General features: G+C 42.2%; 39 protein-coding genes, 2 tRNA genes, 3 rRNA genes and 1 riboswitch (2 of these 45 running past the window's edge). Of the genes, 18 read left to right on the top strand and 26 right to left on the bottom strand.

Annotated elements, in window-relative coordinates:
- Positions 1 to 499, bottom strand: partial view of a 5-methyltetrahydropteroyltriglutamate--homocysteine S-methyltransferase gene (metE, locus tag DSM08_RS03270; RefSeq protein ID WP_149524803.1) — the beginning only. It extends 1,811 nt beyond the left edge of the window; the window shows 499 of its 2,310 coding nt (coding positions 1–499); its start codon is at positions 497 to 499; its stop codon lies off the left edge, out of view.
- A 70-nt stretch (positions 500 to 569) separates the two neighbouring features.
- A riboswitch (SAM riboswitch) is annotated at positions 570 to 670 on the bottom strand.
- 566 nt (positions 671 to 1,236) lie between these two features.
- Positions 1,237 to 2,553, bottom strand: coding sequence for an adenosylhomocysteinase (gene ahcY / locus DSM08_RS03265; RefSeq protein WP_149524802.1), 1,317 nt, complete (start codon positions 2,551 to 2,553; stop codon positions 1,237 to 1,239).
- Positions 2,554 to 2,717: 164 nt separating this feature from the next.
- On the opposite strand from ahcY, the gene DSM08_RS03260 reads away from it, so the two are divergent.
- Entirely contained in the window at positions 2,718 to 3,128 is a 411-nt protein-coding gene (locus tag DSM08_RS03260; RefSeq protein ID WP_149524801.1) for a BrxA/BrxB family bacilliredoxin, read from the top strand.
- Between the two features lie 110 nt (positions 3,129 to 3,238).
- On the top strand, positions 3,239 to 4,888 hold the full coding sequence (locus DSM08_RS03255) for an amidohydrolase (protein WP_149524800.1): 1,650 nt from the start codon (positions 3,239 to 3,241) through the stop codon (positions 4,886 to 4,888).
- Positions 4,889 to 4,890: 2 nt separating this feature from the next.
- Here the strand turns inward: DSM08_RS03255 and DSM08_RS03250 are convergent, their stop codons facing one another.
- Together DSM08_RS03250 and lipA are read right to left on the bottom strand one after the other, a co-directional pair.
- Entirely contained in the window at positions 4,891 to 5,814 is a 924-nt protein-coding gene (locus DSM08_RS03250; RefSeq protein WP_149524799.1) for a hypothetical protein, read from the bottom strand.
- 173 nt (positions 5,815 to 5,987) lie between these two features.
- Positions 5,988 to 6,869 (bottom strand): lipoyl synthase, encoded by an 882-nt coding sequence (lipA, locus tag DSM08_RS03245; RefSeq protein WP_149524798.1) that lies wholly within the window; start codon positions 6,867 to 6,869, stop codon positions 5,988 to 5,990.
- A 727-nt stretch (positions 6,870 to 7,596) separates the two neighbouring features.
- Between lipA and DSM08_RS03240 the strand changes: the two genes are divergently transcribed.
- The gene (locus tag DSM08_RS03240) at positions 7,597 to 8,505 is read left to right on the top strand and encodes a transposase (protein ID WP_149524797.1); all 909 of its coding nucleotides are present in this window, start codon (positions 7,597 to 7,599) and stop codon (positions 8,503 to 8,505) included.
- A 275-nt stretch (positions 8,506 to 8,780) separates the two neighbouring features.
- On the top strand, positions 8,781 to 11,600 hold the full coding sequence (carB, locus tag DSM08_RS03235; protein ID WP_149524796.1) for a carbamoyl-phosphate synthase large subunit: 2,820 nt from the start codon (positions 8,781 to 8,783) through the stop codon (positions 11,598 to 11,600).
- 300 nt (positions 11,601 to 11,900) lie between these two features.
- On the opposite strand, the gene DSM08_RS03230 is transcribed toward carB, so the two are convergent.
- Positions 11,901 to 12,956: a formylglycine-generating enzyme family protein gene (locus tag DSM08_RS03230; RefSeq protein ID WP_149524795.1), complete on the bottom strand. Its 1,056-nt coding sequence runs from the start codon at positions 12,954 to 12,956 to the stop codon at positions 11,901 to 11,903.
- Between the two features lie 337 nt (positions 12,957 to 13,293).
- Entirely contained in the window at positions 13,294 to 14,706 is a 1,413-nt protein-coding gene (locus DSM08_RS03225) for a Gfo/Idh/MocA family protein (protein WP_149524794.1), read from the bottom strand.
- Between the two features lie 441 nt (positions 14,707 to 15,147).
- Between DSM08_RS03225 and DSM08_RS03220 the strand changes: the two genes are divergently transcribed.
- Positions 15,148 to 15,564 (top strand): OsmC family protein, encoded by a 417-nt coding sequence (locus tag DSM08_RS03220; protein ID WP_149524793.1) that lies wholly within the window; start codon positions 15,148 to 15,150, stop codon positions 15,562 to 15,564.
- A 1-nt stretch (position 15,565) separates the two neighbouring features.
- On the opposite strand, the gene DSM08_RS03215 is transcribed toward DSM08_RS03220, so the two are convergent.
- The 6 genes from DSM08_RS03215 to DSM08_RS03190 all read right to left on the bottom strand — a co-directional run bounded on the left by DSM08_RS03215 (position 15,566) and on the right by DSM08_RS03190 (position 21,303).
- Entirely contained in the window at positions 15,566 to 16,576 is a 1,011-nt protein-coding gene (locus DSM08_RS03215; RefSeq protein ID WP_149524792.1) for a LacI family DNA-binding transcriptional regulator, read from the bottom strand.
- Between the two features lie 31 nt (positions 16,577 to 16,607).
- Positions 16,608 to 18,035, bottom strand: coding sequence for a S41 family peptidase (locus tag DSM08_RS03210; RefSeq protein WP_149524791.1), 1,428 nt, complete (start codon positions 18,033 to 18,035; stop codon positions 16,608 to 16,610).
- Positions 18,036 to 18,140: 105 nt separating this feature from the next.
- Positions 18,141 to 19,613: a S41 family peptidase gene (locus tag DSM08_RS03205; RefSeq protein ID WP_149524790.1), complete on the bottom strand. Its 1,473-nt coding sequence runs from the start codon at positions 19,611 to 19,613 to the stop codon at positions 18,141 to 18,143.
- The gene (locus DSM08_RS03200; protein WP_149524789.1) at positions 19,610 to 20,173 is read right to left on the bottom strand and encodes an HAD family hydrolase; all 564 of its coding nucleotides are present in this window, start codon (positions 20,171 to 20,173) and stop codon (positions 19,610 to 19,612) included. Before DSM08_RS03200 ends, DSM08_RS03205 begins: the two co-directional genes overlap by 4 nt.
- 7 nt (positions 20,174 to 20,180) lie before the next feature.
- Complete coding sequence (locus DSM08_RS03195) at positions 20,181 to 20,648, bottom strand: hypothetical protein (RefSeq protein ID WP_149524788.1); 468 nt, start codon at positions 20,646 to 20,648, stop codon at positions 20,181 to 20,183.
- A 1-nt stretch (position 20,649) separates the two neighbouring features.
- Entirely contained in the window at positions 20,650 to 21,303 is a 654-nt protein-coding gene (locus DSM08_RS03190; protein ID WP_149524787.1) for an ABC transporter ATP-binding protein, read from the bottom strand.
- 135 nt (positions 21,304 to 21,438) lie between these two features.
- On the opposite strand from DSM08_RS03190, the gene sucC reads away from it, so the two are divergent.
- The 3 genes from sucC (at position 21,439) to DSM08_RS03175 (ending at position 25,381) form a co-directional block, all read left to right on the top strand.
- Complete coding sequence (gene sucC / locus DSM08_RS03185; RefSeq protein WP_149524786.1) at positions 21,439 to 22,638, top strand: ADP-forming succinate--CoA ligase subunit beta; 1,200 nt, start codon at positions 21,439 to 21,441, stop codon at positions 22,636 to 22,638.
- A gap of 546 nt (positions 22,639 to 23,184) precedes the next feature.
- Positions 23,185 to 24,498 (top strand): glutamate-1-semialdehyde 2,1-aminomutase, encoded by a 1,314-nt coding sequence (hemL, locus tag DSM08_RS03180; RefSeq protein ID WP_149524785.1) that lies wholly within the window; start codon positions 23,185 to 23,187, stop codon positions 24,496 to 24,498.
- A gap of 76 nt (positions 24,499 to 24,574) precedes the next feature.
- Positions 24,575 to 25,381 carry a hypothetical protein gene (locus DSM08_RS03175; RefSeq protein ID WP_246172430.1) on the top strand — a complete coding sequence of 269 codons (807 nt, stop codon included), beginning with the start codon at positions 24,575 to 24,577 and terminating at the stop codon, positions 25,379 to 25,381.
- 225 nt (positions 25,382 to 25,606) lie between these two features.
- On the opposite strand, the gene argC is transcribed toward DSM08_RS03175, so the two are convergent.
- From argC to DSM08_RS03160, 3 genes are read right to left on the bottom strand one after another with little or no spacing between them, the layout of a single operon-like run.
- Complete coding sequence (argC, locus tag DSM08_RS03170; protein ID WP_149524783.1) at positions 25,607 to 26,626, bottom strand: N-acetyl-gamma-glutamyl-phosphate reductase; 1,020 nt, start codon at positions 26,624 to 26,626, stop codon at positions 25,607 to 25,609.
- 49 nt (positions 26,627 to 26,675) lie between these two features.
- Positions 26,676 to 27,863, bottom strand: coding sequence for an argininosuccinate synthase (gene argG / locus DSM08_RS03165; protein ID WP_149524782.1), 1,188 nt, complete (start codon positions 27,861 to 27,863; stop codon positions 26,676 to 26,678).
- A gap of 41 nt (positions 27,864 to 27,904) precedes the next feature.
- Complete coding sequence (locus DSM08_RS03160) at positions 27,905 to 28,621, bottom strand: GNAT family N-acetyltransferase (RefSeq protein ID WP_149524781.1); 717 nt, start codon at positions 28,619 to 28,621, stop codon at positions 27,905 to 27,907.
- A 683-nt stretch (positions 28,622 to 29,304) separates the two neighbouring features.
- Between DSM08_RS03160 and DSM08_RS03155 the strand changes: the two genes are divergently transcribed.
- Positions 29,305 to 29,535: a hypothetical protein gene (locus DSM08_RS03155; protein WP_149524780.1), complete on the top strand. Its 231-nt coding sequence runs from the start codon at positions 29,305 to 29,307 to the stop codon at positions 29,533 to 29,535.
- 278 nt (positions 29,536 to 29,813) lie between these two features.
- Here the strand turns inward: DSM08_RS03155 and DSM08_RS03150 are convergent, their stop codons facing one another.
- Complete coding sequence (locus DSM08_RS03150; protein WP_246172428.1) at positions 29,814 to 31,931, bottom strand: S9 family peptidase; 2,118 nt, start codon at positions 31,929 to 31,931, stop codon at positions 29,814 to 29,816.
- 158 nt (positions 31,932 to 32,089) lie between these two features.
- On the opposite strand from DSM08_RS03150, the gene DSM08_RS03145 reads away from it, so the two are divergent.
- Together DSM08_RS03145 and DSM08_RS03140 are read left to right on the top strand one after the other, a co-directional pair.
- On the top strand, positions 32,090 to 33,721 hold the full coding sequence (locus DSM08_RS03145) for a S8 family peptidase (protein ID WP_149524778.1): 1,632 nt from the start codon (positions 32,090 to 32,092) through the stop codon (positions 33,719 to 33,721).
- Between the two features lie 71 nt (positions 33,722 to 33,792).
- The gene (locus tag DSM08_RS03140; RefSeq protein WP_149524777.1) at positions 33,793 to 33,981 is read left to right on the top strand and encodes a hypothetical protein; all 189 of its coding nucleotides are present in this window, start codon (positions 33,793 to 33,795) and stop codon (positions 33,979 to 33,981) included.
- Positions 33,982 to 34,139: 158 nt separating this feature from the next.
- Here DSM08_RS03140 and DSM08_RS03135 read toward each other — a convergent pair whose 3' ends face one another.
- The 9 genes from DSM08_RS03135 to DSM08_RS03095 form a co-directional block, all read right to left on the bottom strand.
- The gene (locus tag DSM08_RS03135) at positions 34,140 to 35,444 is read right to left on the bottom strand and encodes a TolC family protein (RefSeq protein WP_149524776.1); all 1,305 of its coding nucleotides are present in this window, start codon (positions 35,442 to 35,444) and stop codon (positions 34,140 to 34,142) included.
- Positions 35,445 to 35,448: 4 nt separating this feature from the next.
- On the bottom strand, positions 35,449 to 38,526 hold the full coding sequence (locus DSM08_RS03130; protein WP_149524775.1) for an efflux RND transporter permease subunit: 3,078 nt from the start codon (positions 38,524 to 38,526) through the stop codon (positions 35,449 to 35,451).
- Positions 38,527 to 38,536: 10 nt separating this feature from the next.
- Positions 38,537 to 39,601: an efflux RND transporter periplasmic adaptor subunit gene (locus DSM08_RS03125; protein ID WP_149524774.1), complete on the bottom strand. Its 1,065-nt coding sequence runs from the start codon at positions 39,599 to 39,601 to the stop codon at positions 38,537 to 38,539.
- Positions 39,602 to 39,813: 212 nt separating this feature from the next.
- Positions 39,814 to 40,194 (bottom strand): response regulator, encoded by a 381-nt coding sequence (locus DSM08_RS03120; RefSeq protein ID WP_149524773.1) that lies wholly within the window; start codon positions 40,192 to 40,194, stop codon positions 39,814 to 39,816.
- Between the two features lie 569 nt (positions 40,195 to 40,763).
- A 5S ribosomal RNA gene (gene rrf / locus DSM08_RS03115) occupies positions 40,764 to 40,875 on the bottom strand.
- Positions 40,876 to 40,970: 95 nt separating this feature from the next.
- A 23S ribosomal RNA gene (locus tag DSM08_RS03110) occupies positions 40,971 to 43,852 on the bottom strand.
- A 225-nt stretch (positions 43,853 to 44,077) separates the two neighbouring features.
- Positions 44,078 to 44,151: transfer RNA gene (locus DSM08_RS03105), tRNA-Ala, on the bottom strand.
- Positions 44,152 to 44,164: 13 nt separating this feature from the next.
- Positions 44,165 to 44,241, bottom strand: a tRNA-Ile gene (locus tag DSM08_RS03100).
- A gap of 120 nt (positions 44,242 to 44,361) precedes the next feature.
- Positions 44,362 to 45,890: ribosomal RNA gene (locus DSM08_RS03095) — 16S ribosomal RNA — on the bottom strand.
- The 16S, 23S and 5S rRNA genes sit together here with 2 tRNA genes alongside, the layout of an rRNA operon.
- 1,442 nt (positions 45,891 to 47,332) lie before the next feature.
- On the opposite strand from DSM08_RS03095, the gene DSM08_RS03090 reads away from it, so the two are divergent.
- Entirely contained in the window at positions 47,333 to 48,613 is a 1,281-nt protein-coding gene (locus DSM08_RS03090; RefSeq protein WP_149524772.1) for a hypothetical protein, read from the top strand.
- 2 nt (positions 48,614 to 48,615) lie between these two features.
- Here DSM08_RS03090 and DSM08_RS03085 read toward each other — a convergent pair whose 3' ends face one another.
- Positions 48,616 to 49,773 carry an acyl-CoA dehydrogenase family protein gene (locus tag DSM08_RS03085; RefSeq protein WP_149524771.1) on the bottom strand — a complete coding sequence of 386 codons (1,158 nt, stop codon included), beginning with the start codon at positions 49,771 to 49,773 and terminating at the stop codon, positions 48,616 to 48,618.
- Positions 49,774 to 50,235: 462 nt separating this feature from the next.
- Between DSM08_RS03085 and amaB the strand changes: the two genes are divergently transcribed.
- From amaB to DSM08_RS03055, 6 genes are all read left to right on the top strand, one after another.
- Complete coding sequence (amaB, locus tag DSM08_RS03080) at positions 50,236 to 51,765, top strand: L-piperidine-6-carboxylate dehydrogenase (protein WP_149524770.1); 1,530 nt, start codon at positions 50,236 to 50,238, stop codon at positions 51,763 to 51,765.
- A gap of 5 nt (positions 51,766 to 51,770) precedes the next feature.
- Entirely contained in the window at positions 51,771 to 53,060 is a 1,290-nt protein-coding gene (gene lat, locus DSM08_RS03075; protein ID WP_187773968.1) for an L-lysine 6-transaminase, read from the top strand.
- Between the two features lie 232 nt (positions 53,061 to 53,292).
- Positions 53,293 to 55,164 carry a DNA mismatch repair endonuclease MutL gene (mutL, locus tag DSM08_RS03070; protein WP_149524768.1) on the top strand — a complete coding sequence of 624 codons (1,872 nt, stop codon included), beginning with the start codon at positions 53,293 to 53,295 and terminating at the stop codon, positions 55,162 to 55,164.
- A 19-nt stretch (positions 55,165 to 55,183) separates the two neighbouring features.
- A complete protein-coding gene (locus DSM08_RS03065) occupies positions 55,184 to 55,906 on the top strand; it encodes a rhomboid family intramembrane serine protease (RefSeq protein WP_149524767.1) in 723 nt (240 codons plus the stop codon).
- Positions 55,907 to 55,915: 9 nt separating this feature from the next.
- Positions 55,916 to 56,791 carry a rhomboid family intramembrane serine protease gene (locus tag DSM08_RS03060; protein WP_149524766.1) on the top strand — a complete coding sequence of 292 codons (876 nt, stop codon included), beginning with the start codon at positions 55,916 to 55,918 and terminating at the stop codon, positions 56,789 to 56,791.
- Positions 56,791 to 57,671 carry the 5' portion of an endonuclease/exonuclease/phosphatase family protein gene (locus tag DSM08_RS03055; protein WP_149524765.1) on the top strand. Its footprint extends 229 nt past the window's final position, so only the first 881 of its 1,110 coding nucleotides appear in the window; the start codon lies at positions 56,791 to 56,793; its stop codon lies beyond the right edge, outside the window. Before DSM08_RS03060 ends, DSM08_RS03055 begins: the two co-directional genes overlap by 1 nt.

Here is a 57,671-nt window from a genome sequence, read left to right as displayed (position 1 = left end):
GGCCAATGATAACTGGTTTAGTCTCAATACCCAATTGTTTAGCTTCGTTATATTCGCTTAAGAATTTTTCAGAAGTTAATTTGAATTCTTGGTTTTTTACAAACTCAGGAACGATATAGTGGTAGTTCGTGTCGAACCATTTTGTCATTTCCATAGCAGTAACATCTACGCCACCCTCTTGGAAACCACGAGCCATCGCAAAATATAAGTCTAAGTTATATTGGCGATCGATTTTATTTAATAATGAATTGTAACGAGCAGGGATTGCACCTACAGTTAAAGATAAGTCCAATACTTGATCGTAAAATGAGAAGTCATTCGATGGGATCAAATCGATACCCGCTTCTTGTTGAGTCTTCCAGTTGCCTTCACGGATTTTCAGTCCAGCTTGCAATAATTCTTCCGCGCTAATTTTCTTCGCCCAGTAAGCTTCGTTAGCTTTCTTTAGCTCGCGGAATGCACCCACACGTGGGTATCCTAAGTTGTTCGTTAATAACATACAGTATTGAATAAATTTTTAATCTACTATTTTACTTTGCTAGAGAAGGCCACTTAGGACTAGTGAACTTGGCTTATCATTCCTTTTTCAAAGGTAGAATTTAGCACCTTGTCAAGAGACAGGTTGCTAAGGCTTCATCGGGTCTATTCCCTCTGCCTTTCTCTATAAGCGACGGCTAAGATATGGAGAAGAATTGAATAAAACAAAAAAAGTAGTTAGTATTTAGTAGTTAGTAGTTAGACCTATGGCGGAAATTGATTTTAGATGTTAGATATTGGAATTTGCCTTGAAGAAAGGAAAGGAAGGATGCAAGGATGAGCAGGATATTTGGCATGCGGTAAAAGTGAGGGACAAATTGCCCACCATAGTTCTTTATACTAAGTACTAACTACTAAATACTATTTCTGAACCAGGAAAGGAAGGATTCAAGGATTGACAGGATCAGGTATAGTGGAGAATGATGGGATTCAGATCATAATCGTGCGTTTCAGAAGACGTTTCACTAAACGTCTCCTATAAAAAATATAATTCATCCACTATCAAACGTAATACACGATCCTGCTCACCCTTTTATCCTTCCTTTCCCTGTTCAAAACAAAATTCCCTTCCTTTCCTATTTCAAAGACAAAATCCCAATTCTAAAATCCTTCCTTTCTTCAAAACAAACCACAAAAAAACCTGCATTGCTGCAGGTTCTTAAATCTTACATCTAATATCTGATGTCTAATATCTAATATCTAATAACGATACGCTTCCGGCTTGTAAGGGCCTTCTACCGTAACACCGATATATTCTGCTTGTTCTTGTGTTAGTTCTTCTAACTCTACACCGATATGTGCTAAGTGTAAACGAGCAACTTTCTCATCTAAGTGTTTAGGAAGTGTGTACACTTGCTTTTCGTATTGATCTGTGTTTGTCCACAACTCTAATTGCGCTAAAGTTTGGTTAGTGAACGAGTTTGACATTACGAAAGAAGGGTGACCAGTTGCACATCCTAAGTTTACTAAACGGCCTTCGGCTAATAAGATAATATCCTTACCGTCGATTGTATATTTATCAACTTGCGGTTTGATTTCCACTTTAGTAGATCCGTAGTTGTCATTTAACCAGGCAACATCGATTTCATTATCGAAGTGTCCGATATTACAAACTACAGTTTTATCTTTCATTGCTTTGAAGTGTTCCGGACGAACGATATCCTTATTACCTGTTGTGGTTACTACGATGTTTGCTTCAACAATCGCATCAGCCATTTTCTTCACTTCGTAGCCTTCCATTGCCGCTTGCAACGCACAGATAGGGTCAATTTCCGTAACGATTACGCGTACTCCAGCAGAACGTAAAGATTCTGCGGAACCTTTACCTACATCTCCGTAGCCTGCTACAACCGCAACCTTACCGGCCAACATTAAGTCAGTAGCACGGCGGATCGCATCTACTAAAGACTCACGGCAGCCATATTTGTTATCAAATTTCGATTTTGTAACCGAGTCATTCACGTTAATTGCAGGCAAGTGCAATGTTCCTTTTTTCATGCGCTCGTATAAACGGTGCACACCAGTTGTAGTCTCTTCAGAAAGACCTCTGATGCCATCAATTAACTCAGGAAATTGATCGAACACCATATTGGTCAAATCGCCACCATCATCTAAAATCATATTTAAAGGCTGACGTTCTTCGCCAAAGAACAAAGTCTGCTCAATACACCAGTTAAACTCCTCTTCGTTCATACCCTTCCAAGCATAAACCGGAATTCCCGCAGCAGCAATCGCCGCAGCAGCATGGTCCTGTGTTGAGAAGATGTTACATGATGACCAAGATACATCCGCACCTAATTCTACCAATGTTTCGATTAACACTGCAGTTTGAATCGTCATGTGCAAACAGCCCGCGATACGAGCACCTTTTAATGGTTTAGAAGCACCAAACTCTTTACGAAGGCTCATTAATCCTGGCATCTCTGCTTCTGCCAATTCTATTTCTTTACGACCCCATTCGGCTAAAGAGATATCTTTCACTTTGTAAGGTACGTAGGTAGTTTCTAATGATGACATAAATAATCTTTATTTTAGTTTTTGCGGTACAAAATTACTTGATAGCCAAGTCAATTCAAAATACAATAGCATTATACCTACAGAAATTGACATTAACTTGAGGAACCTTGCTTGACGTAACTCAGTTTTAAGCCTATATTTGCATAAACTAAAAAGTAAAGAAAATGTACCCAGAATATCTAGTAGCTCCAATGCGTCAAGAACTTGTAGACGCAGGATTCCAAGAATTAAAAAGTGTTGAAGAAGTGGATGCGGCGATTCCTTCTGAAGGAACAGTATTCGTTGTTGTAAACTCGGTATGTGGTTGTGCGGCAGCAAATGCTCGTCCAGCTGCGAAAGCTGCAGTTAAAAATGCTAAACATCCGGACAAATTGGTTACGGTATTTGCAGGTATGGAGAAAGACGCGGTAGATAAAGCACGCCAATACATGTTGCCTTACCCTCCATCATCTCCAGCAATGGCATTATTTAAAGATGGACAATTAGTGCACATGATAGAAAGACACATGATTGAAGGCCGTCCAGCTCAAATGATCGCTGACAACTTAGTCGCAGCATTTGACGAATACTGCTAACAATCTTTGTATTTTGAATTTTGAATACTGAAAAAGCTTCTTTTAAAATTAAAAGAAGCTTTTTCTTCTTACAGACTTTTCTTTGTACTTTTAGCAATCAACCAATAATTATGAGAAAGGCAAGCCTTTATATTTGCATACTATTCAGTATATCACTTTTGTTTTCCTGCACCACCAATCAGCAGATCGACTTAATCGTATACAACGCAAAGGTGTACACGGTAGACTCTTCTTTTCGAACGGTCGAAGCGATTGCTATAAATAACGGTGTATTCATCGATCGTGGTAATTCACAGGATTTATTGAATAAATACGATGCAAAAGAAAAGATTGATGCTGCCGGTAAATTCGTCTATCCTGGTTTCTACGATTCACACGGACACTTCTTCCTTCTAGCGGATGCTATGGACGAGGTCAACCTCTTAGGGACGGCCTCCTACGACGAACTCCTCTCTAGATTACAAACTTATATAACGGCAAATCCGGATAAGAAATGGATCATTGGCAATGGCTGGGATCAAAACTTATGGCCCGACAAGCAATTCCCAACAAAAGACTCGTTGGACAAATATTTCCCCGATATTCCAATCTTTCTTTCTCGCGTTGATTATCACGCCGCTTTGGTCAACAGCAAAGCTTTAGCTGCTGCTTCTATCGACAGTGTATTTATGGTCGAGGGCGGACTGATTTCTTCTAACGAAGAGGGTGAATTGGATGGTATCCTATTGGACAATGCGATGAAACTGGTTAGCGAGCATATCCCTGAACAGAATAATGAAGTACTGGTAAAAATGCTCAAAAGAACACAGGACTCCCTGTTTTCCGTCGGTCTAACAAGCATAGTCGACGCTGGCTTGACGGAACAACAGATCGATGTATTGAAGGTCTTTTACAATGCCGACTCCCTGCAGATCCGAAATTATGCGATGGTGGCTTCCAATCCTAAAAGTGTTAAGAATTACCTTCGCTCCGGCACATTTGAATCTGAACGTTTGACTGTTCGCTCTTTTAAACTAATGGCAGATGGAGCCCTAGGATCACGGGGCGCCTGCTTACTACACCCCTACCATGACTCGCCGACGAACGGCTTCCTTTTGCAGAGCTCGGAAGAATTTGACGACTTGATCAAGCAGTTGGCGAAAAGCAACTTCCAAGTAAATACGCATGCAATTGGGGATTCGGCAAATCGCCTGATCTTGGACACCTATGGTAAATATCTGAAGGATTCCAAAGATCGTAGATGGCGTATTGAGCATGCTCAAATCATTGCACCCGGTGATTTCAAGAAATTTAAAGAGTTCTCCATCATCCCTTCGGTGCAGCCTACGCACGCCACATCAGATATGTATTGGGCGGAAGATCGCCTGGGACATGACCGTATGAAAGGCGCCTATGCCTACAGAGATTTATTGGAACAATATGGATTGCTAGCATTAGGGAGCGATTTTCCCGTGGAACATTACAATCCTTTATATGGATTCCACGCTGCAGTCGCTCGAGTCGATAAGAATAATTTCCCGAAAGGCGGTTTTCAGTTCGAGAATGCCATCACCCGAGAGCAGGCTTTACGTGGAATGACCATCTGGGCAGCCTATGCTTGTTTCCAAGAAAAGAAAAGAGGAAGTATTGAAAAAGGTAAAGACGCTGATTTCGTTATCCTGGATGAAGACATCATGCAAGCGGCTCCTGAAAAACTCCGTGACATCAAAACCCTGCAAACCTTTGTAGCAGGCGAATCGGTATTCAAAAGAAATCAATAAAATTATGTTGTAGCGAGCTCTTGCAGCTCGTTTTTCTTTTGTACACGATAAATCAGCCAACTGAATAACAGCGCAACAGGTAATCCAAAAATCAGGTACAGAAATAGCGTAAACTGTAGATAGTATAACGAAAGAATATCACGTTCGACTTCTTGCCCCACATACACGTTATCGTATTTGCTATTATAATAGGTATGCGTAGCTGCCAGCGCCTGAAACATATTGCGCACTTTATTCTTAGGCAATGCCTCCAAATACGCAAAATCACTAATATCGCGCATCTTGAAGTGATTATATGAACGACGTAAATGTTCATCCAAGTCTTCTTGATTACCGCGAATCACATTTATGAACGAGACGTAGTCAGTGTACTTAAATCCCATCCAAGCCTTGGCGGTCGTCAAATATGGATCTTTTTTGGAAAACAAGGGAACAACGAACAGCGTATTTAATTCGACCTTACCCAAGTTAGCACCTCCCGCAAATTCGAAATAGGAAAAGGGAATAACACGCATACGGTCTACATGCCAATCGTTCAACTCAATAAAGTCAAATGATTCATAAGGCTTAATATCATTTACCGATTCTAGACGAACAACATCCGCTAAATTATAACGAATGCTCTTGCCCGTCGGAATAAAAATGAACACAGAAATTAAACATAGCGATACGTAAAGGAAAACGTCGACGGCATAAACTTGAGCAAAGTGGTGTCGCCCGAGATATAAGTCCTTAAAATAGCGATCGCGGAGGAACCAAATGGCAACAATGCTAACTGCGATAGGAACGATCCACATAGCCCAGGAAGGCCAAAAAGAGTTCCCTCCCATCGCAAAAGCTGCAAATATCAATCCCAAAAGCAGCATAATGGTGAAACTTAATAGGATGTATGGCAAAAACACGTGTTTCCAAAAAGTATGCTTCATAAGGGTTGTTTTGGTTTATGAAATATAACAAATCTTTATCAATGAGCGGAAAGCATACTAAGACTTTCATCTTACTATTGAAACAGCAACAGGAAAGAAAGTTCTTGCTGGATTTTGAGAACAGACAGTTTCAGAAAATAAAAAAACCTTAGCGAGGCTAAGGTTTCAATGTATTATTGCATATCAAACAAATGTTTCTCTGCGTGGTAAGATGAACGAACCAACGGCCCTGATTCAACATACTTAAATCCCATCTTTAAACCAATTTCTTTATACTTCTCGAAAGTTTCTGGAGTAACCCACTCGACTACCGGGTGATGCGCCTTTGTAGGTTGTAAATATTGACCGATAGTCAATATATTCACGCCTGCATCATATAAATCTTGCATCGTCTCAACCACATCCTCTTCGGTCTCGCCAAAACCTAGCATAATACCCGATTTTGTTCGCAAACCAGCAGCTGCAATTCTGCGTAAACACTCCAAAGAGCGATCATATTTCGCTTGGATACGCACTTCTCTTGTTAGACGTCTTACCGTTTCAATATTATGAGAAACTACTTCCGGGCGAACAGCGATCAAACGATCTAAGTTTTCCCATTGTCCTTTGAAATCTGGAATCAAAGTCTCTAATGTAGTTTCAGGACTTTCTCTACGAATAGCCAAAATAGTCTCCGCCCAAATCGTCGAACCACCATCCTTCAAATCATCACGGTCAACCGATGTTATTACACAATGCTTTACCTGCATTAACTTCACCGAGTTTGCTACACGATTAGGCTCATCTGTATCTACGGCCAATGGACGTCCTGTGGCTACCGCACAGAAAGAACACGAACGCGTACAGATATTCCCCAAAATCATGAAAGTAGCCGTACCTGCTCCCCAACACTCTCCCATGTTCGGACAGTTACCGCTTTCGCAAATCGTATGTAATTTATGCTCGTCAACCAGGCCTCTCACGTGGCGGTATTCTTTACCCACAGGAAGCTTAACACGCAACCAATCTGGTTTACGCTGTGTCTGGTTTGCTGGAATAACCGGTAGTTCAATCATAGCACAAAGGTAAACATATTTAATTTATTAGTTATATATTAGATATAAGATTTCAGATATTAGACCAGATCCTGACAATCCTAAAATCATTCCTTTCCTGTAGTTAGATTTTAGAAATAAGATTTAAGACATTAGACCGAATCCTGCTCATCCTTATATCCTTCCTTTCTTGGTTCAAGACAGCCAGCATTTTCTCCTTTAACTTTTTTCTGAACCAGGAAAGGAAGGATGCAACGATGAACAGGATCAGTACGCCTTATTTTATAAGGTATTGTCTTGAACCAGGAAAGGAAGGAGGCAAGGATGAACAGGATCGGGTACAGCTTATTTGATAGGGTGTTATCTTGAACCTGGAAAGGAAGGATGTAAAGATGAACAGGATCGGGTACAGCTTATTTGATAGGGTATTGTTCTGAACCAGGAAAGAAAGGATGCAACGATGAACAGGATCGGGTACAGCTTATTTTATAAGGTATTGTCTTGAACCAGGAAAGAAAGGATGCAAGTATGAACAGGATCCTGACAATCCTTATATCCTTCCTTTCCTGGTTCAAAACAAAGTATAATGTCCCACATCCATAGCGGCCCTAGGTCTAAATACTAACTACTAATGCGAATTAAGGGTTGAAATATATTGGAAAAATCTTCTTAAAAAGAGGGTTGAAAACTTGTATAAAAGCCTGATTATCAGTATATTTATAATGTTCCTTAAGCATTATAAAAGAACATGATCAATCAGGCCAAGGCTCTAAAATTAATAAAATTATACCAGTATGTGTGTGATAAATATGACAGTGAACTGCAATATTACTGTCAGCGATTTTCAAACAATAACAAACCTGACTTTACTGATCAGGAGGTTTTGACCATCTATTTATTCAGTGTGCACGAGGAACAGCGGCTAAGGATCAAGCAGATTCATAAATTCGCCTCGGATTATCTGATGGATTGGTTTCCCAAGCTAACTTCGTACGTAGCATTCAACACCCGTATCAACCGCCTTTTTGATGTTTTGAGATCTCTCTGTCAGTCAGTTATAGAGGACTTTGCTCCAGAAGAGTGCTCCAGAGAATTTTCCCTACTGGACTCTATGCCCATCATAACCTGCAGTGGGACTAGAAGAGCAAAGGTAGCTCTGGAGATAACGGATAAAAGCTTCTGCTCAACGAAGAGGCTTTGGTATTTTGGATTAAAACTTCATGCGCTCAACAGCTATAACAAATCCACGCTGCCTCGTCCGGAAAGCATAGTAATAAGCAAGGCATCTGAAAGTGACCTGAACATATTTAAGGAGAATTGGGCATCCATCGCAGGTAGGACGTTCTTTGGTGACAAGATATACCGTGACGCCCCATTCTTCGAGTGGTTTTATAAAGAAAAGAAATCAATTATGTATACCCCGATAAGGGAAACCCAAGGAAAGCCGGATTGTTTAAAAAACAGGGATCGTGCTTATAATGATCTGTTTTCAAGAGCAGTATCTAGGGTAAGACAACCAATCGAATCCTTTTTTAATTGGATAAATGAAAAAACACAGATACAAAACGCAAGTAAGGTCAGATCTACCAAAGGACTATTAGTACATGTGTTCGGTAAATTAACAGCCTGTTTCATAAAGCCTATTTTCAACCCTTAATTCGCATTACTAAATACTAACTACTATTCATTGGGTTTGAAAGGGGTATGACACGAAGCATTCTCCCTTTTGTTGCGTAGAATTGTGTTAGATGGGCGTTATGGAGCGAGGGTCTGGATAAAGTAAAATTCTCAACAAATATTCGTTCATTATTAAAATAAAAAATGTAACTTTGCACTCCGACAAAGCAGTCGGAATTCCCTCTTTCTATCAGACATTTCCTTGTCTGTTTTGTCGGCAACAGTTTTTGTATTTAACAATTGAAATAAATAATAATGCCTAGAAACACCTCCATTAATTCGGTATTAATCATTGGATCTGGACCTATTGTCATCGGTCAAGCCTGTGAATTTGATTACTCAGGATCTCAAGCAGCCTTATCTTTAAAAGAAGAGGGTATTTCAGTTTCCATCATCAACTCTAACCCTGCAACAATCATGACTGATAATGTTGTAGCGGATCATGTTTACCTACTTCCATTAACATGCGAAAGTATTGAGCAGATTCTTCAAGAGCGTCAAATCGATGCTGTTTTACCTACAATGGGTGGACAGACAGCTTTGAACTTGTGTATTGAAGCATCAAACCGCGGTATTTGGGACAAGTACAACGTGAAAGTAATCGGTGTTGATGTTGCAGCGATTGAAAAAACAGAAAACCGCGAGGAATTCCGTCAATTAATGATCGACATCGGCGTTGGGGTTGCGACTTCAAAAATCGCTAACTCTTTCTTAGAAGGTAAAGAAGCGGCACAAATCATTGGTTTCCCATTGGTTATCCGTCCTTCTTATACATTGGCTGGAACCGGAGGTGGGTTCGTACATAAGAAAGAAGATTTTGACGCGGCTTTAAATCGTGGTCTTCATGCTTCGCCAACACACGAAGTATTGGTTGAGCAAGCGGTTTTAGGTTGGAAAGAATTTGAGCTAGAATTGTTGCGTGATACAAACGATAACGTAATCATTATCTGTACTATTGAGAACTTTGACCCAATGGGTATCCACACGGGTGACTCGATCACAGTAGCACCAGGAATGACGCTTTCTGATAAGTGCTACCAAGATATGCGTAATCAAGCAATTAAGATGATGCGCTCGATCGGTAACTTCGCTGGAGGTTGTAACGTTCAGTTCTCAGTGAATCCCGAGAATGAAGAAATCATCGCGATCGAAATCAACCCTCGTGTATCTCGTTCTTCAGCATTAGCATCAAAAGCAACAGGTTACCCCATTGCGAAAATCGCTGCGAAATTAGCTATCGGTTATAACTTAGACGAGCTTCAAAATCAAATTACAAAGACTACCTCTGCTTATTTCGAGCCGACGTTAGACTATGTAATCGTGAAAGTTCCTCGTTTCAACTTTGATAAATTCAAAGGTGCAAATAAAGAATTAGGTCTGCAGATGAAAGCTGTTGGCGAGGTTATGGCAATCGGCCGTACGTTCATCGAAGCGCTTCAAAAAGCAGCACAATCATTAGAAACTGGCCGTGCAGGTCTAGGTGCTGATGGTCGTCAATCTAGAAATTTAGAAGAGATCATGTACAGCTTGGAGCATCCAAGTGCTGATCGTCTTTTCCATATTAAAGATGCTTTCGAACTAGGTGTTCCATTGGAATCTATTCGTAAAGCAACGCTTATCGACAAGTGGTTCTTGGTACAGATTCAAGAATTAGTACAATTGGAGGGTGAACTACGTCGCTACCAATTGAACAATATCCCTCGTGATTTCTTCATGACCTTGAAACAAAAAGGATATTCTGATTACCAAATTTCATGGTTGTTGGGGAATGTGACGGAAGATGAGGTTTATGACCGTCGTAAAGAATTAGGTATAAGTCGTGTTTATAAAATGGTTGATACATGTGCGGCAGAATTCCCTGCACACACGCCTTACTACTACTCGACTTTCGAAGATGAGAACGAATCTATCGTTTCTGATCGCAAGAAAATCATCGTATTGGGTTCAGGTCCTAACCGCATCGGTCAAGGTATCGAATTCGATTACTCATGTGTACACGGATTATTAGCTGCAAAAGAATGTGGGTACGAAGCAATCATGGTTAACTGTAACCCTGAAACGGTTTCTACCGACTTTAACATGGCCGATAAGTTATACTTCGAGCCTGTATTCTGGGAGCATGTTCGCGAGATTATCGAACTAGAAAAACCGGAAGGTGTAATCGTACAGTTAGGTGGTCAGACGGCATTGAAGATGGCTGAGCGCTTAGAAGCTTTAGGTGTGAAAATCATCGGTACTTCATTCGAGAATATGGACTTAGCGGAAGATCGCGGTCGTTTCTCTGATTTATTGAAAGAGTTAGAAATTCCTTATCCTAAATATGGTGTTGCTACGAATGCTGAGGAAGCATTGAAAGTGGCAAACGAAGTTGGTTACCCGGTTTTAGTACGTCCTTCCTATGTGTTGGGTGGACAAGGGATGAGCATTGTGATCAACGATGAGGACTTGGAAAAAGCAGTAGTTAACCTATTGAAGAGCCTTCCAGGAAACCAGATCTTAATTGACCACTTCTTAGACAGAGCGGAAGAAGCAGAGTCGGATTCTATCTGTGATGGTGAAGATGTACACATCATCGGTATGATGGAGCATATTGAGCCTGCAGGTATCCACTCGGGAGACTCATCGGCGGTACTGCCTCCATTCAGTCTATCGGAAGGCGTTCAACAAAAGATGGAAGAGTATTCAATCAAATTAGCGAAAGCATTGAACGTAAGAGGTTTATTGAACATCCAATTTGCAATCAAAGATGAGAACGTATATGTAATCGAAGCGAATCCTCGTGCATCACGTACAGTTCCTTTCATCGCGAAAGCTTACGATGTTCCTTACATCAATATCGCTACGAAAGTCATGTTAGGTGAAAACAAGCTGAAAGACTTTAGCATCGTTCGCAAGTTAGAAGGATACGCAATCAAAGAACCAGTATTCTCATTCTCAAAATTCCCTGAGGTTGATAAACAATTAGGTCCTGAGATGAAATCAACTGGTGAAGCAATTCGTTTTATCAAAGATTTGAACGACCCTCACTTTAGAGAATTGTATAGTCAAAAATCAATGTTCTTAAATGCACAGTAGATTTAGATATTAGATTTTAGACATTAGATATAAGAACCTGCAGCAGTGCAGGTTTTTTTTATGTTTTAAGGGGAGAGATTTAGAATGTTGGTTGTCTTGAACCAGGAAAAGAAGAAAATTTGTCTTGAATCAGGAAAGGAAGGAAAATTTGTCTTGAACCAGAAAAGGAAAGATGAAAAGATAAACAGGATCCTGCATATCCTAAAATCCTTCCTTTCTTGGTTCAAAGACAACTCTCTTTCCTCTTAAAATGCAAAAAAATCGGCACTGCTGCAGGTTCTTATATCTAATGTCTAATATCTACTTCACACATCTAAAACCAACATTATTTGTTGGTGAGTTTACTTCTCCTTTTCCTCGGCTGCCGGCTTTATAGCGTTCGCAGTATTGATCGTTGCAAAGAAAAGAGCCACCACGCTGTACGCGTTTTACGGCGCCGGGTTCTTGGGGGTCATAAGATTCTGCAGGACCTTTCGGGTTTTCTTTTGGACTGTTTGCGTAGTAGTCTGGTCTATAAAAATCGGAGCACCACTCCCATACGTTTCCTTCCATATCATATAATCCGTAAAGGTTGGGTGGGAAATGCTTAACGGGAGCTGTTGATTCGTAGCCGTCTTCCTTGCTATTGTTGGTTGGGAAAGTTCCTTGGAATATATTGGCCATCCATTCACCATGCGGTGTTTTCTCGTTACCCCAATAATAGGTTTCATCCGTATGTCTTCCCTCTTTGGCTGCGAATTCCCATTCGGCTTCGGTTGGCAATCTCTTCCCTGCCCATTTCGCATATGCTTCAGCATCTTCGTAAGCTAGTTGGGTGACAGGATGATCGCCTTTTCCTTCTATCGTGCTTTCTGGACCTTCAGGATGACGCCAATTTGCCCCCGGGACATAATCCCACCACTGAAGGTGGTTCTGCATCCCCTGCACCTGATTTGGCGCTTTGAACACTGCCGACCCCGGAACGAGTAACTTGGGATCTACATTCGGAAATTCTTTTGGATCTAAAGGCCGTTCTGCTACCGTGATATATCCTGTAGCCTTTACAAACGCGGCATATTGATCATTCGTGACTTCATGCTCATCCATATAGAACGGTGACAGCGTCACTTCGTGAATAGGCTTTGCATCGGTGAAATTTGAAGACCCCATCTGAAAGGTTCCTCCTTTTATGTAAACCATCTTGACCGTATCTTTTCCCTGTTGTGCAACATTTGCTTTCATAATCGCAGTCGCACGAGACGGTACCGCCTCAGCATGACATAGCATCTGCGAGGAATCCACGGCAGTGGCCTGCTGAGCAAATCCTGGCAATATAGAAGCCGAAGCAATTAAGGTAGTAAAGATAAGTTTTCGCATAGATGGAGGCTTTTGCTGGTAATAATACAAATATAGTAGGCTTTTTGAGAATTGAAAGAAATAGTCTACCAATTTAGTAGCATTTCTTACTTACGGGATGAATTAGCCCAAACATAAAGTAAAAATAGTATTTGCACAAAAACTTTCATGTTTCCATTGAAATACCAACCGGAATGATAATTCTTGATGGCCTCTAAAAACAGACACTTTCAGAAAAAAAGGGGTTTTCCAAAAAATTGGAAAACCCCTCTATATTCTTTCAGATTCTACAAGCTATATGACCTATGATTAGGAATTCCTACTCTAATGTCTAATATCTTTAATCTAATATCTATTCTTACTGAACATTCAACTGAACATCTTTTTTAGATTCTACTTTAGCACGGATTCCAGTGTTACCACCACCGTTTAAAGTCATATCATGAGGTTTATTGGTTTTCCAATTACCTCTAGTGAAGTCAGGGATATCCACCGTTCTGCTGTTTTTTGCTACCGACTGAACGCTCAAAGGAACCACTGCACTCCAAGATGCACCGTCATATACTGTTTGATCCAATGGAAGACCATTTCTTAAACAGTCAATTAAACGCCAGTCCATCATAAAGTCCATACCACCATGACCACCAACTTGTTTTGCTTGTTCACCGATGAACTTCACTAGCTCTGGTGTGTATTGGTCGTATAACGCTTTTAATTCCTCAGGCTTAATATAGCTGTGTCCGAATGCGATACCCTCTTTAGGATATTTCTGTGCGAATCCTTTTGTACCGCTCAATAAGTGGATACGAGAATAAGGGCGAGGTGAGGTAACATCATGTTGGATCATCATCGTTTTACCTTTTTCTGTTTTGATCAAGGTAGTATCCATATTTCCTCTGTAGCGTTTGCCAACAAATTCTTGGAAGAATGAGTCTTTACCTGCCAATTCACGCGCTTTATCAGCCATCATGAAGTCGTTAGATTGCATAGCAACAAGATGATTCATTTTATCACCACAGTTGATATTCAAACATTGAGCGATTGGACCAATACCGTGCGTCGGATATAAGTTACCATTCATCTTAATGTTTTCACGCAATCTCCACATGTTGTCATAACCGTTTTTGTTGAAGTTAAGATCTAATAAATCGTGGATATAAGCGCCTTCTGCATGTACTAATTCACCGAACATGCCCTGACGAGCCATATTAAGAGTCAACATTTCGAAGAAATCATAACAACAGTTCTCCAACATCATACAGTGCTTCTTAGTTGCTTCTGATGTCTTAACAACTTCCCAAATCTCCGAGATTGTTAAACCAATTGGAACTTCAGTTGCTGCATGAGCACCCGACTTCATTGCTTCAATAGCCATTGGAGCATGGTATTCCCATGGTGTACAGATATAAACTAGATCTAACTCTTCGTTCTTCAGCATGGTTTTCCAACCATCTTCACCTGAATAAGCTTTCGCTTCTTTAAGACCTTTTTTGGTTAAGATTGTTTGAGCCTTGGTTACACGGTCTGCATGTCTGTCACATAATGCAACAATCTCTGCACCTTCAATATATGAAATACGATCCACAGCACCGGGACCACGCATTCCTAATCCAATAATTGCGACCTTTACTTTATCAATTTTCGGAGCTGCAAAGCCCGACATATTAAAGTTTTGGGAAGCAAACACTTCGTTTTGCAAAGACGGTAGAGTTATCGCAACACTCGATAACAGGCCAGCCTTCTTCAAGAAATCTCTACGCGAATTATTCATGGTAAATATTTAAATAAGATCTAATTTACAAAATCTTGGGTTTACAAAATTAAGGGGGACACGAAATCCCCCTAAAAATCACCTATTTTAAAACAAACTAAACAGTCAAATTGAAAATACTATCAAATAAATGAACGGTATAATTTGGTTAGGAGTATTATGCGTAACTCCATATACAATGATAAAACGAATTTTGAAAAAACAAAAATGATTTGTGCATGCAAACGTTTGTCCTATTTACACAACCGATTGCTCTTTTGTCAAAATCTTGTTATAAAGGCAATTAAGCTACAGATATCAGCAAATTGCCGCTACACTTAGCACACAGCGTTCTCTTAAGAGTTTTAATTTGAACATGGTCAATTATGCGTAAAGAGGTTTACTGCCATACGCAAATGAATAGGAAATTAGCTATTTTTGATAGACACAATTATCGAAACAATGAAAGTAGAACTACAACGTAAAAACCAGGCGGTACATTTTGAAGCAACAGCGCCCTCTTCATCAGTGAAAGTGAATATTGATGGTCCAGATTCTATTGGAGGCGAAGGAAAAGGGGTTCGACCAATGGAATTGGTGTTGATCGCGCTAGGATCTTGCAGTGTATTCGACTTAACGACCATCTTGGAAAAGCAACGTCAGGAAATTGAAGATATACAGGTAGAGGTCGAAGGACAAAGACGCGATGAGATCCCCAACATCTTTACGAAGATTCACATTACGTTTAAACTAAAGGGCAATATCGACGAGGTTAAAGCGCAGAAAGCTGCTGAACTAGCCGTGAAGAAATATTGTTCTGTACATGATATGCTAGCTGCCGGCGGCGTAGATATCACCTATAGCATTCAGCTCGCTTAATTTACTTCAATACTAATTTTGAAGGGTATACGACTTCCTGTGGAGTTTCTACATATTCCTTCTTATCTATACAGTCGAATAATATCTCGGCAGCGCGATGAGCTTGCTGTTCGGGATATTGTTCGATACTACCCATCGGCGGATTGTCCATATATTTCCACAAAGGATAATTCGCATAGCTAATGAAATACATATCTTGGTTTAATACAATACCGCGAAGCTTCGCGTAGCGGATAAGGTCCAGCGTCACGAAATCATTAAAGGATACAACAGCTGACGGTCTGTCTGCTAATGAGCATAGCTTCTCCATCGCCTCCTCATTGCCAGTTTCCGTTAAGTCGGTATGCACAATATAATTGCTGTCGAACGGAATACCATTCTTAGTTAATGCCTCGGTATAGGCAGCAGTACGGTCTTTACTTGCTAACAAAGACTCAGGACCATTGATCAAAGCAATCTTGTTATGTCCGCGCTCAATAAATGCGCTAATTGCTTCTATCATACCTGAGGATAGGTCGCTATATACCTTGTGCACATTCGGTAAATCAGGTACACAGTCGAAGAACACAACAGGGATCTCGGTTTTTGCTAACACTTCCATAAAGTCTGTGTCGCCCGTATTTTTTCCTAATGATACAAGGATACCATCCACACGATGCTTTTTGAAAGTTTGAACGATGTTCAGCTCGCGTTGCTCATCATCTAACGATTGACCTAGCAGTACGGTATATTTTTTCTCTTCAGCGACATTCTCGATGGCAGAAATAGCTTCGGAAAAGAAGGGTTCAGAAAGTTTGGGTAATATAACCCCAATGGTAAAAGTCTTACGTTGTTTGAAGAAGATAGCAGTTTGGTTTGGCTCATAGGCCATTTCTTCTGCCATCTTTTTAACGCGCATGGTAGTAACCAAGCCGATACTTGGATGATCATTTAACGCTCTTGACACCGTGGAAGGTGAAATCTTAAGCTTGCGTGCGATTTCTTTTATTGTGGTCGGTTTATTTCCTGCCATGCTGTAAAGTTAAGAATTTAATAATGAACTTTTAATTCTTTATTAAGTCCCTTTCGCGCAATTTATTTATTCTATTTAATGGAATTGCAGACGATGAACCTATTCTTGTAGATGCTCTCGCTTCGCGAGCAGCCGTCGTCAATGATCCAGTAGATAGGTAGTTCAATGCAGCGGCAATCATATTCTCATTCGGGTTTCCGAAGTCTAGCGTGACATTGTCCGTTATGTTTCTGATATCAGCAGGTATACCATCCCAATAGTCGGTATATCCCGAAGCATTAACAACTTTGAAAGATGCCGCCCAAAGACCGATCTTACCCATAATATCTTGTCGGTAGAATCCAACTGGTTTTCCGAACGTCGCGGACTCTTCTGCAACGAGTTTGACGTCCATGTACGGCTTCAGTACGCTAATAACAATTTCTGCCGCAGAAGCGGTATATTCAGTTACTAGGAACACTACCTTTTGAACTTCAGCATTATTGTTTTTATCGAAGATTTCATCGTCGAATTGAGCACCCCTTCCGGATTTATACTTCTCTAGATTCTTATTGACATCATATGAGAACATCAGTTGATTATCTCCTTTGCTATTGATAATCTTGTTGGCTAGGTAAATCGCAGTGCTAACATATCCACCAGTGTTTACTCGAAAATCTAATATCAGTTCATTGACATTGTTTTTCTGAAAATTATCAAAGGCTGCATTAAGATCGTTCAACATTGCAGTGCTATTACCGCGGTCATCGGTCATCTCTTCGAAGGAAGACAATGCTAAATAGCCGTATTTCTTAGTGCCAATTGTAAGTACAGAATCTTTAGTAACGGGATTGATATCATAACTGGTATAAGTCATCTCCGGAACGACAACCTCCTTGCCATCGCGCAATACTTTCAGGTTTAATTTAGGACCATCCAACGCAGATTGTATAAAAGAGGTATTGTTTTGGCTCATATCCGTATTTCCATTCACCTCAATGATACGGTCTCCCCTACGCATACCTTTGCTCTCCGCTGGTGATCCGCCTTCGATAAAATACGCATAGAGATATACGGCGCCACTCACACGTGCAAATGTTAGGTAAATACCATAACCATCTGCTAAGTCTGCCCGCTTCGCACGCGAACCGCCGTCGGAACTGATATCCTCAATTCTTGAAAACCGATCGATCGGTCCATCATAGCCGGCATGGAATGGCGTTTGCTGCATTAAAGCGCTGAGCACGTCATCTGGCGTACTGTATTTATCCGTAAAGCTTGAGATTGGGTCATAAGTTCCTATAGACTCCGTCCAATAGGATTGCTCTTTATAATAGTAATAAACACTATCGCGAAGCTTTTGCTCCTCTGTTCTCGAAGAAATCGGAGGTTCAGGCCTCGGCGGAGGGCTAATCTTCGTTATATCTTTTTTACAGCCGAATAATATCAGCAATGCAAAAAGGGGTATTAATTTTTTCATTCAATTTAACGCTAGTAGATGTTTTTCAGAGATATTCTAACAAGTAAACATACGCACCAAAATTCAGACCATTTGATAACAGAAAAGATTAATACCCCAGCTAAATTATTTTATTTGTGGCATATTCTTGTCATTAGCAAACTTGAACATACTCATTGAAACATCGTTTTTCATTGGAATATCAAATGCTTTTGGTCTTATCTCTTGTCCAGTACTTGATCTTCTAGTAGACGCTGATGCAGACTGGTAAGTTTTATTAACGATATGATATAAAGCATCTGCAAACATACGCTCATCCGGATCGCCTAAGGCATGATGTATATCGTCTGTTGAGTTCTTCTTTGTACCGCTTAAGCCGTTGAAGTAATCGCCATTACCATCGCTGTTGAGCGTTTGGAAAGATGTGATGTAAAGTTCAGCATAATCATCAACAACCCCTAGTCCAAAGAAACCAACAGGTTTACCATAGGAACCTGCGTCGTTCTGGCTAATGATTTCCACTTGCATATGCGGAATTAGTGAGTTCATCAGCAATTCACTCGCTGAGGCTGTACTTTTTGTTACGAGGAAATAGATCTTTGAAAGGTTTAAGCTGTTTTCTTTATTGAATTTCACGGATCTGAAAGGTGCCTCCGGATCGCTCTCATTATCCCAACCCCAACCCTTTAAATATTCATTAATCTTGTAGCTGTACATGACGCCTGTTCCAACTTTTGTTGGAGCAAGCAAGTTCGTCAATAGCTCTGCAGCATTGGTTGATCCTCCTCCGTTATAACGTAGATCGACAACCAGTTCTTGAATCCCCTGAGATTCCAAATTCTTAACAGCCTGTACAAGTCCGTTGTAATAACTATTCGTACCGGTCTTTGTAAGCACCTCAACAAAGGAAGTGTATGCCAAATAGCCTACTTTCTTCCCTCCACGCTCTACTACTTTATTGGCAATAATAGGATCTATCTGATACGAAGCAGCATTCAAATTAACGGTAGAAACCTTTCCGTCTGCCGGATTTTTAACCTGAAGACTAATTTTTTCTGATCCGCCAAATAACTTATTCACCAAAGCAAAACCCTGATTCTTTTGCGTGGTATAGTCTATTTTACTATTGCCGTCAATGCTCAACACCTCCATGCCGCGAACAATTCCTGCAGCCTCGGCAGGGGAATTCTTCTGTACAAGCTTGATATAAAGCTTCGCATTTTGGGCTGTTTGGTCCGGCGAGAAATAATCAGGTACCAATCCGAACTCTTTATGTAGTCCTTGCCCGATCTCTTCACCAACCACCCCTTCGCGGTCGATAAAACTAAATCGATCCAATGTCGTATAGCTCTTCACTTTATCCAACACTTGCTCCGCCGTGGAAAGATTTCCTGTAAAAGCACGTAAATCTATCTCATCTTTACTTTTCATCTTAGGCTCAGGGATTTTATCTGTCCATAATGATAGTACAAGCGAATAATAATAGGTGGAGTCGCGAAGTAATATTTCTTTATCGGCATCCGGATTTGGTCCATCCTTCTTACAGGATGCGAACGCTGCTAAGAAAAGAGCGAGAACAAGGGTAATTCTGAATTTCATGGTTTTTTTCTAGTCAAATTGGTATCTGAGAAATGTAAATCTTCCACATTTACATTATTTTCAGAAGCAATATAACTAAAAGGTTCAATATCTCGGAAGGCTAACTCGTCTACAAAATAAACTTTAAGTTTCTTATCATAACCCTCCCAATCGATATGTCGCAATTTATTTAACTGTAAGGCAGGGTTGCCTTTGGTCAGAACGGCGATCTGTTTCCCTGATGCCGAGAGTTCCTTGAAAAGATTCTTGATCTCATCAAACAAGAACAACTTCAGCGGAAGATGCCCATTTACCTGTAATCGCTCAAAGTTTTCGCGATACTCTTCTTTCAGAGCAAACTGTTCTGCAGTCGCAGCGAACACCGCTTCTTCGCCTTTCGACAAAAGCGTGTCTTTCATAAACGCAGTCATCTCTGCCGAGATCGGCCTAGCCTCCGTAAACTCTAAAAATTGAGCAAATAAATAATAGACTTGTAACAAGAAATCCTGCTTAGGATACAAAACATCGTCCAACTCGAACAGATAGACCTTCTTGTCTTTTGGAAATTCTGAAATTGTCATGATTTGATTAAATAGTACACAATGCAAACTCCTCACCTTCATCCGAAAGTACCATCAGACCCGAGCCTGTAAACTGAACGCTCTGTCCGTCCAACACATTTACGCCATGATGAACGAGCTGCAGCTCCAGCTCCTTATTGGGATTTTGAAGCACGAAGAGTTCCTTCAACTCCTCTAAATCCGGCCCAAGCAAATGAATATCATATTCTTCGAACAGCAACTTCGCTTCAGCTAGGGTCTCGAGCTCTTTAAATCCCAATGCCAACAGATAGTTAATCTGATTATCCAGGCAGAGTTTCAACAATTCATGAGCAAAGGTAGGATTGACTCCATTAGGAATTGGGATATACTGCTTTTGTAGCACCGACGGAATGGACTCCGAAGTTGCAAACTGCACTTCAAACTTCTCTTTTATCATTTGGGCCACACGCTGTGCTAACGCACGTGTGCCATAGGTAATCAATATCTTCTCCATACTAGTAAATTAAACCATCGCGCATGTGGATGGTACGATCTGAAATGCGAGCCAAGTCCTCATTATGCGTCACGATGACGAAAGTCTGTTGCATCTTATCGCGCAAGTCGAAAAACAACTGATGTAAAGATGCCGCATTCTCCGAATCTAGATTTCCCGAAGGCTCATCGGCTAACACGATAGTAGGATCGTTTATCAAGGCGCGCGCAACAGATACTCGTTGTTGCTCCCCTCCCGACATCGCCGAGGGCTTATGTTTCGCACGATGGGCAACCCCCAAAACGTCCAGCAACTCCATCCCTCTCTTCTCCGCCTGCCCCTTGTCCATCCCAGCGATAAACGCAGGAATGCAAACATTCTCTAATGCCGTAAACTCGGGCAACAAATGATGAAATTGGAATACAAAACCAATATGCTTATTTCTAAAATCACTCAGGTTCTTCTCACTCAATGAAAACACATCGACCCCCTCGATCATCAAGGTGCCTTTATCGGGCTTGTCCAATGTCCCCATAATATGCAGAAGCGTACTTTTTCCCGCGCCGGAAGCCCCTACAATGGAAACAATTTCACCTTTATTAACCGATACGCTGACTCCCTTTAAGATCGGAAGATCACCATAGGATTTAAAAATATTATTGGCCTTTAAGATCATACTGCGAAAATAGTAAAAAAATTAGCAGCTCCCTTTCTGCTATTGGTAAACTTCGGCCAGAAATAGACATTTATGAAAATAATAACTTGTCCCTTCCGAATAAATACGCTATTTTTACAGCAAATTTTTTTATCAATGAACATTCACGAATATCAAGGAAAAGAAATACTTAAGAGTTTCGGAGTAGCAGTACAAGAAGGTATTGTTGCTGAAACCCCAGAGCAAGCTGTTGAGGCTGCGAAAAGAATGAAAGAAGAATTCAACTCGGATTGGGTTGTGGTAAAAGCACAAATCCATGCGGGTGGCCGTGGTAAAGGTGGTGGTGTGAAATTAGCAAAAAACCATGATGAAGTATTACAACGTTCTACTGACATCATCGGTATGCAATTAGTAACTCCGCAGACTGGTCCAGAAGGTAAAAAAGTTAACAAAGTTTTAATCGCTCAGGATGTTTACTACCCTGGAGAGAGTGAAACAAAAGAATTCTACATGTCTGTATTGTTAGACCGTGCTACGGGTCGCAACATCATTATGTACTCAACAGAAGGTGGTATGGACATTGAAGAGGTTGCTGAAAAAACTCCTCACTTAATTTTCAAAGAAGAGATCGATCCTAAAGTAGGCTTACAAGGCTTCCAAGCACGTAAGATTGCTTTCAACTTAGGATTATCAGGCGCTGCACACAAAGACATGGTTAAGTTTGTAGCTGCTCTATACAAAGCATACGATTCTATCGATGCTTCTATGTTCGAAATCAACCCAGTATTAAAAACTTCTGATAACAAAATCTTAGCAGTAGACGCGAAAGTAAACTTAGATGAGAATGCTTTATACCGTCACGCTGATATCGCTGCATTACGCGACATCACGGAAGAAGATCCTACAGAAGTAGAAGCTGGTGAGTCAAACTTAAACTACGTAAAATTAGACGGAAACGTTGGATGTATGGTAAATGGTGCTGGTCTTGCGATGGCTACTATGGACATCATCAAATTAGCTGGTGGTGAGCCTGCTAACTTCTTAGACGTAGGTGGTACTGCAAATGCAGAGACTGTTAAAGCTGGTTTCAACATCATCTTAAAAGACCCTAACGTAAAAGCTATCTTAATCAACATCTTCGGTGGTATCGTTCGTTGTGACCGCGTTGCTCAAGGTGTTATTGATGCTTACAACGAAATCGGAAATATTCCTGTGCCAATCATCGTACGTTTACAAGGAACTAACGCGAAAGAAGCAAAAGACCTTATCGATGCATCAGGTTTACAAGTATACTCAGCAATCTTATTAAAAGAAGCTGCTGAATTAGTAACTAAAGTATTAGAAGAAGGTAAATAGACTGCGCAGTACTTAGTAGTTAGTAGTTAGACCTATGGTCGGCTACACCTTCAAGAAAAAGCCACCTATCGGTGGCTTTTTTCATTTGATATTAATATATGCGGAGTTTATTTTATTCGCAAAAGACCAAAACGGAATTATCATACCTCTGAGGCTTTCCTGCATTGCAGAAGTATGAATATCAAGATTTCAAAGAACATCTACTGCCGGTTCCTCCCGGAAGGCAAAACAGTTAAGCTATTTGTAAGGAATAACTTTATTGGATACAATAAGATGCTGTAAACCTATTTTATTTTCTGTATGAGTGTATATTAAATAAAATGTTTTCCTCTTGAAGTCTATCCATCGAAATTGTGTACCTCACTTTTTATAAAGATGATTCGCTTTTGTAACATGCTGCGCATTTTATAACACGAAAGTCTAGCGAATGTAAAGACTAGCTTAAATCCTGAGGAAACAAATGACAAGCAGGGAAAAAGGACAGAATAAAAACCGCTAAGTTCTAAATACTCGTATCTTTGTGTACTTAACAAAATACATTATACTATGACAACATCTGTTTCAGATATTTCACGCGAAAAATCAGCCGAGTTATTTGAAAAAGCTAAGCAATATTTCCCGGGAGGCGTAAATTCTCCGGTTCGTGCTTTCAAATCCGTTTATGGTACACCATTATTTATCGAACGTGGCGACAAAGCTCATTTATGGGACGCTGATGGCAATGAATTTATCGACTACTGTTGTTCTTGGGGGCCGCTAATCTTAGGTCATAACAACCCTGAAATCCGCGAAGCGGTACAAAATCAACTAGGCAAAGGATTAAGCTTTGGTGCGCCGACTGCCTTGGAGAATGAACTTGCAGAATTGATCTTAAACAACAATAAGAAAATCGAGAAAATACGTTTTGTGAGCTCCGGAACGGAAGCCGTCATGTCGGCAATTCGTTTAGCTAGAGGTTATACAAAACGTGATAAAATCGTAAAATTCGAAGGATGTTATCATGGACACTCCGACTCTCTTCTTGTGAAAGCCGGATCCGGATTGGTTACTTTTGGTGAAACTTCGTCGGCTGGTGTTCCAAAGGCATTCGCTGATGAAACCATCGTGATTGCATTGAACGATAAAGAAGCATTAAAAAAGGTTTTTGCTGATTTCAAAGATCAAATCGCTGCTGTTATTATCGAAGGGGTGCCTGCAAATAATGGCCTTTTAATTCAAGACAAAGAGTACATCAAATTCCTACGCGAAATCACGAAAACAAACGGTGCCCTATTAATTTTCGATGAGGTTATTACCGGTTTCCGCTTAGGTTTTGAAGGTGCTTCAAAATACTATGATATTCAACCAGACATCCTGACCTACGGTAAGATTATAGGTGGTGGTATGCCTGTTGGAGCATATGGTGCTTCAAAAGAATTGATGAGCTGTATCTCACCCGATGGCGCAGTGTATCAAGCAGGAACATTGGCAGGAAACCCCGTAGCCATGGCCGCAGGTATCGCCGCATTATCCATCTTAGCACAACCAGGTTTCTACGAGAAATTAGAGCAAACTACTCAAGCTTTTGTTGAAGAACTACGTAGCTTTATCGCTGAACGTGGCTATCAAATCAAGATATTCACGATAGGTTCTATCTTCTGGTTCGCGTTTACCGAACAAGAGAAAATCCAACGTGCCGATCAAATCGACCCTGCTTCCATGGAGTTCTATAAGAAAATGCACCGCGAATTATTGAACCGTGGCGTCTACTTTGGTCCTTCGGGATATGAAGTCGGATTTATCTCCGCAGCGCATACGGAGGAAGACCTAACGCAGACTTTAGCGAAAATCAAAGAGTCCTTGGATATTGTATTTCAATAAAATGCAAACAATTATTGCTTTCACTTGTTCGTAAATAATAAACATTAATTCGACTAAATAATTTAATATGAGAACGATGAAAACAGTATGTGCATTGTTAGCGGCGACAGCTCTCTTTGCATCATGTGATAACAAATCCACGAAGAACAAAGATGGAGAAGTAAAAGATACAACAGCATTAGCCGATTCAGTAGGTGCTATCGCTGTTAATCCCCTTCAACATGCTAAAGAGTTCCCAGGAGCAACTTTAAAGATCGCTTCGATAGAATCTGTCAAAGCTGGCGCAGACTCTGCTAAGATTACCGTAAAATACGACGTACAGAACTTTAATCTGACTGAGCAGACCGAACATACGCACCACATGGCAAATTCGCACGACGGACAGCATATCCACTTTATTTTGGATAACACACCATACGTTGCATTATATAAGCCAGAACACACCTTTACAGTTCCTGTAAACTCGGAGCATTACTTGCTATCTTTCTTGTCGCGCTCATTCCACGAGTCTATCAAAACTGCTGAAGCAGCGAAATTGATTAAGTTTAAAGTAGGTGCTGATGCGAAGATTACAGAAGAGCCGACACCTACAGAACCTTCGTTGTTCTATAGCCGTCCGAAAGGCGATTACAAAGGCGATGAAACGAATGTATTATTGTTAGACTTCTTCATCAACAATACAACGCTTTCTGCAGACGGAAACAAAGTAAAAGCAACAATCAACGGTCAAGAATTTATCTTGGATCAATGGACCCCATACGAGGTATTGAACCTTCCTAAAGGAGAAGCAACAGTGAAACTTACGCTAATCGATAAAGACGGTAATGCAATCACTGGTGACAACGTATCGGTCGAAAGAAAAGTAAATCTTTTAGAAAGATAATTATTAGACATTAGATGTTAGATTTTAGACATTAGACGCCTAACATCGGATAAAATAAAAAGGAACTCGCTGAGCGGGTTCCTTTTTATTTTATCTTCATTTCAAGGATGAAATATTTCTAAAATCGAATATCTAATACTACTAGGTTCTTTCCGAAAAATATTCGGCGCAGAAAGTTCTAAAATCTACTGTCTAAAATCTTATATCTAATGTCTAATATCTAACTTAAAATCCAACAGATTTTAATCTCAGTCCTTCTCTTTCATCCAAACCAAACATGAGGTTCATGTTCTGTACAGCCTGTCCGGACGCACCTTTCAACAGATTATCCGTAGCATTCAAAATCAGCAATTTATTGCCATGTTTCTCCAAATGGATAATGCTCTTATTGGTATTGACCACTTGTTTCAAGTCTATATTCGCTTTGGAAACATGAGTAAAAGGATGATTTGCATAAAAAGACTCATAAAGCTCATATGCGGCAGCTTCCGATAAATCAGAATCTACATAGATAGCAGAAAAAATACCTCTAGCAAAGTCACCCCGTTGCGGAATGAAATTGATTTTCTCCGCTGCACGTTCCAACAAAGACCCCTCGCCCGTTGGAAGAAAACCCTCTTGTAACTGGTCTAAGGATTCAGAGATCTCCTGCAGGTGCTGATGGTCAAATGATTTGTATGCAGATAAGTTATTGTTTCTCCAGGAGAAATGCGTCGTAGCCGAAGGCTTCTGCCCTGCCCCTGTCGATCCTGTTGTCGCATTCACATGGATTTGCTCTGGCAGTAAACCTTTGCTCGCCAGCGGCAATAAGGCTAACTGTATATTCGTAGCGAAACAGCCTGGGTTAGCGATGTACTGTGCTCCTTTGATCTTATCCTTGTTCAATTCAGGCAGACCATAAACAAAGTCCTTTCCTTGATAAGCCGTGTTCGCACGCAGACGATAATCTTGCGAAAGATCAATAATCTTTACGCTAGGATCCACCGGATTGGCATCTAAAAACTTCTTCGCATCACCATGCCCCACGCACAGAAATAAAACATCAATATTTGAATGAAAATCAGAGGAAAATGTTAAATCAGTATCGCCAAACAAATCGTTATGCACGTCAGACAGCTTGTTTCCAGCGTTTGATGCACTATTAGCAAATACAATATCCACTTGGGGGTGGAAGATCAGGATACGAAGCAATTCTCCACCTGTATATCCTGCAGACCCAACAATTCCTACTTTAATTTTTTCCATAGTATCTTCAATTAAAAAAGGCACAGTAAACTACTGTGCCTTATATATCTTAGCCTTTGCCGTTCACTTTATGCCAGATGATGGTCTGGTTACCAAAGATTTTCGAGAAACCTTTTACATCGTCGCCAGTATAGCCCTCGTTCATTTCGCCATAGCTACCGAATTTGTTCGACATCAAATCATGCTCTGATTCAATTCCGATAATAACGAAACGGTATGGGTGAAGCTCAACGAATACACGGCCTGTCACGGTCTCCTGCGAGCTCTTTAGGAAAGCTTCCATATCACGCATCACCGGATCGTGCATTTGGCCTTCGTGCATATAATTACCGTAGAAAGCCGCTAATTGGTCCTTCCAAGATAATTGCCATTTCGTCAACGTATGTTTTTCTAAGGTATGGTGTGCCTTGATCAAGATTACAGACGCAGCAGCTTCAAATCCCACACGACCTTTGATACCGATGATCGTATCTCCAACGTGGATATCGCGACCAATACCATAAGGCTGTGCAATCGCTTGTAACTCTTGAATAACCTTCACTGCACCGATCTTCTCACCGTTCAAAGCCACAGGCTCACCTTTTTCAAAATCGATCGTAATCTGGCGAGGTTCGCTTGAAGTAACGGGCGTAGGCCATGCCGACTCCGGCAAGTATTGATTTGACGTCAAAGTCTCAGCGCCTCCTACCGATGTTCCCCACAAACCTTTATTGATTGAGTATTTAGCTTTCTCTGCGGAATACTCAACACCATGATTGTTTAAATACTCAATTTCCGCTTCGCGCGATAATTTTAGATCACGAATTGGCGTAATGATTTCGATCCCCGGAATTAAAGTCTGGAAGATCATATCAAAACGAACCTGATCGTTTCCAGCACCCGTAGAACCGTGCGCAACGCACTCAGCACCGATTTTCTTACAGTAGTTTGCAATAGCTGTCGCTTGGCAAACACGCTCTGCAGATACAGACAATGGATAAGTCGCATTCTTCAACACGTTTCCAAAAATCAAATACTTAATCGTATCGCGGTAGTAGTCTTCAGTTTCATCAATGGTAGTATGCGATTTAACGCCCAATTCATAAGCTCTCTTTTCAACAGCTTGCAACTCTTCGTCAGAGAATCCACCCGTGTTTACAATAACAGAATGAACTTCTAAACCCAAATCACGAGATAGATAGATGCAACAGAATGAGGTATCTAATCCGCCACTAAATGCTAAAACTACTTTTTTCATCTTATAATGATTAATATGCTGATAATTACAAAAATAACAATTTAAAATCCTTTAACCGGCTTCACCCCTACAGGAATTACACTGGCAACAAACTTTTTGGTCGATTTCCATAGCTTCGCTTCAATACGCTTCAACAACGATTGCTTCTTCGAAATTCGATCCAAACGTTCTTTCGCTTCCGCACGACGCTGTATCTTCTCCTTCAATTCACGTTCTTTCTCGACCGGATCCCATAACATTGCCGTACACATGCAGTTCTTGCGGTCTTTAGACATCAAGATATCATAGTTGACACAGGATTGGCAACCTTTCCAGAACTCCTCGTCTTGCGTCAGCTCCGAATAAGTAACCGGCTCGTACCCCAAATCAGAGTTGATCTTCATTACCGCCAAACCCGTCGTTAAACCAAATATCTTAGCCTTCGGATATTTCTCTCTAGACAATTCGAATACGCGCTTTTTGATCGCCTTAGCTAAGCCGACCTTACGAAATTCTGGATTGACGATAAGCCCCGAATTAGCAACGTAATCACCATGGCTCCAAGTTTCGATATAACAGAAACCCGCCCATCGACCATCTTTGTGCAAAGCAATTACCGCTTTGCCCTCATCCATCTTACGGGCTACATATTCCGGCTTACGACGTGCAATACCTGTTCCGCGAGCCTTTGCAGACTCGAACATTTCATTACAAATATCATCCGCATACTCCACATGAGCTGCTGTTGCGGGAATAATCAAAAAATCAGAGATTGTCATTAATAATGTCGACCTAAAAAATAAATACCGAGGTATTCTAAAAAACTGTAAATTAAATTTTGAACAGAATCCATCGAGCTTGATGAACCTTAAAATTGGAGTTTGCCTGCCTCAGAATCAAGCTCGAGGCAGAATAGGTCGTCGGAATCGTAGAAGCGGACAACTAAATGAACGAAGCGCATAATAAACCTTCACCCCCAGCTTGTGTAAAGCTCGGTCGAATGTGTTCATATATACCTTTTTATAGTTCATTATATTCTGTTGTTCGCTGTAATCAGACTGCGCAAAAGTAAACAATTATTTTTTTCTTTTATGCAATATAATTGTAGATTTTTTATTTTATCTCCAACAAGCCAAATCCATCATTGCCAGACTGCTAATAAGACTCTTGAATCTTTAAAACGTTTAAAAAAACATTGTTTGAACAATAGACTTATAACGTCCTTAAAACAAATTGGTGTTAAACGCAATTGCATAATGCGGTTGTACTTTGTCTAATCATAACAGATTTTGCCCCGTGATAAAACTGCTACAGCTTGTAGCAGTTTTGCATCTGCTTCATAACAACCCTCGTTCCAAACAGTCAGCATCATCAATCTTTTGTCAGAATTCCATCTAATAACCTACCCAATTTTCTGAAGAACAAATAAATACTTAATTTTGTTCCAAATTTTAAAAACAACATGGTAGGTCCTAGCATTTTCTTCTTTGTCATATTTGTCATCCCTTACGTTTATTTCATGTACTGGTTAGTAAAGCAGGACAAGAAAAAGCATGTTTGGGGGATTGTCGTGGTGACGGTTATTGCTATCATCGGCTTCCTGGTATCTCAAACCGCCAGCAAGAATGCTGTGCGTAACTACAAGCAACACCAAATTGATTCGAGAGAAATCGAAAAACAAGAGCATCAATAATCTTATCGAGCTTCACTTCTATGTCAGGCCGAATCGGACGCTGGCAAGCAATATCACGTTAAATAATTTCTAAAATTAGGCAAAGCCTCCTAAAGGGTCCTGCCTTTCGATCTACTTGTCTAAGATTCTATCTTAGACAATTCTATTTTTGGCCGACACTGCTTCGACACAGAACCCTTTTAAACCCAATACAAACCCCTATCACAACCGCTTCGAAAGGGCTATGATAGGGGTTTGTATTGGGTTTGATTAAGTATGAGTTTGTTTATGTCTTATACCTATTCGGTGATGCCTTCTAACTTCAGCAAAAACGAATAGTTTAAAGCGACATCTTTCAGATAGTCGAAGCGACCAGAAGCGCCGCCATGACCATAATCCATATCAGTCTTCAATAGGATCACATTATCGCCTTTCTTCACTTTGCGCAGCTTTGCAACCCATTTCGCGGGTTCGAAATACTGCACCTGTGAATCGTGCAAGCCTGTAGTCACTAGAAGATTTGGATATTCCTTGGCTTCTATATTTTCGTATGGCGAATAAGACTTCATATAATCATATGCCTCTTTGTTGTTCGGATTGCCCCATTCGTCATATTCGTTCGTCGTCAATGGAATCGTTTCATCCAACATCGTGTTCACCACATCAACGAATGGAACCTGAGCAATAACACCATTCCATAAGGTTGGAGCCATATTGATAATAGCCCCCATCAATAGTCCGCCGGCACTCCCGCCTTGTGCATACAAGTGTTCTTTGGAGGTATATTTTTGATCGATCAAGAATTGTCCGCAGTCGATAAAATCGGTGAAGGTATTCTTTTTCTTCATCATCTTTCCGTCCTCATACCATTGACGTCCCATTTCTTCGCCACCGCGGATATGCGCTATAGCGTAGATGAATCCACGATCTAATAGCGAAAGACGTCCGGAGTTGAAGCTCGGGTCCATCGAGGCACCATACGAGCCATAAGCATATAATAATAATGGCGCCTGCCCGTCCTTCTTCGTTCCTTTTTTATAGACGATAGAAATCGGAACCTGCACGCCGTCTTTAGCTTTCGCCATAATACGCTCTGTTACATATTGCGCTGCATCGTATCCGCCCAAAACTTCCTGCTGTTTCAACAAGGTTTTCTCCTTGGTCTTCATGTCATAATCGAAGGTTGACGAAGGAGTGACCAATGAAGTATAACCGTAACGAAGGACATCTGAATGATACTCGGCATTCGTGCTTGGGTAAACGGTATACGCGGCCTCGCCGAAGTCTAGGTAATGTTGTGAATTATCTTTTAAATTGCGGATAGCCAAATTCGTTAAGCCGTTCTTGCGTTCAGAAATCGCCAAATAATTAGCAAACTCGTCGATACCCTCGATCAATACATCCTCACGGTGCGGGATATATTCTTTCCAGTTTTCTTTCCCCGGTTTGTCTAATGGAGCCTCCATAATCTTGAAGTTCTTCGCATTATCGTTTGTATGGATTAAGAAACGATCAGCAAGTGGCGTCACGTTGTATAATACATCTTTAATTCGCGGCTGGAAAACAGTAAAGTTTGCGGAAGGTTCATCTGCTTTGATAAAACGGGTTTCCGAACTCAAAGTACCACCCGAATAGATGAAGATGTATTTATCATCCTTCGATTTCCAAACACCGATGTAATTGGTGTTATCTTTTTCATCATAAACAACGACATCCGCGCTGCTCGGCTGACCTAAGCTATGTCTCTTTATTTTTTCGCTCAATAATGTTACCGGATGCTTTGCCGTATAAAACAAGGTCTTGTTATCGGCCGCCCATACCGGATCTCCCGATGTCTGTGAAATTCTATCTTTCAATATTTCACCAGTCTCCAGGTTCTTCACATGGATAACATACTCTCTTCTCGAAACAGTGTCCACACCATAAGCTACCATCTTGTTGTCCGGACTCACTGCTATGCCCGATACCGAGTAATAAGGAAATCCCTCCGCCATCTCATCTACATTTAAGATAACCTCCTCTGGCGCATCCAAACTGCCCTTCTTACGACAGTATTTATAATATTGCTTTCCTTCTTCGGTCTTGCGGTAGTAATAGTACCCGTTCATCAAATAAGGAACAGACTCATCCGCTTCCTTAATACGATTTTTCATTTCCGTGAACAGCTTGCTCTGCAGCGCCTCTGTATCCTTCATCATCGTATCTGTATATCCATTTTCGGCCTCCAGGTAGGCTACGACCGCAGATGAATCAGCACCTTTCTTAAAATAATCGTTCAGCCAGTAGTAAGGATCATCGACAGACTCGCCATGAATAACGCGCTGATGTGCTTTTTCTGCCGCAACTGGGGCGGTCGCATCCGGCCATTTTATGGCCTTTTTATTGCTGTTCTTATCTGTAGAACAAGAAGATATCATAGTTGCTAAAATTAAACTTATTATCAATTTATTGCTCATATCTAGTAAATGGTTTGTTTTGCAACGATAAAAATACTCAAAATTAGCCGCTTTTTAGATTTATTAACAATTCGCAAGCGGCGAATAAATTATATTTGCTAAAACATAAATTTTGAAACATGCATAAAACAAATAAACTATTATGCTATTTAGCGTTCGGACTTTTGCCGACATTGGGATTTGCTCAAGAAAAACAAGATAAAGACGCGCCTCCAGCAAACTGGTATAATCTAGATTTCCAGAAAGATGGGGTAATGGGAATTAGTACAGAGAAAGCTTATGAACTATTGAAAGGCCGTAAATCGACGCCTGTAGTCGTAGCGGTATTGGATAGCGGTGTCGATATCAAACATGAGGATTTAAAGGATGTGCTATGGACCAATCCAAAAGAAATCCCTGGCAATGGCAAAGACGATGACGGCAATGGTTATATAGACGATGTTCACGGATGGAACTTTTTGGGAAATGCGAAGGGTGAAAACGTAACATACGATAATTTAGAGGTTACTCGCTTGATTCGCCTTTACGAACCTAAATATATCTCTGTTCTTCCAACTACGCCTCTGTCTGAAAAGGAACGTAGAGAGTTTGTCGCTTATCAGAAGATGATCACCGATTATACATCCAAGATGGATGAGGCACAATTCGGAAACTTGAACTATGGCCGTTTGAAGCAGGAGTTCGATGGAATGATCAAAGGATTGAACAAAGAGCCTAAGGATATTACAAAAGCAGATTTAGATGCTTTCCAAGCAACTTCTGACCGTCAGAAAATGGCGATCCGCATTGCGAAAAAGGAACTTGACAAAACTACATTCGATAAGTTTTACGAAGATCTGAAAGAAGGTGCTACCTATTTTTCTAATCAAGTAGAGTATCATTTAAACAAGGAATACGATTCTAGACATATCGTTGGTGATAATTATGAGGATGCTACAGAACGTCATTATGGGAATAATGATGTAACTGGTCCAGATGCGGAGCACGGAACGCACGTAGCAGGTATTATTGGTGCGAAGCGCGATAATAAGCTTGGTGTGAACGGTGTGGCAAACAATGTACAGATCATGACCGTTAGAAATGTCCCTGATGGTGATGAGCGCGATAAGGATGTAGCGAACGCTATTCGTTATGCTGTAGATAATGGTGCTCGCGTAATCAATATGAGCTTCGGTAAAGGCTATGTGTATAACAAGAAAACGGTAGATGACGCTATCAAATATGCGGAATCGAAAGACGTTTTATTAGTACATGCTGCAGGCAATGATTCGAAGGACAATGATGTCGTAAAGAACTACCCGATGAAATATTTCACAGACAGTCTTGATGCTGTGGTCGGCGAAGCGAAGAACTGGATCACTGTTGGTGCTACAGGTTGGAAAGTAGACGGCGACTTATTAGCTGAATTCTCTAACTATGGTTACCGCAGTGTAGATGTATTTGCTCCTGGGGTAAAGATCAACTCTACCGTACCAGGTTCGAAATACAAAGACCAACAAGGGACCAGTATGGCATCGCCAGTTGTGGCAGGTTTGGCAGCATTGATCCGCTCCTACTACCCTGACTTGACAGCAGCACAAGTGAAAGACGTGATTTTAAAGAGCGTAACGAAAGTGGATCAGAAAGTTAAGATCAAAGGCGAGTCTGGTTCGAAGCGTGTTTATTTAGATGAAATCAGCGTAAGCGGCGGTATTGTGAATGCATACAAGGCGGTCGTAGAAGCTAACAAACTGTCTTCAAAGAAAAAGTAAAAAAATGTTAAATTTTTCACAATAATACTTTGTATCTTCCGTTTAGATAATAAACATAAATCAAGATGCTTATGGTGGAAAATTCTACTCCTGTAAAAGATGTAAATTACGAAGGTCTTGGTACAGACTTACATGAAGATACTCAACTAGAGGTTTTCGCTGAAAAGATCAAAAACTGCATTCAACAGATTGCAAAAGATCCAAACGAAAAGACGATAGAAAACATCCTCAACTACTCAAAGACATTTCGTAAATTATAAGACAAAGCCGTTCTAGAAAGAGCGGCTTTGTTCGTATTAGATTTTAGAAATTAGATTTTAGATATTAGAGCATAACGGTCTAAATAATTGAGTCTACTTACTATTGTCAATTAAGTGGCGTCCTACGCATCTAATGTCTAATGTCTATCATCTAATATCTAATTCAGATCGATATTCCCAATAATCTCTTTCAATTGAAGTTCTGAGAGCTTGGCTTGCAGTTTTGCGGTGTTGAAACGGGATACGGCGTTGATGAAGTTCTCTTGGGCGTCGCGGAATTCGACGGCGGAGATGGAGCCTATCTTATATTTCTCTAGGGTTATGTTTAAGTTCTGGCGTGCAATATCTTCATTCGTCTCTTCGAGGCGAGCTAAGGATAGGTTCGTTTGATAAGTTTGGAATGCTGTTGCGATGGCTGTGTTGATGGTCAGATTCTGTTGTTCGATCAATAGGTCGGCGCTTTCAATCTGGATCTTTGCGACACGCTCATTGCGACGTTGGTTAAAGCCATCGAAGATATTCACGGAGGCTGTAACACCATAATTTAATCCACGCGAATTGGATTGGGAAACGAATCCTAAGCTGGATTCAGTCTCGGAGAAGTTATAGCCGGTATTGAGTCGAACCGTTGGATAGCGTGCGGCTTTCACTCTTTTTAGTTCGAGCTCGGCCATCCTTCTGTTGATCGCGATAAGCTGCAGGTCGGGATTGTGCTGCTTAGCTTTCTGCATCAGTTCATCTAGAATCAAGGTATCGTCGTATTCAACATCGCGTTCAACATCAAATTCTATACTGAGGTCGCGTGCCATTAGGCTGTTTAAGGTAATCTTCAAGTTTTTTACAACATCTGCCTGCCGCAATCGAGTAGACTCGTCCTCATTTAAATTCACCTGCACATTCAGAACTTCCAAGCGGGATGCCTTTCCAATGGAGAACCTGTTCTCTGCAGTCTGCAACCTTTCTTTCGAGATAATGATGCTGGAGTCTATTGCTTGCAGGAGGTTGTTCTGCTCGACAATCGTGAAATAGGTTGATATAACTTCCGACACCTTATTCAATACCGTTCGCTTCAGTTCGACTTCGCCAAGCTTTTGATTTTCCTTTAAGATATCATAGCGCGAGAACATGCCTAGACCGTCAAAGATGGTCCAACCAATGCTAACGCCATAGTTCATGCTATTGTTCTTGGCATTCCTTAAGGAGCGTTCCTCTCCTGACGCTTGGGTCTGCGTGGAGTTTTGAAGATTGTTGTTTTGAGAGAAATTTCCCGTAACAGTCGGCAACATCCCGGCATTGCCGTAAGTCACATTCTCTTGCGCAACGCGTAGATCGTTCTGCGACAGCTTGATTTCAAAGTTGTTCTCTAACGCAGTTTCCACTGCTTCCCTGACCGTCAATAGTCCTTGCGCTCGAGAAATCGACACAAAGCACACAATAAAGGATATGACAGCAACTATTCTCATGTTATTATTCTTCAATATTTTCAAATTCTGGATGTGGCTTCTTATCTCTGGATAGCATCAGGTAGAATGCCGGGATAACGAACAAAGTTAACACTAGGGAGAACATCGTTCCGCCAACAATTACGACCCCCATACCCATACGACTGGTCGATGCGGCGCCTAAAGACAGCGCAATCGGCAATGCGCCTAACGCAATTGCTAAAGAGGTCATTAGGATAGGTCTTAAGCGTGATTCCGAAGCGACCACGACCGCTTCGTATTTTTTATAGCCTTGTTCTCGTAATTGATTGGCAAATTCAACAATCAGGATACCGTTCTTCGTCACAAGCCCGATCAACATAATGGTTCCGATCTGACTAAAGATGTTCCAGGACTGTCCGAATAGCCATAAAGAAAACATCGCTCCTGCCACCGCCATCGGCACGGTGATCAAGATGATAATTGGATCGATGAAGCTCTCGAACTGCGCTGCTAGGATTAGAAAGATCAGTAACACTGCTAACCCGAATGCGAACATCGTATTCGATCCACTCTCTACAAAATCTCGCGATTCACCGCCTAAGTCGGTGGTAAAGGTTTCGTCCAATACTTTTTCTTTAACCCGTTCCATCGCATCAATACCGTCACCCATGCTTCGTCCCGGAGCGAGACCAGCAGACACCGTCGCCGACATATAACGGTTGTTATGGTAAAGTTGTGGCGGACTGCTGCGCTCTTCTAGCTCAACGATATTATCCAACTGTATCAGCTCGCCGCGATTGTTCTTAACGAAAATAGCAGCCAAATCCATTGGTGTAGCACGATCAGCACGGTCAAACTGTCCCATCACCTGATATTGCTTACCATTCATCATGAAGTAGCCAAAGCGCTGTCCAGCTAAAGACATCTGTAAGGTTTGTGCAACGTCCAAGACCGACACACCAAGTGTCTGTGCTTTTTCACGATCAATCGATACATATACCTCCGGCTTATTGAATTTCAAGTTCACATCGGTCATCGAGAAAGTATTCTCTTTCGACAATTCTTCCATAAATTCCGGAATCTTCTCTTCCAGTTTTTGGAAGTTAGGTGCTTGGATGATGTACTGTATTGGCAAACCTCCACGTCGGTTGACTGAGATGGTCGGTTGCTGCGAAACAGCGACACGTCCTTCTGAATAGCCCCGTGTTAATCGGGATAGGTCGTCAGCGATCTCCGCTTGGCTTCGCTCGCGTTCGTCCGGCTGCACTAATCCCAACCTCACAAATCCTGAGTTGGAAGAAGCAGATCCGAAGCCTGGAGAAGTAATCACCAAGCTTACCTTCTTCTCAGGTACCGAATCATTGATCAACATGGTCAGATCGGTCATGAAACGATCCATATAGTCATACGAGACACCCTCTGGTGCTGTGACTCTTAAACTGATATAACTTCTATCATCATAAGGAGCGGTTTCTTTCGGTAAGAGTTGGTAAAACAAGTAGATCAATGCGAAACAGCCGATAATAGTGGCAAAACTTAGCCATCTATGGTTTAGAAAGCCTTTTAACGCGCCGGCATATTCGGTATTCATCATTTCGAAGTACTTCTCTGTCCGCATATAGAATTTAGATTTCTTTTGCTCACCGCCTTTCATCAGGTAAGCATTCAGCATCGGGGTCAAGGTCAATGATACGAAAGCCGATATGAGGACGGCCGCCCCGATGACGACCCCAAACTCTCGAAACAACCGCCCTACGAAGCCTTCTAAGAAGATAACAGGTAGGAATACGGCCGCTAGGGTGATGGAGATCGAAATAACGGCAAAGAAGATCTCATTGGATCCTTTGATCGCTGCCTGTATTGGCGACATCCCTTCTTCTACCTTTTTGAAGATGTTCTCCGTTACGACAATACCGTCGTCCACCACCAGACCCGTTGCGAGTACAATGGCCAACAAAGTCAATACGTTGATGGAGAACCCACATAAATACATGATAAAGAATGTAGCTATTAGGGATACGGGAATATCAATCAAAGGCCTGAAGGCAATCGACCAATTACGGAAGAAGATGTAGATAATCAATACTACTAATACAATAGCGATCAAGAGCGTTTCTACTACTTCCAAAACGGCTTTCTTCACGAAGAGCGTATTATCGATAGCAATATTGAGTTCGAAGCCTTCCGGCAATTCGTTCTGCAGTTTATCGTATTCTTTATAGAATTGTTCGGCAATCTCTAGATAGTTGGTTCCTGGCTGTGGTATAATGGCTAAACTCACCATCGGGTATCCGGAATCCGACATCTTTGTTTCGAAATTCTCAGCTTCTAAAGCAGCATTCCCCACATCGCCTAATTTAACCACACGGTTATTGTCTGCGCGGATGATGATATTATTAAACTCCTCTTCGGAAGCAAGGTTACCAATAGTTTTAATGGCAAGCTCGGTATTAGCTCCTGTAAGTTTACCGGATGGCAACTCGACATTCTGTGTATTCAATGCTGCACGAACATCCAATACGGTCAATCCGTAAGAAGCAAGCTTATTCGGGTCTATCCATAGACGCATCGCATATTTACGCTGTCCCCATATCTGGACAGAACTTACGCCCGGTATAGTTTGCAGACGTTGGGCTATAACATTCTCAGCATAATCTGATAGTTCAAGTACATTCCGTGTTGCACTTTGCATGGTCATGGTGATGATCGGCTCAGAGTCGGCATCAGCTTTGGACACGACCGGTGCAGCATCAATATCCTGAGGTAGATTTCGCTGCGCTTGAGATACTTTATCACGAACATCATTGGCAGCTTCCTCTAGGTTCTTCCCTAAATTGAATTCTATGGTGATATTACTAGAACCTTGATTGGAAGAGGAAGAGATATTACGGATACCATCAATGGAGTTGATCGACTTTTCTAAAGGTTCGGTAATCTGCGATTCGATGATATCAGCATTGGCTCCGGCATAGCTCGTACGGACTGAAATCTGCGCAGGATCAATGGACGGGTATTCCCGGACCCCCAAAAAGGTGTAGCCGATGATTCCAAACAGGATCAGCACGAGATTCATGACGATGGCCAGAACGGGCCTTTTGATACTTATGGTAGATAAACTCATTTTTCCTTTCTTATCGCAGCGTCACTTGTACAGGTGTTCCATTCCTAAGCGCCATAACTCCAGAAGTCAATACAGTATCACCAGGATTAAGTCCTGATGTAATCAGGATATCTGCGTCTGTTCTTGCGCCGGTTTCAACCAAAACCTCCGTCGCTAAACCATTCTTCATCACGAAGATTTTCTTTCCATTCTGAATAGGTATTAAGGCTTCGGCTGGAACTAGTAACCCGTTATCAATAGTTTCTAAAGGAAAGACGATATTGGCGAAAGTACCAGGTATAAGTTGATTTCCAGTATTCGTAGAAATGGCTTTCACCAATAGTGTTCTAGTATTCGCTTCTACTGAAGGTTCCGTAGCATAAATCTTAGCGGAAAAATCACCTTCAACACCTTGAACATCAAATTTAATCTGACTTCCAACGCGTACTTTATTGGCATATTTCTCAGGAATGGAAAAGGATACCTTGAGGCGATTCATATTGACAAGCTTTGCAATACTAGTCGCTGGGGTAATATAACTTCCTTTGGAGATATTACGTAAGCCGATAGTTCCGGAAAAAGGAGCACGAATAACTGTTTTGCTCAACTGAGCTTGGATGAGTTGGATTTGAGATTGAGCAGTACGAAAATCAGCACTCGCGATATCGTATTCCTCCTGACTGATTGCTTCCTTTTCGAGAAGAAGCTTTGCCCGGCGCTCATTCTCTGCGGCAAGGTTATTCCTCGTTCTTGCTTGTGCAAGCTGAGCTTGTAGCTCCGCATCATTTAACGTAATCAACACCTGTCCGTTGCCCACACGCCCACCTTCCGAAAAATTAATGGACTCCACAATACCGGAGATTTCTGTATGCAATTCGATCTGTTCGTCCGCTTCAATCGAGCCCGATAGCGTTAAAAAGTCCGAGAAAGTTTGTCCTTGAATTACTTTTCCATATACCTTAGCAGCGGATCGCCCCCCGCCTCTTGGACCGGCATTCTTGGCGTCTTTTTCTTTATTACTGCTAATCCGGTAGAAAATCATACCCCCTAGTACAGCCAGAGCTACCAGAACAATAATCAGTGTTTTCTTTTTCATAAGTCTTGGAAAATAATTTCCGTACGATTAAGTTGAGTCGTTATAACAATCAGTAAATTAGGAAAAAAAGGCGATACGCTTATGTAATAATGTTATTATAGTGCTTTCACGCTTAAAAGTGAAAAACACAAGATCCAATAAAATAAGGCTCTTATAAAACAAAATAGGTCGATATATAAATACCGACCTTTCTTTAAATATATGTTATATACTTAATTGTTGCAATACGCAATAATCTCTGGAGCAAGCCTAGTTTGCACCGCACTCTTGATAATATAACTCATCGCTCCCTTCTCAATGCACTCCTCCTTTACCTCCGGACTTTCAACATCCGAAACCATGATAATTGAACTAGTAGGAAATAAGTCTTGTAGAATAGGAATCCCGGTGACACCATCAATATCAGGCATCATGATGTCTAAAAGAATCACATCCAATTCTTCATGATATTGTTTATTATCTTCTATACCCACTAACGTTTCAGCTTCAAACAATATATTAAACTTGTAATCAGGAACAGAGCGCAGAATCATCTTCAGCAATTCACGATAAATAGAACTGTCGTCTATTAGAGCAACATTAATTGATTTCATAGATAGCTAGTATAAGTAGGATGGGATTTACTAAACATAGTAGTCGGTATGGGATGATTTCTCATTTTACCGCTTATCCCGAAGCAATATACGAATTTTGTAAACAATTATCTACAAAACCAATAATTTCTTAATAATTTCTCTCCTTACATTATTAAAACAAAATTATCGAAGTCGTTTAAAGGAGATAATAGTTATCAGATATAAGACATTAGAGCATGGCTTCTCTGGATATCTTTAATAGACATTAGATATTAGACATGCTTTCTGAACCAGGAAAGGAAGGATTAAAAGATTAGCATGATCTTGCCACTCCTCTAATGCTTCCTTTCCTGGTTCAAGACAAACATCAAAAGATCAAAAGATCATCTTTCTTTACTACTCCTTCCCTTTCAAGCAAAAACAACTCAAAAGATCATCTTTCCTTATCAATCCGTCTTTCAAGCAAAAACAACCCACAAAAAAAAGGCGCCATATCCGCGCCCTACTCTAATATCTCATGTCTAACATCTAAAATCTAGACCAACAAAAAAGCCCGTCATCTTTCGATAACGAGCTTTTCGTATAAAAATAGGCGCCGACCTACTCTCCCACCTGTTACGGCAATACCATCGGCTCTGGCGGGCTTAACTTCTCTGTTCGGAATGGGAAGAGGTGGACACCGCCGATATAGGCACCTGAATATCTTATTGTTGAACCTGCACTTTGCAAGTACCAACATTGACATGTTATTGGAAGAAAAGATTCAAAAAGAGAGAGGACAACAGACTATCTGCATTGGAAAGCTTCGGGCTATTAGTATCACTTGGCTTTGGTCTCTCAACCTTTACACCTATGACCTATCAACGTCGTCATCTACAACGACCCTATAAGGAAGTCTCATCTCGTGGCTAGTTTCGCACTTAGATGCTTTCAGCGCTTATCTATCCCGGACGTAGCTACCCTGCCGTACACCTGGCGGCATAACAGGTTCACCAGCGGTCCGTCCAACCCGGTCCTCTCGTACTAAGGTCAGATCCACTCAAACTTCCAACGCCCACAACAGATAGGGACCGAACTGTCTCGCGACGTTCTGAACCCAGCTCGCGTGCCACTTTAATGGGCGAACAGCCCAACCCTTGGGACCTTCTCCAGCCCCAGGATGTGACGAGCCGACATCGAGGTGCCAAACCTCCCCGTCGATATGAGCTCTTGGGGGAGATCAGCCTGTTATCCCCAGAGTACCTTTTATCCTTTGAGCGATGGCCCTTCCATACAGAACCACCGGATCACTATGTCCGTCTTTCGACCCTGGTCGACTTGTAGGTCTCACAGTCAAGCAAGCTTATGCCATTGCACTCCTCGTACGGTTACCAAGCGTACTGAGCTTACCTTTGAAAGCCTCCGTTACCTTTTTGGAGGCGACCACCCCAGTCAAACTACCCACCAAACAATGTCCTCGGCACAGCCGAGTTAGAAACCGAATACAGAAAGGGCGGTATTTCAAGGTTGTATCCACGATTCCTGGCGAAACCGCTTCACATACTCCCGCCTATCCTACACATCCTGTACCCAATTTCAATGTTAAGCTATAGTGAAGGTTCATGGGGTCTTTCCGTCCCGTTGCGGGTAACCGGCGTCTTCACCGATACCACAATTTCACCGAGCTCATGGCTGAGACAGCGCCCAGATCGTTACACCATTCGTGCAGGTCGGAACTTACCCGACAAGGAATTTCGCTACCTTAGGACCGTTATAGTTACGGCCGCCGTTTACTGGGGCTTCGATTCAATGCTTCTCCTTGCGGATGACATCCCCTCTTAACCTTCCAGCACCGGGCAGGTGTCAGGCCTTATACTTCATCTTTCGATTTCGCAAAGCCATATGTTTTTGCTAAACAGTCGCCTGGGCCTTTTCACTGCGGCTTCTCCATCACTGGAGGAAGCGCCCCTTCTCCCGAAGTTACAGGGCCATTTTGCCGAGTTCCTTAGCCATGATTCACTCGAGCACCTTAGGATTCTCTCCTCGACCACCTGTGTCGGTTTGCGGTACGGGTGTTGATAACCTGAAGCTTAGCGGGTTTTCTTGGAAGTCTGCTTACCTGCACTATCAGCGCCCCCGAGGGTTTGCTGTACTATCAGATTTCAGCTAGACCGGCGGATTTGCCTACCGGTCCAATACCTACGTCCTTCAACGAACTATTCCGTCAGTTCGCGGCAGTGTCACTACTCCGTCACCACATCGCAGTCATCAACAGTACGGGAATATTAACCCGTTGTCCATCGGCGTTCTCCTTTCGGATGAGCCTTAGGCCCCGACTAACCCTGATCCGATTAGCGTTGATCAGGAAACCTGGGTCTTTCGGTGGGCGGGTTTCTCACCCGCCTTATCGTTACTTATGCCTACATTTGCTTTTCTATAAAGTCCACCACAAGTCACCTTGCGGATTCGCCCCCTATAGAATGCTCCCCTACCAGTGCAATAAATTGCAATCCATAGCTTCGGTAGTAATCTTGATGCCCGTTTATTATCCACGCCCGGTCGCTCGACTAGTGAGCTGTTACGCACTCTTTAAATGAATGGCTGCTTCCAAGCCAACATCCTAGCTGTCTGGGCAACCGGACCTCGTTAGTTCAACTTAGACTACATTTAGGGACCTTAGCTGATGGTCTGGGTTCTTTCCCTCTCGGCCTTGGACCTTAGCACCCAAAGCCTCACTGCCGGCCATATCTAACAGCATTCGGAGTTCGTCTGGATTTGGTAGGATTTGACTCCCCCGCACCCAATCGGTAGCTCTACCTCTGCTAGACTCAATGCCGACGCTGTTCCTAAAAACATTTCGGGGAGTACGAGCTATTTCCCAGTTTGATTGGCCTTTCACCCCTACCCTCAGGTCATCCGGAAACTTTTCAACGTTTATCGGTTCGGTCCTCCAGTACGTGTTACCGCACCTTCAACCTGCCCAAGGGTAGATCACAAGGTTTCGCGTCTACCTCATCCGACTATGCGCCCTATTCAGACTCGCTTTCGCTTCGGCTCCTTGACTTAATCAATTAACCTTGCCGGACAAGAGTAACTCGTAGGCTCATTATGCAAAAGGCACGCCGTCACGGAACAAGTCCGCTCCGACCGCTTGTAAGCACACGGTTTCAGGTTCTTTTCACTCCTCTGTTCGAGGTTCTTTTCACCTTTCCCTCACGGTACTGGTTCACTATCGGTCTCTCAGGAGTATTTAGCCTTACCAGATGGTGCTGGCAGATTCCCACAGGATTTCTCCGGTCCCGCGGTACTCAGGATACCACTATGCCTGTATTCTTTACCTGTACGGGGCTATCACCCATATCGCGCAGTTTCCCACCTGCTTCCAGTTCATAGCACAGTACAATGTCGTGGTCCTACAACCCCCATATTGCCGTAACAATATAGGTTTGGGCTCTTTCCCGTTCGCTCGCCACTACTTGGGAAATCATTATTATTTTCTCCTCCTACGCTTACTTAGATGTTTCAGTTCGGCGCGTTCGCGTATTATACAATATACCTTCAGTATATTAGGTTGCCCCATTCGGAAATCTGCGGATCGAATCGCATTTGCCAATCCCCGCAGCTTATCGCAGCTTATCACGTCCTTCATCGCCTCTGAGAGCCTAGGCATCCCCCGTGTGCCCTTATTTACTTTCTTCACACTATCACCCCTTTTGCTAAGTGATAGGTTGCTTTCGCTTGTTCTACAAGTAGAAAAAGCTTCTGTTGTCTTCTCTTGTGTCTCTTTTCTTCCAATATGTCAAAGAACTCTTTGTCTTCGCTAGATAATAGATGTCAGATATTAGATCGTAGACCTAGGGCGCCGTAAAGGGCTCTATTGTCTGTTGTCTGATGTCTCACATCTGTCATCTTCGATGACTTGTGGAGAATAACGGATTCGAACCGTTGACCCCCTGCGTGCAAGGCAGGTGCTCTAGCCAGCTGAGCTAATTCCCCATCGTGTGTCTTATGGTAGTCCCGAGCAGATTTGAACTGCTGACCCCTACATTATCAGTGTAGTGCTCTAACCAACTGAGCTACGGGACTAGCTTAATTCTCATCTTCTCAAGATACCATGCCAACTTACGCTGGGCAGGTACTTTCTTCTAATGTGTTTCTTGTTTTAACGATCAAATGTTGCGCAGACGAGCCGGAATCAGGCTCTAGAAAGGAGGTATTCCAGCCGCACCTTCCGGTACGGCTACCTTGTTACGACTTAGCCCCAATTACCGGTTTTACCCTAACACGCTCCTTGCGGTTACATGCTTTAGGTACCCCCAGCTTTCATGGCTTGACGGGCGGTGTGTACAAGGCCCGGGAACGTATTCACCGCGTCATTGCTGATACGCGATTACTAGCGAATCCAACTTCACGGGGTCGAGTTGCAGACCCCGATCCGAACTGTGAATGGCTTTTCGAGATTGGCATCATATTGCTATGTAGCTGCCCGCTGTACCATCCATTGTAGCACGTGTGTAGCCCCGGACGTAAGGGCCATGATGACTTGACGTCGTCCCCGCCTTCCTCTCTGCTTGCGCAGGCAGTCTGTTTAGAGTCCCCACCTTAAATGCTGGCAACTAAACATAGGGGTTGCGCTCGTTGCGGGACTTAACCCAACACCTCACGGCACGAGCTGACGACAGCCATGCAGCACCTAGTTTCCTGTCCCGAAGGACGGATGCGTCTCTGCATCCTTCAGTAACTTTCAAGCCCGGGTAAGGTTCCTCGCGTATCATCGAATTAAACCACATGCTCCTCCGCTTGTGCGGGCCCCCGTCAATTCCTTTGAGTTTCACCCTTGCGGGCGTACTCCCCAGGTGGATAACTTAACGCTTTCGCTTGGACGCTTACTGTATATCGCAAACATCGAGTTATCATCGTTTAGGGCGTGGACTACCAGGGTATCTAATCCTGTTCGATCCCCACGCTTTCGTGCATCAGCGTCAATAACGGCTTAGACAGCTGCCTTCGCAATCGGTGTTCTGAGACATATCTATGCATTTCACCGCTACTTGTCTCATTCCGCCGTCTTCAACCGCATTCAAGCACTTCAGTATCAAAGGCACTGCGACAGTTAAGCTGCCGTCTTTCACCCCTGACTTAAAGTGCCGCCTACGCACCCTTTAAACCCAATAAATCCGGATAACGCTCGGATCCTCCGTATTACCGCGGCTGCTGGCACGGAGTTAGCCGATCCTTATTCTTCGAGTACATTCAGCTATCTACACGTAGATAGGTTTATTCCTCGACAAAAGCAGTTTACAACCCATAGGGCAGTCATCCTGCACGCGGCATGGCTGGTTCAGACTTCCGTCCATTGACCAATATTCCTTACTGCTGCCTCCCGTAGGAGTCTGGTCCGTGTCTCAGTACCAGTGTGGGGGATTCTCCTCTCAGAGCCCCTAGACATCGTCGCCTTGGTGAGCCGTTACCTCACCAACTAGCTAATGTCACGCGAGCCCATCCATATCCTATAAATATTTAACTACTTGATGATGCCATCTCGTAGTCTTATGCGGTGTTAATCCGAATTTCTTCGGGCTATCCCCCTGATATGGGTAGGTTGCTCACGCGTTACGCACCCGTGCGCCACTCTCACCATCTGTTAGCAAGCTAACAAATGGATCCCGTTCGACTTGCATGTATTAGGCCTGCCGCTAGCGTTCATCCTGAGCCAGGATCAAACTCTCCATTGTAAAATGAAGTGTAAGATCAAGACTATTTATAATAAATAGAATTGTCTTTATTTAAATATCTGTTTCCCTGGTTCCGATCTGGTTGAATTGATTTAAAAAATCTTCTTGTTCAACTTTCGACTTGCGTCTACTCGCTGCGCTACATGATCATTATTTCTTAAAGAACTTTTCGCTTCCGCATCTCGCTTCCGCTTTTCTTATGTTGTGCGCCTTGTTTCCGTGGCGCTCAAGCTTTCAGTTTTATCAGCTTCGAGCCTTGCGCTCTCAGCCGTTCCCCGTAGTTGGGACTGCAAAGGTAGAAGGTTTTTTTTTAATCTGCAAAATTTATTTTAAAATATTTTTTGAGGCTTATTTTGAGGTGGATCCTGGGTGCTTTTCAACCCTGCAGATCCTGCTCTTTCCTTCCCGATGTCATGGCCGTTTCGACCGTCCCTCCCTTGCGGAGTGGTGCAAAGATAGGGACAAATTGACCATACTTCCAAGACCTGCAAACGAATATTTTTAGCGGAATAGCGTAACTCGCTAGCAATGTGAGCAATAATTTATCGAGAAATAGGTAGGAAGGGGCGGTTCTGCGGGTTAGTGGAGGGAAATGGGGGATTGGAAGGGGCCTGAAAGGGGCTTGGGTTGGGTCAAAGCTTTTGTAGGAACCTTGCTCTCCCCTATCAGAGTCCTTGCCGAGCGGGCTTGATTGGGTTCTGTATGGGGTCTGTATTGGGAGAACAAGGGTTCTGAGCCGTCGGAGCTGTGCGGCGGGGATTGGGGAGCTGTCTTTGAAACTTTGTTTTAGAAGGGGGATTTTGTCTTTTCGGGTTGGTCTTTGAAGGAGGGGAGAAAGAAAGTTTTGATTTTTCGGCGTTTGTCTGAACCAGGAAAGGAAGGATGCAAGGATGAGCAGGATCATGTTGAAAGAAAAAATGAGTTCGTTTCTGAACCAGGAAAGGAAGGATACAAGGATGATCAGGATCAGGTATGGCGGTGGATAAGGAGATCAATTATATATCTTTTAAGAAACGTGTGCCCGATCCTGTCAATCCTTAAATCCTTCCCTTCCTGGTTCAAGACAAAAAAGGCAAGTTATAGAATATTACAGCCTGGACAGTTCGAAAATTGAAAGAGGCCAACAGGGTGCTAATCCATTTTTGAAGTGTTTCGTCTGAACCAGGAAAGGAAGGATGCAAGGATGAGCAGGATCGGGTATGGCGGTGGATAAAGGGATCGATTATATATCTTTTAGGAAACGTACGCCCGATCCTGCCAATCCTTAAATCCTTCCTTTCCTGGTTCAAAGACAAAATTCCCTTCCTTTCCTGATCCAAGGAAAAAAAACAACACCCCCATTTCAACCAGCCCAATCCAGCTCTTAAAAAAAGTTAAATCTAAATGCGACCGCAGCTATTCCCACAGACATCTATTATATTTAACCTACTTACTAACCAAACATGAATACCGACAACGATATCACTGCCACGCGTATGTTTCCGAAACAACCTATATTCTTTAGGTTCTGCTTTATTCTCTTTCTATTATTTATCCTGCTGTTCAATAATCATACGTTCCTCTTTCTTACTCCTTTCGTTCCCTTGATGGGCGACGCAATAATCGGGTTCATGAAGGGCATGACTGCAGGATGGCTAGACCTGAATCAAACCGTTCCTTATTATAGGAATGGTAGCGGCGACAGCACCGTGCATTGGCTGATCTTACTATTGATATTGCTGCTATCTATTATTGCTTGTATAGTTTGGTCGCTCGTTGATCGGAAAAACAGAGAATATCCGAAACTCTATTACTGGTTAACGGTGCTTCTACGATATTATGTTGGCATCACCATGTTCAACTATGGAGTTATCAAGCTCTTTCAGGGGCAGTTCCCCTTCCCTACCTTATATAAACTGACGGAGCCGCTATATCAATATTCGCCTATGGGCTTGGCTTGGGCATTCTACGGCGCATCGCATCCTTATAATATAATGATAGGTATCGCTGAGATGTTGGGCGTTTTGTTATTGTTTAGGAAGACGATGACGATCGGGGCAATCATTACCCTAGGTGTTAGTATCAACGTGATGGCGACTAATTATTTCTATGATGTGCCCGTCAAGATGCTCTCGACAACTCTGGTATTATTTTCTCTATATCTATTAGGTCCGAACATCAGCAAATTCTACAAACTGCTTATACAAGGAAAAGCTATTTCGCTCAGCCCTCCGCCGAGCCTGCAACTTAATGCACGCTGGAAGCGAATAAGTTTGATATCGATAAAAGTAATTATGCTCCTTGCAACCGTCGCACCTGCCGTGCAAAGTATTATAAGGGCTGATAAGTTTATCAAGCAATTCATACAAACAGAGAGCGATCTTTATGGCGTTTACTATTTACCGCTGCGCGAATATGAGAACCGGAAGAAACTTCGGATTCCAGATGACTGGCATTTTCTGATCTTCATCAACGAGCAATCACTGATCGTCCGCGATGCGGAGATGAAAAGTCGCACCTATCAGATGACGAGCGACAGCCTTAATAAAGAAATCAAGATTATTGGGAAGGCGGGAGAGCCAACTCAGCATTTTCGCTATGAAAAACGTGAAGCAGGGATCATGTTAAGGGACATCGGGTCTAAAGATTCCATATCCATCTATATAAATAAGATAGATATGGAAAATATCGACTTAAAAACCCGAGGTTTCCGATGGGTTAGTGATATGCCTTATAATAGATAGCACTATTGGAAGGCGCTGATACCCGTTATATCTTGTCCGGTGATCAATAAATGTACATCATGAGTACCCTCATAGGTTATTACCGACTCCAGGTTCATCATGTGGCGCATAATCGGATAGTCGCCAACGATTCCCATTGCACCGAGCACTTGGCGCGCTTCACGTGCCACCTGCAATGCCATATGCACATTATTGCGCTTCGCCATTGAAATTTGTTGCGGGCTCGCTTGGTCATTGTTCCTCAAGGTTGCCAGGCGCCAGGAAAGGAGCTGCGCTTTTGTGATCTCAGTCAGCATTTCTGCCAATTTCTTTTGTTGCAATTGGAAGGACGCGATCGGTTTGCCGAATTGTTCCCGTTCTTTGGCGTACTTCAAGGCCACCTCATAGCAGTCTATTGCTGCACCGATGGCGCCCCAAGAAATACCGTAGCGCGCGGAGTTTAAGCAAGATAGCGGTCCGCGCATACTTTGAACATGCGGCAGCACATACTCTTTAGGAATATACACCTGATCGAAAACAAGCTCGCCAGTCTTTGACGCACGCAAAGACCATTTGTTCAATGTTTCGGGTGTAGAAAATCCTTCCATCTTCCGCTCAACGATTACACCACGAACTTTATCCTCATGATCACGCGCCCATACAACGGCTACATCACATATCGGCGCATTCGTGATCCACATTTTAGAACCATGTAGTCGGAAACCATCCCCATCAGGCGTTAATCTAGTTTCCATACTTCCGGGGTCCGATCCGTGATTAGGTTCTGTTAGGCCAAAAGCACCAATAAATTCTCCTGCGCCTAAGGCAGGTAGATATTTCTTTCGTTGTTCTTCGGACCCGAAGGAATAAATAGGATACATTACGAGCGACGATTGCACGGACGCTGCAGAGCGTATCGCCGAGTCGCCCGCTTCCAGTTCTTGCATGATAAGACCATAGGCTAGATAATCAAGTCCTGCCCCACCGTATTCCTGTGGAATAAAAGGACCGAGCGCACCGACTTCCCCCAACTTCTTCATCAGATTGGGAATTTCCTTATGCTCCTGTGCAAAATGATCTATTTCAGGACGTATTTCTAAGTTTACAAAGTCGCGAATAGCATCGCGAATTAAGATATGTTCTGCCGAAAGAAGGTCTTCGATTTTAAAGTAGTCAACCATGGTTAGATATTAGACGTTAGATATTAGATATAAGACTTTAGATTTTAGAGTATGTCGCCTTTGCTATGTTAAATATTAGCGCAAGTGTATTGTTTTTATAAAGGGTTATTCCTTTGTGCTTTCATTATTTTTTTAGTTCTTTTTATAATGGAGGTTTCGTATTTATGCGCCTCCTTTTGATTAGGCACATAGTAAAGTTAAATATAAGATGTGGTGAACGTTTCGAAAATGACTGCTATCACTAATTTTTTGACGGTTCTATGTGTTTACTGTTGGTTTGTTGATGTTTTCAGGGAAGCAAACTTTGTTATAATCTTTATCTCAAGCACTTAGCAGTTTCTCTGAAGATTGAGTTTTCTTCGGAATTGGGGACAACAAAATTCATATAATTCGATAATTTAATATAAATAATAAATTATATTCTCTATATTTAGTCAAATTTCGAATAATATAAACCAACATATGACATCCAAAGAATTAAAAGCACTAGGAATAGAAGTAGAAAACTTGGGCACAAGTACAGGTAGCAAGTGGTTTTCAAAAGGAGGATTGATAGCGTCATACTCGCCAACCAACGGAAAGCTGATAGCGAAGGTTCAAAGCAGTACCAAAAAGGAATATGAAAAAGTGATGCAGGAAGCAGAGAAGGCTAAATTGGAATGGCGAGATATCCCTGCACCGAAGCGCGGAGAGATTGTTAGGCAATTGGGCGAAAAACTGCGAGAAGTAAAACCTTTATTGGGCAAACTTGTGTCTTACGAGATGGGTAAATCATACCAAGAAGGTATGGGTGAGGTTCAGGAAATGATCGACATCTGTGACTTTGCGGTTGGTTTATCGAGACAGTTATATGGAAACACCATCCACTCGGAGCGTCCGGGGCACCGTATGTACGACCAATATCATCCGCTAGGAATTGTTGGTATCATCACGGCTTTCAATTTCCCTGTTGCTGTTTGGGCGTGGAACGCAGCATTAGCATTAGTATGTGGCGATGTTGTGGTTTGGAAGGCGAGCGAGAAAACGCCTTTGTGTGCGGTTGCATGTCAGAAAATCATAGCCGACATCTTAAAAGCGAATAAATTGCCGGAGGGCATTTCTTCGATCGTTACTGGCGACAAGGAAGTTGGAGAATGGATATCATCCGATGAGCGCATTCCATTGGTATCAGCGACGGGTTCTACCCGCATGGGTAAGATCGTGGCGACGACCGTAGCACAACGTCTGGGCAAATCGCTGTTAGAATTAGGCGGAAACAACGCCATCATCGTGACGCCAAGCGCTGATCTGAAGATGACGATTATTGGTGCGGTATTCGGAGCCGTAGGAACTGCAGGACAACGTTGTACCAGCACAAGACGCTTGATTATTCATGAGAGCATTTATGATAAGGTGAAAAAATCTTTAGTGGATGCCTATAAGCAGATTAAAATCGGTGATCCTTTAGATATTAAACATCACATGGGACCATTAATTGATACTGATGCTGTTGATATGTATTTGAATGCTTTAGAAAAAATTAAGGAAGAAGGCGGCAAGCTTTTAACGAAGGGAGAAGTGTTGAAAGGGAAGGGTTATGAAAGCGGTTGCTACGTTACGCCGGTTATTGCCGAGGTAGAGAACCATTATGAGATTGTTCAGCATGAGACCTTCGCCCCAATCCTTTATTTAATAAAATACAAAGGCGAATTGGAGGAGGCTATTGCCTTACAAAATGGTGTAAAACAAGGTTTATCCTCTGCGATCATGACGAACAGCGTTCGCGAGTCGGAGCTTTTCTTAAGTCAGAATGGTTCAGACTGTGGTATTGCGAATGTTAACATTGGTACTTCGGGTGCTGAAATCGGCGGAGCTTTCGGCGGAGAGAAAGAAACCGGCGGTGGTCGTGAATCTGGATCGGACGCATGGAAAGTTTATATGCGCCGTCAAACGAATACCATTAACTATACGACTAACCTTCCTTTGGCACAAGGGATTAAATTTGATTTATAAGCATTATGAGAGAGACACATCAAAGATTAGCGAAGCATATTCTTGCCGACGGCCTACCGGTAGTTATTGACTTGGAGAAGTCGCACGGCTCCTATATTGTGGATGTTGATGGGAACGAGTATTTAGATATGTTCAGCATGTTTGCTTCCTCCCCTGTTGGTTACAACCATCCTCATATTTTAAAAAATGCAGATGCGCTGAAGCAGTCTGCCATCAATAAGTTGGCTCTATCGGACGTATACCCTAGAGAATATGCCGATTTCTTGGACACCTTCGAGCGCGTAGGTATTCCTAAAGAATTAAGGTATTGTTTTTTCATCGATGGCGGAGCTTTGGCGGTTGAAAACGCATTGAAAGCAGCATTCGATTGGAAAACTAGATTGAACTTAAGCAAGGGTATCGAGCAAGAGGCGAGCCAAGTAATTCACTTTAAGCAGGCATTCCACGGCCGTTCCGGCTATACTTTGTCCTTAACAAATACGAAGGATCCGCGAAAGTACATGTACTTTCCGAAATTCGATTGGCCAAGAATCAGCAATCCGAGGCTGCAGTTTCCATTGACTGAGGAGTCTGTAAATGATGCCATCAAGGCAGAAGAGCAAGCCATTCAAGAAATTGAGGCTGCTATTGCGAAAAACCCAGCGGATATCGCATGCTTAATCATCGAGCCTATACAGGCAGAAGGTGGAGATAACCATTTCCGCAATGAGTTTTTCCAGAAGCTGCGTGAGATCTGCGATAAGAATGATATTATATTAATCTTAGACGAGGTACAGACTGGTATCGCGATGACGGGTAAAATGTGGTGCTATGAGCACTTAGGCATTATTCCTGATGTGATCTCTTTTGGTAAGAAGACCCAAGTATGTGGAATTTTGGCGAATAAAGAGAAATTTGATCGCGTGGAAAACCATGTATTCAAAGAGTCAAGCCGTATTAACTCGACGTTCGGTGGTAATTTGGTTGATATGGTTCGCTTCCGTTTGATTTTAGAAATCATCGAGCAAGAGAACTTGGTAGAAAAAGCAGCTGTATTGGGGGCATATTTGATAGAACAATTAAATATCCTTGCAAAAAAACATCCAAGTATCACTGCGGTACGCGGTAAAGGCTTGCTTTGCGCATTTGATTTACCTACAGACAAAGAGCGCGATGCCTTGGTAGCGAAAGCGATGGGCGAGAAGATGTTGATTTTAGGCTGTGGCGATCGTAGTATTCGTTTCAGACCGCATCTGACCGCAACGAAGGAAGATATCGACAAGGCAATTGCCATCGTTGATAGGTTGGTCGACTAAGATAATTAAGGACAGCAAGCTGTTCTAGAATAAAATAAAAAAGCCTTTTGAGAGCCGTAAGTATTTACGGCTCTTTTTTCTTTAAAATTACTGTCAATCCGTCATGGATTTCGAACAGAAATATGCTAATCGATGTTATACTAAAAAAGGCAATAAATTGTTTTTCAGCGGGAAAGGCTTGTGGGGCGTTTATCGGGGATGATTAGCATCATTTTTGTTAACTTTGTAGACTATGTCGGATATTATTCAATTGCTTCCCGATTCAGTAGCCAATCAGATCGCGGCGGGTGAGGTTGTTCAACGACCAGCATCAGCAGTGAAGGAGATGATGGAGAATGCTATCGATGCGGGGGCAGATCAAATAAAACTTATTGTAAAGGATGCGGGGAAGTCATTGATTCAGGTTATTGACAATGGCTGTGGTATGAGCGTTACGGATGCTCGTGTATGTTTTGAGCGGCATGCGACGTCGAAAATCCGTAAGGCGGAGGATTTATTTGCTATCCGTACGATGGGCTTCCGTGGTGAGGCGATGGCTTCTATTGCGGCGATTGCGCACGTGGAACTTCGTACGCGCCGACATGAGGATGAGTTAGGAACTGTTGTTGAGATCGAAGGTTCGGAAGTTGTTCAGCAATATCCGGATCAGACTCCAGCAGGCAGTAGTATCTCGGTGAAAAACCTATTCTACAACATTCCTGCGAGACGCAACTTTCTGAAGAGCAATTCCGTAGAGTTGAGACATATTCTCGACGAGTTTCAGCGTATTGCCTTGGCTCATCCCGAGATTTTCTTCTCGTTGCATAGCGATGGTAACGAGATGTTCCACCTTCCGAAGGAATCCCTGAAGCAGCGGATAGTCCATTTGTTTGGCAATAGCTATAACCAGCGTCTGGTGCCTGTAGAGGAGACGACGACCATATTGAACATTAAGGGGTATATTGGGAAGCCTGAGTTTGCGAAGAAGACGCGCGGAGAGCAGTTTTTCTTTGTGAACAATCGTTTTATTAAGGATCCTTATTTGAATCATGCAGTTCTGAATGCCTACGAGGAGATTCTTCCGGCAGATATGTTTCCATTGTATGTCTTGTTCATCGACATCGACCCTTCGAAGATCGATATCAATGTACATCCTACGAAAACGGAGATAAAATATGAAGATGAGAAGGCTATTTACGCTATTCTTCGTTCTGCGGTAAAGCGTTCATTAGGTCGGTATAATATAACCCCATCTTTAGACTTTGAACAGGAAACAGGATTTGACACCTTGATCACGCCTAAGCCATTGGATGAGATACAGGCGCCGACTATTAATTTCAATCCGAATTTCAATCCGTTCGATGATGGTAATCCGAGCGCACGATCGGCGGTAAGCCGTTCATACAGCTATCCGGAGGCCTTAGAGCGTAAGACGAGCATTCCTCAGAACTGGGATTCGCTTTATCAGATTACAGAGCAAGAGGAATCTACACAGTTGCCGCTTATTCCGGAAGAGCAAGCGACCGACAGTGGTTTTATTCAGGCATCAGATCAGCCGAAAAAGCAGTTTTTCCAGTTACATAATCGTTATATTGTATCGCAGATTCATTCTGGATTTATGTTGATTGATCAGCAGGCGGCGCATGAGCGCATTCTGTTTGAGCAATTTCAACAGCATTTGATCAACAATCAGGGTTCGAGTCAGCAAAGTTTGTTTCCACAGACGGTAGAGCTGAATGCGGCAGATTTTGCATTGATTCAGGACATGTTGCCTGAGATTCATTCTTTGGGTTTTCAGTTGCGCCCGTTCGGGAAAACGACTTTTGTCGTGGATGGGATTCCTGCAGATCTAGAGAATGTAAATGAGGGGCAGATTATCGAACAGTTGCTGGAGGATTTCAAGAACCAGAGCGACCTGCGGTTGAATAAGCGCGAGAAACTGGCGAAGAGTTTGGCAAAGAATGCCGCTATAAAGGCCGGTACAAAATTAGATAACCAAGGGATGGAGGACTTAATCGACCGCCTATTCGCCTGCGAATTACCGAATATTTCGATTCATGGGAAACCCGTTATCATCACATATACATTACAAGAATTAGCAGAGCGATTTGCTAGAAACATTTAGACCGATATTTAATTGAAATATGAATAATCTATTAGGAAATTTACCTCCGGTTGTTAAGAACTTACTGATCATCAATGTGGTCTGTTTTATAGGTTCGTTAATATTTACTCAGGCACCAAGATTATTCGGTGTATTTTATCCAGACTCACCATTTTTCCATATCTGGCAGCCGATTACCTATATGTTCATGCACGACAATCTGGGCTTTGCACATATTTTCTTCAATATGTTTTCCTTGGTGATGTTCGGTCCTATCGTCGAGCGCGTTTTAGGCTCTAAGAAATTCCTAAACTACTATCTGATCTGTGGATTGGGGGCTTTGGTTTTGCAGTATGGGGTTCAGGCCATTGAGGTGTATCAGATTACAGGAACCGTGCAGGCATCGGATTACGTCAATTTTGACATGCTAAATGATCGAATCTACAGCACAAAGCAGATTTCACAGGAGAACTTCAACACGCTAGCATCGATTTATGGCACGCCTTTGGTAGGAGCTTCGGGAGCTATTTATGGCTTATTATTGGCTTTTGCAGTTTTGTTTCCAAACATGGAATTGATGTTACTTTTCATTCCTGTTCCTATAAAAGCAAAATACTTTATTCCAATTTTAATAGTTATAGAAGTATACTTAGGATTCTCTAGAGGAGGCTCCTCGATTGCGCACTTAGCACACGTCGGGGGAGCGCTATTTGGTTTTATCCTATTAAAAATGTGGGGAGTACGCCGAGGCAATTATTATTAGTAGATCGTGATGAAGAAAGATAACGCACTGAAAGATTTTTTTAAAACTACTTACAGTAGCCGCTCGCCGATACCCTATATTTTATCTGCGCAGATTTTTCTATTCGTTATTATTCATCTGTTTGATCTTTTTGTGGAAGTTGGGATCACCAACTATCCTCTTTACGATAAAGTGTTGAGCTACCTGAGTCTACCCGGTGAATTCAGTAAGTTTATCCAACAGCCTTGGTCGTTAGTGACCTATCCTTTCCTATACACCGGATTGTTTAATATTCTGTTCGATTGCCTGTGGATCTATTGGCTAGGGAATGTCTTTTTAGGCTTTTTAAATAATCGTCAGTTCCTGACGGTATTCTTAAGTGCTATCTTCATCGGAGGCCTTTCCTTCTTAGCTCTATCGCAGATTCCACTCTTAGCGAAGAGTCCACAGACCTTTCTGCATACCAATGCGATGAGCATCGGAGCATTGATGGGAAGCTTGCTGATACTGGTTCCTAAAATGGAATTCAGACTTTTCTTGTTTGGCAATGTGAAGTTCCAAACGATTGCATTCGTCTTTTTGGGGTTGCAGTTTCTCTTCCTATTTTTAATCAACAAGCCTGGCGCAATATCATTACTGATCAGCACCTCATGGGGGATGCTGTTCATTAGTCAGCTACGCAAAGGAAATGATTGGAGCAAGCTTTTTGAACGAAAACCTGACAGTAAATTACGTGTTGTACATACAGAAAATAAACCACCGGTTTACAGAAGCTATAAAGGCGACTTACCGAACCAAGAGGTAATCGATGAAATATTGGATAAAATTTCCCAATACGGTTATGAAAGTCTATCTTCACGGGAAAAAGAAATCCTTTTTAAAGTAAGTAGAGAAGAGCAAGAGTAATGTTAATTAACAAAAAGAACTTGGGTTTTTTCAGCAAAACCGTGATGCTTGGCAATTTGCTTGCAGTTGTCGGTCTACTTCTAAGCTACTCCGCTTCTTTTATCAATCCAAAGTCTTTCTGGGGTATTGCCTTCTTAGGATTGGGTTATTTGCCTATCCTGCTTATCAATGTCGGATTTATTCTTTACTGGATACTACGAAAACCGCGTTTCGCACTTCTTTCTCTTGGTGCGATATTATTAGGTTGGAACCTGATGACGCAGCATATAACCTTTAGCGAACAGGTTGATTTGGCTCCTTCCGACACCTCGCTTCGTGTCATGTCCTTCAATGCACATATGTTCTCTCCAATTGAGGGTTCCGAGAAGCCGCCTAAAGAGGAATTCATCGAGATCGTCAATGAAACAAAGCCGGATGTATTGTGTGTGCAAGAGTTCTATAGCACAATCAAAGGCAATAAGCGTTTTAGCGAGACTCTAAAAAACAAAGCTGACTTTGATACCTATTACTTTGCTCCATCGACACAGAACGATTATATGGCCTATGGACAGGCTATTTTTTCTAAATATCCCATCATTAACTCAGGATTGATTAAAAAGAATGAATACGGTATCAACCGTATCATTTACGCTGATATCGTAAAAAATCAAGATACGATCCGTGTCTATAATGTGCACCTCCGCTCATTTGGATTGCAAAACGAAGATAAGGAATTCATTCAGAATCCTGGCGGAGCCGGAGGAGCAGAAGAAACGGCAACTCGCCGTGTAGGAAGAAAGCTGAAATGGGCTTTCGAACAGCGCAGTAATCAGGCGGAGTCTCTATCCGAACATATGGCCGAAAGCCACCTGCCGAAGATTATCATGGGTGATTTTAATGA

Source organism: Sphingobacterium hotanense, from assembly GCF_008274825.1.
In the GTDB taxonomy this organism is placed as follows: Bacteria; Bacteroidota; Bacteroidia; order Sphingobacteriales; family Sphingobacteriaceae; genus Sphingobacterium; species Sphingobacterium hotanense.
This window is presented reverse-complemented; position numbering and strand designations above follow the sequence as displayed.

Excerpts from the sequence above, each read along its gene's own strand:
- DSM08_RS03130 (WP_149524775.1), bottom strand. The coding sequence starts at position 38,526 with ATGAGTTTATCTACCATAAGTATCAAAAGGCCCGTTCTGGCCATCGTC.
- carB (WP_149524796.1), top strand. The coding sequence starts at position 8,781 with ATGCCTAGAAACACCTCCATTAATTCGGTATTAATCATTGGATCTGGA.
- DSM08_RS03255 (WP_149524800.1), top strand. The coding sequence starts at position 3,239 with ATGAGAAAGGCAAGCCTTTATATTTGCATACTATTCAGTATATCACTT.
- DSM08_RS03145 (WP_149524778.1), top strand. The coding sequence starts at position 32,090 with ATGCATAAAACAAATAAACTATTATGCTATTTAGCGTTCGGACTTTTG.
- sucC (WP_149524786.1), top strand. The coding sequence starts at position 21,439 with ATGAACATTCACGAATATCAAGGAAAAGAAATACTTAAGAGTTTCGGA.
- DSM08_RS03060 (WP_149524766.1), top strand. The coding sequence starts at position 55,916 with ATGAAGAAAGATAACGCACTGAAAGATTTTTTTAAAACTACTTACAGT.
- DSM08_RS03190 (WP_149524787.1), bottom strand. The coding sequence starts at position 21,303 with ATGATCTTAAAGGCCAATAATATTTTTAAATCCTATGGTGATCTTCCG.
- lipA (WP_149524798.1), bottom strand. The coding sequence starts at position 6,869 with ATGATTGAACTACCGGTTATTCCAGCAAACCAGACACAGCGTAAACCA.
- DSM08_RS03200 (WP_149524789.1), bottom strand. The coding sequence starts at position 20,173 with ATGACAATTTCAGAATTTCCAAAAGACAAGAAGGTCTATCTGTTCGAG.
- DSM08_RS03195 (WP_149524788.1), bottom strand. The coding sequence starts at position 20,648 with ATGGAGAAGATATTGATTACCTATGGCACACGTGCGTTAGCACAGCGT.
- DSM08_RS03175 (WP_246172430.1), top strand. The coding sequence starts at position 24,575 with ATGAAAACAGTATGTGCATTGTTAGCGGCGACAGCTCTCTTTGCATCA.
- DSM08_RS03260 (WP_149524801.1), top strand. The coding sequence starts at position 2,718 with ATGTACCCAGAATATCTAGTAGCTCCAATGCGTCAAGAACTTGTAGAC.
- hemL (WP_149524785.1), top strand. The coding sequence starts at position 23,185 with ATGACAACATCTGTTTCAGATATTTCACGCGAAAAATCAGCCGAGTTA.
- DSM08_RS03140 (WP_149524777.1), top strand. The coding sequence starts at position 33,793 with ATGGTGGAAAATTCTACTCCTGTAAAAGATGTAAATTACGAAGGTCTT.
- DSM08_RS03205 (WP_149524790.1), bottom strand. The coding sequence starts at position 19,613 with ATGAAATTCAGAATTACCCTTGTTCTCGCTCTTTTCTTAGCAGCGTTC.
- amaB (WP_149524770.1), top strand. The coding sequence starts at position 50,236 with ATGACATCCAAAGAATTAAAAGCACTAGGAATAGAAGTAGAAAACTTG.
- DSM08_RS03225 (WP_149524794.1), bottom strand. The coding sequence starts at position 14,706 with ATGAATAATTCGCGTAGAGATTTCTTGAAGAAGGCTGGCCTGTTATCG.
- mutL (WP_149524768.1), top strand. The coding sequence starts at position 53,293 with ATGTCGGATATTATTCAATTGCTTCCCGATTCAGTAGCCAATCAGATC.
- DSM08_RS03240 (WP_149524797.1), top strand. The coding sequence starts at position 7,597 with ATGATCAATCAGGCCAAGGCTCTAAAATTAATAAAATTATACCAGTAT.
- argC (WP_149524783.1), bottom strand. The coding sequence starts at position 26,626 with ATGGAAAAAATTAAAGTAGGAATTGTTGGGTCTGCAGGATATACAGGT.
- argG (WP_149524782.1), bottom strand. The coding sequence starts at position 27,863 with ATGAAAAAAGTAGTTTTAGCATTTAGTGGCGGATTAGATACCTCATTC.
- DSM08_RS03125 (WP_149524774.1), bottom strand. The coding sequence starts at position 39,601 with ATGAAAAAGAAAACACTGATTATTGTTCTGGTAGCTCTGGCTGTACTA.
- DSM08_RS03210 (WP_149524791.1), bottom strand. The coding sequence starts at position 18,035 with ATGAAAAAATTAATACCCCTTTTTGCATTGCTGATATTATTCGGCTGT.
- DSM08_RS03120 (WP_149524773.1), bottom strand. The coding sequence starts at position 40,194 with ATGAAATCAATTAATGTTGCTCTAATAGACGACAGTTCTATTTATCGT.
- DSM08_RS03135 (WP_149524776.1), bottom strand. The coding sequence starts at position 35,444 with ATGAGAATAGTTGCTGTCATATCCTTTATTGTGTGCTTTGTGTCGATT.
- DSM08_RS03215 (WP_149524792.1), bottom strand. The coding sequence starts at position 16,576 with ATGGCAGGAAATAAACCGACCACAATAAAAGAAATCGCACGCAAGCTT.
- DSM08_RS03085 (WP_149524771.1), bottom strand. The coding sequence starts at position 49,773 with ATGGTTGACTACTTTAAAATCGAAGACCTTCTTTCGGCAGAACATATC.
- DSM08_RS03090 (WP_149524772.1), top strand. The coding sequence starts at position 47,333 with ATGAATACCGACAACGATATCACTGCCACGCGTATGTTTCCGAAACAA.
- DSM08_RS03220 (WP_149524793.1), top strand. The coding sequence starts at position 15,148 with ATGAAAGTAGAACTACAACGTAAAAACCAGGCGGTACATTTTGAAGCA.
- DSM08_RS03065 (WP_149524767.1), top strand. The coding sequence starts at position 55,184 with ATGAATAATCTATTAGGAAATTTACCTCCGGTTGTTAAGAACTTACTG.
- ahcY (WP_149524802.1), bottom strand. The coding sequence starts at position 2,553 with ATGTCATCATTAGAAACTACCTACGTACCTTACAAAGTGAAAGATATC.
- DSM08_RS03160 (WP_149524781.1), bottom strand. The coding sequence starts at position 28,621 with ATGACAATCTCTGATTTTTTGATTATTCCCGCAACAGCAGCTCATGTG.
- DSM08_RS03155 (WP_149524780.1), top strand. The coding sequence starts at position 29,305 with ATGGTAGGTCCTAGCATTTTCTTCTTTGTCATATTTGTCATCCCTTAC.
- DSM08_RS03250 (WP_149524799.1), bottom strand. The coding sequence starts at position 5,814 with ATGAAGCATACTTTTTGGAAACACGTGTTTTTGCCATACATCCTATTA.
- lat (WP_187773968.1), top strand. The coding sequence starts at position 51,771 with ATGAGAGAGACACATCAAAGATTAGCGAAGCATATTCTTGCCGACGGC.
- DSM08_RS03230 (WP_149524795.1), bottom strand. The coding sequence starts at position 12,956 with ATGCGAAAACTTATCTTTACTACCTTAATTGCTTCGGCTTCTATATTG.
- DSM08_RS03150 (WP_246172428.1), bottom strand. The coding sequence starts at position 31,931 with ATGATATCTTCTTGTTCTACAGATAAGAACAGCAATAAAAAGGCCATA.